Source organism: Roseovarius sp. MMSF_3298 (genome assembly GCF_030733705.1).
In the GTDB taxonomy this organism is placed as follows: Bacteria; Pseudomonadota; Alphaproteobacteria; order Rhodobacterales; family Rhodobacteraceae; genus Roseovarius; species Roseovarius confluentis.
Map to the genome: position 1 here is coordinate 1 of NZ_JASHIN010000012.1, position 56253 is coordinate 56253.

A 56253-nucleotide genomic window follows, 5' to 3' on the forward strand; every position below is an offset into this window, starting at 1 on the left:
ACATAGATCGCAGGGATGATCCTTGGCTCAAAGCCCATCTCGCGCAATGTCCGGCTCACAAAGTGTGCGCTCAGGCATGCCTCCATGCCCACAATACAGTGCGGTAGCCTCTCGAATGTCGCGACCAAGGCCAGTCGCTTTATCTGTTTGCGCAGGACACGCTGTCCAGACAGATCGAAACCCACAATGTGGAAAGTGTCCTTGCCGATATCGACACCAATCGACATCAGTTCATCAAAGCCTGTCTTCACCATGCTACTTCTCCTATCTGCAGAAATAGGCAGAGCCTAACCTGCTGGGTGAAGCAGCCGGTACATCCCATTAGCAGTCATTCCCTTCAGTCCATGATGGTGTCTGCAAAGTAGATTTTTGCAGTCCAGATATAACCAAATAAGATCTCGGTCTGGCGGACGCTCCGAAATCGGGCGCCCTTGCGGCCAAGCTTCACCAAGAAGGCAGGCGCATTGTTCCTGTCTGACGTCGGTAATTGCCTCCAGTCCACTTTAGAATGCTGCGGCGCACCTATTTCCGATACAGATAGATCGGCGAGCTCCACGCCTGGAAGCCATCCTCGGTCGTCACCCGTACCCAGACAGGCGTGTCGCCGGTCTCGCTGATTTTTACGGATCTGGTTGCTATCACGCTACGTTCGAGTGGCGCGTCAGGAAGCCGTTGGATCGTGATCTTCTTCCCAAGACCACCGGCGTCAAACACCGAAGGTGCGAAGCCGACTTCTTTCAGGGCGACATCGAGCATTCGCTGGTTTGTGGAAATATTCAGCCTGCCTGTCCGGCTGTCTGCCAAATACGCGTCGAACCCCATGAAATTGCCAGTCGTAACGCCGTTCCATACCACGCTCTGGCTGCCGCGCTGGTCCAGAATCGTTTCCGGGTTCCAAGTGTTTATCGTGGTCAGGTCACGGATGCGGGCCTGGTCGAACTGAGCTCGTCCGGTCCATCGGACGTCTCGGCCACGCCCCCTGTACTCCGCCCCTGACCACGTTACACGAATGCGCTCTCCAAGGTCATCTGGACTGTAGGTTTGCAGTCTTTCAATGACTTCGTCAGCGTCGCGCAACTCGACTTCCAGGATGCCGGCATGCGCCTCGACTCGAATATCTATGTCAACGGTCTCGTCCGTGACACGCACGATGTCGCCCATCATTGCATTGCGGACGTTGTCCGGCACGACGTCCGGCGATGACAACGGATTTCGCCGGAACAATGCGGCATCGCTCTCAAAGCGAGCGGATACGGCCAAGTGCATCCGGCATCCTGTCGTACCGTAATGATGGCGGCGTCTCTGGGCCTCCATGATTGACCCGCGGTCGTTCCGGTCCGTCAGGAAACAGGTCAGGCCGCCATAGGCACCGAACCGAGATGCCCCCGGATAGCTCGCGCCCGGCCGTCCCTTGTGACCGTCACTGTTGCAGACGACTCCGACCCGGCGGCGCATCGGGAAACCGTCGGTGAGCACCCATTCGAACGTGCCCCAGGCGGAATGCATTTCGACCGCTGTTTCGATCCGTGGGTCATGATCGTAATGGATGTTGCAATACCGGCCGCCAACATGGGCATAGACCGTCGCGTCTTCGTCCTTCAGTTTGGCAAAGAGGTCCGTCAGCGTGTTCGCATCATCGGACATTTCGGACCGGTCTTCGAGTAGCGCATGAGAGCAGCGATAGATCGGTCGGCCTTCGGTGGCGTAGAACACGTTGTGGTCGCCCCCGACCGCGGTGTTGCCGGACCACTCGTAGCCGGGAAACACCGTAAATCTGCCGGGCTCGTTCACCTTGGCCGTCAGGTCGTTCAGCTTGTGCCAGAACGTTTGGTTGATCTGGAAGTCATTGGCCTGATGGGCGCAAACGTCCAGGAACGCCTTGTTGCGGGCGAAGTCGAAATAGCTTTCGATCGAATTCACACCGACGGTTTCGCCGGTCTGGCCGTGCAGGTCGCCCCAGTAGCCCGAAAGGCCCGCGTCACTCACCACCATGGGCCCGGCTTCGCAGGCCAACATGTCGTCGACAAAGATCCTCAGTCGAAGCGTCCCCGTTTCGTTGACCGTCAGGTCGTCGAAAATCATGGACCGGTCGGATGGCACATAGTCGAAGCTCTCGGGCAGGCCGTCGACCGGAATGCTGGTTTCGATCCTAACCCTGCCCGAAGCCTGATCCGTGGGATTCCCCCATTTGTCTTCGCACTTCAGTCCAAAGCGAAACCCCTCACCGACCTGTCGCAGCGACGGCAATACGGCCCGCCAGTTGCTGCCCGGCCCCGGATGAACGCCGATGGCAAACTGGTCCGGCAAGGGGAGGAAATTCCCGGTGGCCTGAACATCGGTCATTACCCTCAGTTCGTAACCCTCTTCGACGAATGTCTGCATGAGCATCCCGGGAGACCCCTTCGAGGTGTCTCCGAACGTCAGCGTGATCTGGTCGCCTTCGCTGAGATATCCGCCGTTAAGCTGCGCGGTGACGGTCAGGATCCAGGGGCGTGCACCTTCGGGGCCGATTCGCAGGCTGATTTCACCGTTGCCGCTAAATTCCGCCGATACGTAGTTTTCCGCGGTCGGGTCGGTGGCCTGTGGCTTTCCAGCATCCGTGATCATGCGAAAGGCCACTCGGACGGCGCCGGTATCGTCAAGGCCAAGGCGCCCGACCGTATAGTGGATATGATACGTCTGAAAAGTGCGAACCTCAACGATTTCAGGGGCTTCTAAGACGGCCGAGCCATAGATTGACGAGTCGTCGCCCGGCCAAACCGAAGGGCCGTTCGCACCGACGAAACGCGTCGGAACGGGTGCTGCTTTCTTAGGCAAGGTCATGAGATTTGCTCCTTGAAGTAGAACTGATCGATCTATCCATATTGCTTTATAGCAATTTTATATTAAACTACAGAGCACATTCAAGCAATCAAGCAAGTCAACACGGAGGCCCCATGAAACTATTCTCACGCCGCGGAGCGATCCTTGCTCTCGCAATGACAGCCGGACTCGCGACGGGCACGGCGGTAGCCGCTGCCGACTATCCGTCGAAGCCGATCACGATGGTGATCCCGTACCGGGCCGGTGGAAGCACTGAAACAATGGGCCGCATATTCGCCGATGCGCTTGGCGCGGAGCTGGGGACCAAGGTCGTCGTCAAGACGCGGCCCGGGGCGGGCGGTGCCGTCGGCGCGACCGAAGTCGCGGCTTCGGACCCTGACGGTTACACGATCATGTTCGCCGCCTCGTCCTCACTGCTTTGGCCGCCGTTGACGCAGGATGTCGAATTCGACCTCGACAGCTTCCAGTATGTCGCCAAGGTCACAGAGTATCAGCAGGCCATCGTGACCAGGGCCGATGCGCCATACGAAACACTGGATGAGCTGATCACCGAAGCGAGCGACCAGAAGCTCAACTTCGCGGATCAAAGCCCCATGTCCCGCGCCTATATCAACTATATCGCCAAGGAACGGGGCGTGGAGTTTACGGGGATCCCCACCAAAGGCGGTGGCGAGATGGTCCCCTTCCTGCTTGGCGGCAAGGTCGATTTCGCGTGGAGTGGTGGCGTTCACAACCGCTACGGCGACAAGATCAAGGTATTGCTTTCCATGAACGCCCAACGGTTGCTGGCCAGCCCTGATATTCCCTCGATCGGTGAGACTTTCGGCGTTTCAATGCCTTCGCAGGCGGTTATCGTCGCACCGACAGGTATACCGGCGGATGTCATCGCCACGCTCGAAACGGCTATAGAGGCGGCAACAACGAATGACGAACTGGTCGACATGGTGACCAACAAGCTGATGTTCCCGGTCGCTTATCTCGGCGCCGAGGCCATCACGGCCGAAATCGACGAAACGGCGGCCGGCCTGCAAGCTGTCGTGGCGGCAACCCAGTGAAGACGGCACTCCATAAGGGTGCGGAGACCAGACGCATCAATGTAGTGGCGGGAATTCTGCTCGCCGCCACGTCACTGGCCTGCATTCTCTGGCTTATCCCCGGCCATGTCTCTTCCGAGACAACGCCCGGGGATCTGCCGCCGACCGTGATCCCCTACCTGTCGGCGGGTGTGGTGTTCCTGCTGGCTGTCGGTCTGATCCTGCAGACGCTTGTTCGCGACACCGGGGAAGAGCTGCCAGTGCCATCGAAAAGCGTGCTGTCCGACGTTCTGTTTGCTTCGGCGGCCACGGGGATGATCCTTCTGGCATTCTACACGGCGGGTTTCCTCGCATTGGCCATTCCGTTGACGGCCGTCACCATGGTCTTTTCCGGCGGTCGCAATCGGCTCGTGGTCGCGCTCGTTTCGGCCCTTTTCCCTTTGATGGTCTGGCTTGGGGCGCGCTTCATTTTCGGCGTCTACCTGCCCTGAGGCGACCAGGAGGCTTTTGATGATCGAGAACCTCGTCACCGGCTTCGCAGCGGCCTTCACGCTGACCAACCTGCTGTTCATCGCGGCGGGGATCCTGCTGGGCATCGTGATCGGGGCCTTGCCCGGCCTTGGCAGTGTCACGGCGCTCGCGGTTCTCATTCCCCTGACATACTACATGTCGCCGATTTCCGCGATTGCCTTCCTCGTGGGCATCAACAAGGGCGGCACGTCCGGCGGCGCGGTTCCGGCCATACTCCTGAATTCTCCGGGAACGCCGGAAGCGGCTGCCACCGCGCTTGACGGCAACCCGATGGCACGGCGCGGAGAGCCGGTTCGCGCCATGAAGTTCGCTCTGTACTCTTCCGTCACCGGCGACATGATTTCCGATGTCCTGCTGATCGTACTGGTGGTGCCTTTCGCGGCCATCGCACTCCAGTTCGGCCCGCTGGAATACACGGCTGTCCTGCTTTTTGCGTTCGCGCTGCTGTCCGGTGTTTCCGGTGACAATCCTTTGAAAGCCCTGATCGCGATCTTCGCGGGGATCTTCCTGTCCACCATCGGCCTGGACCCGATCGACAGTTCCCCCAGAATGACCTTCGGCAACATCAATCTCTACGACGGCCTTCCACTGACGGCCTTGGCGATCGGGTCGCTTGCACTCGCGTCGGTCGTCGAACAGATTTTCGATATGCGCCGAGAGGGCGTCGACAGCGGCTATATCAACCAGGGCGCCCGCGAGAACAGGGCGCTCCCGGTTCGCGAGTTCCTTACCTATTGGAAAACGATTCTGCGCTCGTCGATGATCGGTTCCCTCGTTGGGATGCTGCCCGGTCTCGGAGTGACGCTTGCGGCATTTCTCAGCTATGGACAAGCAAAGCGCGCTTCGAAGAAGCCGGACAGTTTCGGAACCGGAAACCCCGAGGGCATTGTCGCGACCGAAGCCGCCAACAGTGCGGTGGTAGGTTCGAATCTTGTTCCGACGATTGCGCTGGGAATTCCGGGAAACATCGCGGCGGCGCTTCTGATCGGCGCCTTCATCATCCACGGGATCGTGCCCGGACCGTTCATGCTGACCATGCACGGTGACGTGATCTACGCACTTTTCGCGTCCATGATCATTGCCAATTTCGTTCATCTGGGTCTCGGACGCATGGGCATTTCGGTCTGGGGCCATGTTGCACGTCTGCCGAAATGGGCTGTGCTTCCGCCCATTCTGACGCTTTGCATCGCGGGTGTGTATTTGCCGGGGCAGTCGGGTTTCGACGTGGCCGTCATGCTTGTCTTTGCCGTCGTAGGTCTGGCGATGCGCCGGACCGGCTTTCCGATCGTCTGTCTGGTCATTGGTTTCCTGCTTGGCGACATGTTCGAAACGTCACTGCGGCAGGCTATGCTACTCTACAGTTCAACCCCGGGCGCTGTATTCCGCAGCCCGATCGCGATTGGCTTTTTCGGTCTTGCAGTATTCATACTGGGCCGGGCTGTAGTGCGAAAATGAAAGATACTGGCATGCAACAGGACGCAAAACAGCTGATCAGCGACTTTGCCCGGAAACACCTCGACGACCCTTCCTGCAAGAAGCGGTCGGCAGTGCGGCTGGCAATCATCGAGGCAATCCGCTCCGGCGTTGCGCAGCCCGGCGACCCCCTCCCGACGGAGCGCGAGCTTGTGGATCTGTGCGGCGTCAGTCTCGGCACGGTGCAGGCCGCCCTGCAGCAACTCACTCAAATGGACCTGATCGAACGAAAGCGAGGGTCCGGTACCTCGGTAAAGAACAACCAGTCGATCGGCGATCAGGTCTGGCATTTCAGGTTCCAATCCGTCAGCACCCAAGAAAGCCTGAAGGTTCTGGCGGCCAATGTGCAGATACAGGAAACATCGGATCAGGGCGAATGGTCCGAGTTTCTGGGTCGTAGTGACACGTACCTCCGCATAGACCGGGAACTACAGTTGAGCGAGGGCCTGTCGTCCTATGCGCGGATGTATGTGCATCCAAAGACAGCGCCCGGCCTGCTGGAACGAACCTCTGGAAGCCTAACCGTGGTGAATATTCGCGCCTTCCTGAAGGAGGAGTTCGGCGTCAATACCACGAGTGTGAAGCACGACGTACTGGTCGTCGATGCAAGCGACATACCCTTCGATGTGGCGCCCGAGTTCAAAGCGGTCGGATGGTACGAGATCACCGCAAGAACTCAGAGCCCGGATGCGATGCCGGTCTATTTCCAGAAAGTCTACGCGCCGGTCACGGCGTGCAAACTGACATTCGGAAAGTTGATCGGATGAGCAGGTGGGCAGAACGACCGCGAGCCAAGGGCTGCACACCGGATCTCAAGGAGCGGCGCAGATGATCGCCCGGGCCATCTCCGACGCCGTCGGGCGCTTCTCGGTCCCCTGCCTGCTGATCGGTTTGCTTTTCTTTGCCGCGTCCCTGACGCCTTCCCTGATACCGCGCGGCCCAATGGTTCAAGGCATCCTCGGCGGCCTCGTTACGGCGATCGGGTACTTTACCGGCCAGATCGTCGGGTTCTTGTGGCACGCAGCGGACATGCCTCGCCTGACGGGACGCGCCGCCCGAAACCTCAAATGGATTGCATCTTTCTGCACTTTGGCAATTTTCGTGTGGGTTCTGGGGTCAAGCCTGACATGGCAGAACGCGCTACGTGAGAAAATGGGCGTGGAGCCGGCGGACGCGCTCCATCTTTGGCAGATACTTTTCATCGCGATTGCCGTTTTCGCCGCCGCCTTCACATTGGGGCGTCTGGTGGCGTCTTTGTTCCGACTGATCCGCGCAAGGTTCTACCGGGTGATGCCGCCGCGTCGAGCCAATGTTATTGGGCTGATAGCTGTCTTTGCGCTTCTCTTCTTCGTCACGCGCGACGGAATTTTCGACCATGTCGTTTCCGGCCTCGATGAAAGCTACGAGGCGGCGCAGGCGCTCTTTGACAATGCCCCGCCACCACCCTCCGACCCACGGATGACCGGAAGCGCCGGCTCGCTGATAGATTGGGCCGCCATTGGCGAGCCCGGCCGCAACTTCATCACCTCGGGCCCCGATGCCGCCGCCATCTCGGCCTTCATGGGACGACCGGCAAAGGATCCGATCCGCGTTTACGTGGGTCGGGCAAACGGCGAGACGCCGCGCGCCCGGGCTGAACTGGCGCTCGCGGAACTCAAGCGCCAAGGGGCCTTTGATCGCGCTGTGCTGGTCGTGGCCAGTCCGACAGGGACCGGTTGGATGGATCCCGGTTCACACGACCCGGTGGAGTATATGCATGACGGCGACATCGCGACGGTCGCCGCGCAGTATTCCTACCTGCAGTCACCGCTGGCCCTAATACTTGAGACCGATACCGGATTGGAACAGGCGACGGCGTTGCAGGATGTGGTCCACGGCTACTGGAAGACGCTGCCTGCCGATGCGCGCCCGCGCCTTTACGTGCACGGCCTCAGTCTCGGGGCCTGGTCGTCGATGCATGCGACCAACCTCTTCCGACTGATGGACGACCCGATTGACGGCGCCTTCTGGGCAGGCCCGCCGTTTCCCTCGGCATTCTGGAATTACGTGCAGCGGCAACGAGAGCCGGGCAGCCCCTGGGTTCTGCCAAAAATCGGGGACGGGTCGCTGGTGCGCTACGCCTCGCACACGGCGGATGCATCGAGGACCGAGGCCGGTTGGGGGCGGATGCGCATCGTCTTTCTGCAATATTCCAGCGATCCGGTCGTGTTCTACGATCCTTATTCGCTCTGGCGTGCGCCGCCCTGGATGCGCGACCCGCCTGCCGAAGACATGTCGGAACATTTCGTCTTCGTGCCGGTGGTGACGCAGTTCCAGCTGGCGCTGGACATGGCCTTGTCCTTCGGGTCCCCGCCCGGGCATGGCCACGCCTATTATGCGCAAGACTACATCGCGCCCTGGGTCGAGGTAACCGCTCCTCAAGGGTGGACGCAGGCCGACACCAAGCGGCTTGAGGCGCATTGCGACAACGGCTTTCAGGCAGGGTGTTCCAATGCAATTCGTTGAGCCGCACGCCTGCCCACACTTCGGCACGCCGCACCGCATTCCCGGACCATCGGGCCAGCGGCGCGGAACAAATAAGCGCCGCGCCCGGAAATCAGGTTTAGGCGCCCCCGCCCCCTCTTGCTTATCATTGCGCAAAAACATCCTATGGTTGTTGCATGGTCAGCAAGAATCCTTCTTCATTTCTTCACAAGGAGTTCTTTGAAATGTGTATGTCATGCTGCGAAAGCATCGAAAGTGGAATTGAGCCGATCAACCCGTGCCTGTGCGGGGCCCCTGAAACACAGGCGGCCATGGATCGGATCGAAGCCGACCTGACACGCCGGAGGCTGTTGGGCGGCATCGCGGCGGTTGTCGGCATGTTCGCGGGGTTCGGCCTTACGCCAACCGACCTGCGCGCGCAGACACCCGGCCGACCGACGCTGCTGACCAACTTGCGGTTCTTTGATGGGACCACCCTTCAGATGCAGACAGGCCGGGACATTCTTGTCGAGGGCGGGCGTATCACCGGCTTGCCAGCCACCGGGGCGGGCCCGGAGGACGCGACCGTGATCGACTGTGGCGGACGCGCCGTCACGCCGGGCCTGATAGATTGTCACTGGCACGCCACCCTTGTCGGCATCAGCAAGCTGGCGGCGCTGACGCAGGATATCGGGTGGGTTCACCTGATGGCCGGGCGAGAGGCCGGGGCGACGCTGATGCGCGGGTTTACCACGATACGCGACACCGGCGGGCCGGTCTTCGGCCTGAAAATGGCGATCGACCAAGGCGCCGTGACCGGCCCGCGCATCTTCCCCTCCGGCGCGATGCTTTCGCAGACCTCGGGCCACGGCGACTTCCGCTTGCTGAATACTCTGCCCAAGACGAGCGGCGATACGCTCGACTACACCGAAAGCGCAGGCGTCGCCGCCATCGCAGACGGTCGTACCGAAGTTCTGAGGAAGACCCGCGAACAACTGATGCAGGGTGCCAGCCAGATCAAGATAATGGCGGGCGGCGGCGTGGCGTCGCCATACGATCCGCTGGATACGACACAATATACGCTCGACGAAATGAAAGCGGCGGTCGAGGCGGCGGCGGACTGGGGCACCTATGTCTGCGCTCACGTCTATACGCCAAAGGCCATCCAGCGCTGCCTCGAAGCTGGTGTGCGCTCGATCGAACACGGCCAACTGGCGGATGATGCGGCGATCCGCGCCATGGCCGACGCCGGCGCCTGGTGGAGCATTCAACCATTCCTCGCCGACGAGGACGCGAACCAATACTCCGATCCGGCAGCCCAGGCCAAGCAGCAGGAGGTCGCACAGGGAACGGTCAGGGCATTCGAGGCGGGCCGCGCCGAAGGCGTCAACATGGCGTTCGGTACCGATGTGCTTCTCAATCCGGGGGGCGCGGCCTCGCAAGGGCGTCAGCTTGCCAAGCTGGCAAGGTTCATGTCGCCTCTCGAGGCCCTCCATATGGCCACGGGCGCGGCAGGGGAACTGCTCGCCCTGTCGGGTGAGCGCTCACCCTACACTGGTGCGCTCGGGGTTATCGCCGAAGGGGCGCTGGCCGACATACTCGTTTGGGATGGCGATCCCGAAACCGCTCTCGATTTCCTCGACGATCCCGAAAACAACCTGCGCCTTGTCATGAAGGGCGGGCGTGTCTTCAAGGAGACGCTGTGATGTTCTTCAATCTGTTCAAAAATTTGCGCCCCCTTGCCGCCGCGGCCTGTCTTGCCAGTGCGGCGCTGACTCCCGGCGCGGTGCAAGCGGGGTCGTCTGACTGGGCCGGCCAGGTCACGCTCTACGGTTGGGGCGCGAGCGTGTCTGGCGATTTCAGACCGTTTCCGGGCGCGCCGCAGCTCTCCTTCGACCGGTCTTTCTCGGATGTCCTCAAGGACTCGGACGGTGCCTTTTTCATGACGGCCCTGGCGCGCCGGGGTGAACTCGTCTTTTTTGGCGACCTTACCTACTCTTCGTCGTCGCGAAGCGGTCGGGTGCCGCCCGGCATCCCGGCCTCCGGCAAGCTGACGATGCGGTCGGCCACCCTGGCGGCGGGCAAACGCTTCCAGGCCGACCCACGAACGACGCTCGACCTGCTCGGCGGCGCCCGGTTCTGGAGTATTGATGGCTCGGTGTCCGTGCCACTGGCCGGTGTCAGCGTGGCGCCAGAGGCCAACTTCACGGATCCGATCGTCGCGCTGCGGACGAACACGCAACTGTCTCCCCGCTGGTCCCTGCTGGCCTACGTGGACGCAGGCGGGTTCGGCGTCGGGTCGGACGCGACGTGGCAAGCGGCGGTGACCGCGAACTACAAGGTCAGCGACCACTTCTACCTGTCCGGCGGATGGCGGCACCTCTTTGTTGATTACAACGACAACGGTGCCAACTTCGAGGGCAGCATGAGCGGCCCGATCATTGGCGCGACCTACCGCTTCTGAGCCTTTTTTCGAACCCAGGCTTGTCGCTGTCTACAGAGGGAATAGTCGCGGGCCTTTTCCATTTGAGAACTGAACATGACGCAAAAGAGATTCACCATGCACGCTCTTCGCACAGCCGCGTTCGCGGCGCTATTGGCGCAGGCCGCCACTCCTGGAATGGCCCAATCGCCCGAGCCATTTGTCGGCGCCCACGGCGCCCTGACGCCCGCAACCTATACCGGAAAGACCGAAACCGGCGCCTGGCACCTTGATATCTGGCCAGATCAGGCCTTTCACCTGCGGCGCACCTCCCCGGACGGTGCCACAGAGGATCACGCCGGACGGTGGCACGCGAACGGCGAATCCGGCACGTTGGTGCTGGGCACTGATGGCAGCGACATCATCCTGGAGGTGCGCAACGCGGAACGTTTGCGACCTCCAGGGGCACCCGAAGATGCATCCGGTGACCTTGTAACGACAGGCCAGCTTGATCCGACCGGGATCGCAATGCCCATGTCCGGGATGTTCACGTATTTTGCCGATGCGCCGACATTCGTCCACTGCGCCACGGGCCGGCAGTATCCCGTTGCGCAGGAGGCCGGTTATCTTGCCCTTGAAGAGGCCTACCTGCGGGACAGGCCCGCCCCGGCGGAACCTCTTTTCGTGACGGTCGATGGGACCATAAACACACGCAAGCAGATGGAAGGGCCCCCGCGCCCGACTGTTACAGTGACGGAGCTTGGAGCAACGTGGCCGGGTGAAACTTGCGCCCGAGCAACGAAATCTCCGACCCTGGATGGTACAGTCTGGCGGATTGCTTCTCTGGAAGGCGAAAGTCTGGATTGGTCGCCGCCAGAGCGCGAGCCCTTTCTCGTGATCCGCCCGGACGAGAAGACGTTCAATGCGTCGGTCGGCTGCAACATGATGCGCGGCAGCGTCTCCGTCTCCGAAAGCACACTATCCTTCGGTCAACCGGCCAGCACGATGATGGCCTGCCCTGACGACCTTGCCATGTGGGAAGCACGGCTGGGCGCTGTTCTGGAAGCGGCAACCACGCATTTGATCGGCGGGGGCAGCCTACGCCTCATGGATGATGAGGGCAGGAGCCTCGCGGAACTGGAAGCCGTCTATCTGCCTTGAAACCTGCTGTATTAAGGCGCAAGGATCCAGCGGCCATCGGTCAGACACCGTTGCGTCTGCACTGTATGGATGCGGGCCTGCCGGCGCGTCCTGAACTTGTAGTTCAGTCCGACACAATTGCCGGAGACAGACGCGATTTCAACCGATCCATAAGCTCCCGTCTCAGGGTTCGACCAGATCGTATCGTCCCCTGGCAGCGCTTTCCGGCTGGCATAAAGCTCTCCACCGGTTCGGACCATGATGTTGAGATCCTGCTGCGTCAGCCCTGTTCGATCGATCTGTCGCAATAGAGAATTCGCAGAAGACGGGTGCGCCGCAAGCACAATAAAGCCTGTAATAGCAATTCGAAGAATGGTGTGTCGCACGGGTGTGTGTCCTGTTGAGGGAGATAATGGATACGGTGCCATTTGTTCAAACGCCTTTCAAACCCGGAAATGCAGATTTTCCCTTGCGGAGAAAAAAGACATCAACCTTCTTTGGATCCAATAAGCAGACGTTCCGCCATCGTGCAGCGAAGGTCGGCAATACGCCCATCTAGACATGTACATAATGCGCCCTAGGCGCTTCAGCACTTTCGTCTTATCGGGCTTTTATTAGTCGACTCGACAACGTCCACAGTGCGGATCAGACCTTCGCTGACGAGGCGACGAACATGATAGTTTCGACACCCAACGATCGGATTATCGGCAGGAAATTCTCTGAATCGGTATCGACGAAAGGCCGAGCGACAAATTTGGATGCACCGCGTTTTGTCTATTTCCTGCGTGTATCAAGTGATCGGGCGGTGGTGCCACGGCCATGCCGCCCGATGCCACGGGTCAGCAGCCAGATACCCCATCTACACACCCCTTCATCGGTTCTTTTGCCGCTCCATCTATTTGCATCATCAGGATACAACATGCCTAGAAGGGCAATCCCGAGAGAGATCGGGTTGGCTGGAAAGCCCGATGCAGCGTTTCAGCTAGCATGCCGACACGTTGCCTCAACTCAGGTTCTCGAAACGTTCCCTTATCAAACCAGCTTAAACCGTCCCCTTGGCGCTGACTTCAAACGGTGACGGTCATCGATATGCGATCCGCCAATCGCCCTTGGCACAGCGACAGCGCCCTGCTGAACGCCTGTGCGGTTGCGTTTGACCGCAGGGAGGCAGATGCCCAACTGGAAAGCCCGAGACGCTGAGCGGTCCGGGCCACGCCTCAAAATCCTGCCCGAATTGACCAGAGGCGCAGGATCTGTATGCCTCAACGTGACGACGCAACGCGAGACACCGAATGAACCCCTCCGCCACTGTCCATTTCTGTCAGAACTGCGGTCCTTTGGACTTTGGACCTCTGCGCGAGGAATTGACGGCCACAGGGCTGGCAGACGCGGTGAGTATCGTCGAACGCGGGTGCATGAATGGCTGTGCCAGTCCGGTTTCCATGGCTATGCAGGGGCCGGGCCGGGCCATATATTTCTTCAACGGGGTAGATCCGGCGGCGGATGCAGAAGATATCGTCGCAACCTTGCACGCCTATCTTGCCGCCCCCGACGGCTGGATCGAGGACGCGCAGCCATGCGGTAGACTTCGGTTTTGTCTGGTCGGCCGCGTCCCGGCGCTCAGTTGCTGAGCATGACGCTCTGCGCAACCGGAGCACCGCCCACGGCCAGTGGCCGGTGATCGTTACTGTTCAATACCACCTCAAGTTCCACCTCGCCTTCGGGCAGGGTCTCCAGATGCATCCAGGGGCCATAGACGCGAGCCAGCTTGACGCCGTTGGCATAGACATGGGCATGTCCTTCGCCCGGAACATGGGCGCGGCTGGCATTCTCCGGCGAGAGCCGAAAGTTCTCGGTCATGATATGCAGGTTCCAGCCGGCGGACGGATCAGGCGTCACCTCGATCTCCAGCTTCGGCGCATCGGCGCCCGCCGGGACCGACAACATGGCGCCATGATCGTGCATGGCCGCGCCGGCGTGCTGCTCAGGACCGCCATGAGGAGCCGGATCGCCATGATCATGCCCGTCAAAGGTGACGCCGTTCGCCGCAGCCACCGTGAATCCAAGTCCCCCGCCGAAAACGAGGCCGATAAGAAGCATTGGAATGGAACGGTCCATGGGCGAATCCAACGTCATGTTCGATAAAGAGAACGGGCGCGCAAGGCACGCGCCCGAGCAATGATGTGCCAGTGTCAGACGGTCTGAGCCTGGCCGGTCGTTTCACTTTCGCGCGACCAAAAGAAGCCCGCGAAGGCCCCCAGCATGACCCAGGCGGCCAGTCCGGTTCCAAGAGCGCGCGACGCGAACAAGGCGCCGATCTCGGTCGGAACCGGTCCGGTAAAGACTTCAGGCTCGGGCGCACCGATGACATGCGGCGCCAGTAAGAGCACAACGGCTGCACCCCATCCGGCCCAGTTCCGGCTGAACGCGATCAGCCACATGGCGATCGCGGCCGTCAGCACGGTTGCAAACCACCAGATCTGGCGCTCGTAGACATCCGCCGCAGCCACGCCCGGAACTTCCGGCGCGAGGGTAAAGCCCGGTGCAAGGTGTACCGCGACAAACCCGGCAACGCCCCAGATCAGGCCCGTGCGAGCGTCGATTGCCGCACCACGGCTTTCAGCCAGCGACATCAGCGCCACCAGGATCATCGCGTAACCGGAATAGATCAGCATCGTGAAAATGATACTCAAACCATCCCGCACGGCATCGAAGCCCGGCAGCTCTGGCGTGGCTGAAGCGGTCGATTCGGTCCCGAAATGCACCAGGTCGCCACCTTCATAAAGCTCGGCATGAAGAAGGACCGGTTGAACGAAAAGAAGCTGCAACAGGGCGATAATCAACCCTGCGGCAGCGCCAGCGAACAAGGCGCTGGTCAGCAGACGCGTGAACATCGGTTCAGTGGCAGGGGAAGCCGGTGGCGTGACGCACGTCATGCGCCGCGTCGTGCAGCGCCGCGGCCTGAACGTGGCCTGCCACGAAGATCACGCCAAGGCCCAGCGCGGCGATGGCGATCACCGAAACCAGCCCGGAGGCCGATGTTGCCTGTGCGGTGGATGCAGTCTTTACAATCATAGTAGTACCTCTTTGCCTTCACACCCGAAGGCCTTGTGGTTTCAGTCGCGATCAGCAGGTCTCCTGGCTTGCGGGTCTTCATCGTCTGGCTGGCCTTCCCGGATTGCTCCAGTGACGTATTCAGCCTGATTCGCCGCCTACAGTTGCGGGGACAGCCACGGAGTTGCCGAATGTTTTCAGGCGCACCGCGTTCCCTGTTCTCCATTTCTTGCGGAAATGGAACTGATCACTCTCGTTAGTCTAGCAAGCACCGCGACCTGTCAACAATACAACGCAAAACGATAGGCGAATCTCGAACCCAGCGGCTCAACCGCGAAGCCAACGTCCCAGGCCGGCTTGGAAACGTACTCTGTGTCAGGCTTGCAAAGTCCCGCCCCACTCTGACATAGACACGACAACCGCCGCGCCGGACATCAAAGCAATGACGCTTGCCGACGCTTTTCACACGACATCGCCCTCCGATAGGGTCGCCTGAAACTCGCAGCATCCATCCCGGAGCCCCTCCATGGCGGATCAACTCAAGCCAAGTCCGGCGCGTGTCTTTTCCTCGCACGAAAGGCAATGTCTCTACGACATCATCGAGGCGCGCCGCGACGTGCGGAACGAGTTCCTACCAGACCCGATCGACGAAGACGCGCTGCGCCGAATCCTCGCAGCGGCCCACGCCGCGCCCTCCGTCGGCTTCATGCAGCCGTGGAACTTCATTCTGTTGCGTGACGCCGAACTCAGAACCCAGGTGCACAGCATCTTCAACCGCGCCAACGAAGAAGCCGCCGCCATGTTCCCCGATGATCGTCAGTCCGCCTACAGGTCGCTGAAGCTCGAAGGGATCACCAAAGCGCCGCTCAATATCGTGGTTACCTGCGATCGTACCCGCGGCGGAAAGGTGATCCTCGGGCGCACGCACAACCGTGACATGGACCTTTATTCGACAGTCTGCGCGGTGCAGAACCTATGGCTCGCCGCCCGCGCCGAGGGGATCGGCGTGGGATGGGTCAGCATCTTCGATCACCGCGAAATCGCCGCTCTGCTCGGCATCCCCGAACATGTCGAGCTGGTGGCCTATCTCTGCGTGGGATATGTCGATCAGCTCTACGACCAGCCCGAACTGGCAGCCAAGGGGTGGCGGCAGCGGATATCGCTCGATGACCTTATCATGTACGAGGGCTGGCAGGACTGACAGCCCGGCAAAAAGGCCGTCAAAGGCACGCCAGCGTGACCCAGATCGCGGTTTCCGAGACCATTTGCACGGCCCCCAGAACATCGCCGGTCTGTCCGCCGATTTTTCGCCATGCCAGCCAGCCGATGGCAACTGTCACCATCGCGCAGGCCAGCAGCGTCCAAGGCGAAATCACCAGCGCCACAGCCGCCAAAGCCGCGAGAACGCCCCGCGCGGCCCTGCTGCGGCCCGCCGCGCTTTTCCCCAGACCATCCGCGCGGGCCGGGGTAAGACTCTCCTGGACCGCGACCATGCCCCCCCGGCTCAGCATCGCTGCGCCGACGAACGCCCAAAAGCCGGGATCGGCGGCGGCCACGGACACCGCCCACAGCGCCGCGACCACCCCCACCGCAACCACGCCGTAGCTGCCGATGCGGCTGTCGCGCATGATCTCCAGCGCGTGCGCCTTGTCACGTCCGCCACCATGGCCGTCGGCAAAATCCGCAAACCCATCGAAATGCAGCGCTCCAGTGACCAGCGCCATTGCGCCCAACGCCAGGAGAGCCGAAATTTGATCCGGCGCGCCAATCGCCTCCGCCAGACTGAAAATCATCCACGTCAGAGCGCCGACAACGGACCCCACCGGCACGAACGCCCACCTTGCGGCCAGCATCGTCGGCGGGTCGTCACCGATCCGACCCGCCGGAAGCCGGGTCAGCAGCATCACCGCCAATTGAAACTCGGCAACGCGCGCTTGCAGGTTCATTGACCCGACACCCCCGCCTCGGCAAATGTCGCCATCCCGTTGTGGCAGGCCAGCGCCGCGCGCAACACGCCCAGCGCAATCGCCGCGCCCGACCCTTCGCCCAGCGCCATGTCCAGCGACAGGATCGGCCGCATCCCCAGTTCCGACAAAAGCCGCGCATGGCCCGGCTCACGGCTGACATGACCGACAAGGCAATGGTCGAGAAACTGCCGGTCGGCAGCAAAAAGCGGCACGGTCGCGGCCGTGCAGATGAACCCGTCGAGGATGACCGGAATACGCCGCGCCCGCGCCTCCAGCACGGCGCCGCAGATCGCCGCCTGCTCCCTCCCGCCGAGCCGGGCAAGAATGTCCAGCCCAACGGCATCCGCGTGAAGCGTGCAGGCGCGTGACACCACGTCGATCTTGCGCGCGACCCCTGCGTCATCTGACCCCGTTCCCTTCCCGACCCAAAGCGCCGCGTCTCCGCCGAATGCGCCCTTGGCCATCGCGGCGGCGATGGTCGAATTGCCGATACCCATCTCGCCGAGGATCAAGACGCTGACGGCGGGATCGACGGCCGCGGCCCCGCGGCGCAGGGCGTCCAGTGTATCAGCGTCCGACATGGCCGGCGCGGCGGTGATATCCGCAGTCGGCCGGTCCAGCTCCAGCGCAATCACCGACAGATTGGCCTCGTTCGCGCGGCACAATTGATTGATCGCGGCGCCGCCGTTCTCGAAATTCGCCACCATCTGCGCCGTCACATCCTGTGGAAACGGATTGACCCCCTGCGCGCAGACACCGTGATTGCCCGCAAAGACCAGGGACTGCGCGCTGGCGATGGCGGGCCGTTCCCTGCCTTGCCAACCCGCCATGAAGATAGCCAGTTCCTCCAGCCGCCCCAGCGCGCCCGGCGGCTTGGTCAGGCTGTTCTGTCGCGCCAGCGCCGCCTCGGCCGCCTTATCGTCGGATAGGGGCAAACTACCGGCGAGGCCCGCAACCTCGTCCAGCGACGAGACGTCAGAAAGAATGGTCATTCGGCTTCACCTTCATCGGGTAGCCCGCCACGGTCAGCCAAACCTCTTCACAGGCCTGCGCCACGGATTGGTTCACCTGCCCCGCGGCATCGCGGAACAGCCGGGCCAGCTTGTTCTCCGGGACGATCCCCTGCCCCACCTCGTTGGTAACAAAAACGACCGGCGCGGCCTGGCGCTCCAGCGTCTTGACCAACCTGCCGGTCTCGCCCCACCAATCGCTGTCTTCCAGGATGAGGTTGGTCAACCACAGCGTCAGGCAATCGACGAGCCGAGGCAGTGTACCATCGGTGTCTTGCAATGCTCCGGCCAGGTCGGTCGGCGCATGAACATCCTGCCACGCCGCACCGCGCCGCGCCTTGTGTTTCGCCACGCGCTCGGCCATCTCGTCATCGCCAGCGTGCAGACGCGCCGTGGCGATATAGATCGCCCGGCCGGCGGGCTGCAAAGCCATCCGTTCTGCCAGTGCGGACTTGCCGGAACGTGCCCCCCCGGTGATGAGTATCGACTTTTTCATTGCAGCGTGGGAAAGCACTTTTCGAGGAAAAAAGAAAGCTGAAAGGCGACGTCTTGGAACCCGTTGCGCCCATCCGGCCAGAGCTTGTCCTGATCCGTCACGCCCAAGTGGCCGTTCCGGGACGCCTCTATGGCCGCACCGATGTCGAGGCTGCCCTCGACACCAAGGCGGTCGCCCAACTCAAAGATCGGCTGACCTCCATCTCGCGGGTCATCAGCAGTCCGGCACGACGCTGCCTCCAGACAGCCGACGCGATTTTCGGCACATACGAACAGGATACACGGCTTTGGGAGCAGGACTTCGGCACGCATGACGGCATGGCGCTTGACGCGCTACCCGACATCGGCGTTTTGGACAGCGCGACCCTGGCAGCCCACCGATCACCCGGCGGCGAAAGTTTCGACGACCTCTGCGCGCGCGTGTCCCCCACCCTGATCGAGTATGGGCGCCACGCCGCGGCGCACGGCCCGGTGGCGCTGGTCGTTCATGCCGGCGTGATCCGCGCCGCGCTCGGCTTCGTGACCGGACACGGCCCCGGCGGGCTGGCATTCGAGGTGGCGCACCTGTCGGTAACGCGGCTGCGGTGTGGCCCCGACGGCCCGTTTTCGGTGATCGAGGTCAACCGCACATGACGCATGCCACGGTCTGCGGTCATTTCGGTGAATGGATTCAGGGCCGGCTCGGGCCTTCGGGGCCCGTCGCCCTGATCACCCTGGCCTGTTCCGCGATGCGCGTCACGGCCCCGTCCGAGGAGGCCTTGCCTTTCAACGCGGATCAACTCGCCCGCTTTGCAAGCGACCTGGGGCTGGGTGCCCTTCCCGGCGCAAGCCGCAATTTCGCGCTTGGCATCGGGGCAGGCGGATCGACGGCAACGCTGGTGGCGGCCGCCAGAGCAGCAGGGTATGGCGGCACACCCGAACAGTTGGCCAAGGCTTGCATCGCCATCGAGGGCGCCACCGACCCGCTAATGTTCTACGCGCCCGATCAGCACCTCTGGGCGTCGCGGTCGGGTGAGGTGATCAGAGCGATGCCCGCCCCGCCCAGTGCCACGATCCTTGGCGGTCTGTGGGGCGCGCCCCTCTGTACCGACGCACAGGACGATGCATTCGACGACGTGTCGGACCTAGCCGATGAATGGGCCGATGCGACCTTGGCACGCGACCTTCCCCGTGTTGCTGCCATCGCCTCGGAGTCCGCGCGTCGCTGCACAGCGCGTCGTGGCCCGTGCGATCCGATGGCCGATCTCGCAAGGGATCTCGGCGCATTGGGCACAGTGCGCGCCCATACTGGATCCGCTCGCGGGTTGATCTTTGCACCGGGAACCATCCCGCCAGAAGGCGCAGCCGCGTTGCAAGAAGCGGGCCTCACATCCGTTTTCAACTTCGAGACGGGCCGCGCATGAGTTTCGCACTGATGATGCTGGGCGCTCTGGCGCTGGACCTCGCCTTTGGCTGGCCCGACAGGCTCTACGCCCGTATCGGCCACCCCGTCACCTGGCTTGGCCAGGCCATTAACATGGCCGAGCGCCGGCTAAACACCGGCTCCCGCCGCCGGTGTCTGATCGCCGGCGCAGTGACGGTCACGGGCATCACCCTTCTCGCTGGCCTGCCCGCTCTGCTCGTTCAGGCTGTCCTGCCCCACGGTTGGGTCGGCGCAATGATCGGCGCAGGGCTGGCCTGGCCGCTGGTCGCCATGCGTTCCATGCACGCACATGTTGCCGCCGTGGCGCGCCCGCTGGCCGCCGGGGATACGCCAGTTGCCCGTCACGCCGTCAGCATGATCGTCGGGCGCGACCCGTGCCAACTTGATCCGCCGGCCATCGCGCGGGCAGCCACCGAAAGCCTTGCCGAGAATACCTCCGACGGCATCATCGCTCCTGTCTTCTGGGGCGTGATCCTGGGCCTGCCCGGCATCGCCGCCTACAAGGCCATCAACACCATGGATTCCATGATCGGCCACCGCAACGACCGGTTCGAGGCCTTCGGCAAAGCCGCCGCCCGGCTGGATGATTGCGTCAACTGGCTCCCCGCCCGCCTGACCGGCATCTTCTTCGCACTGGTCTCGGGGGCGTTCTTTCACACGCTTCACGTGATGCAGCAGGACGCGCCCGGGCACCGGTCCCCGAATGCGGGCTGGCCCGAGTCCGCGATGGCCGGTGCCCTGAACGTCCGGCTGTCCGGCCCCCGCATCTATGACGGGCGCGCCAACGACGAGCCCTGGTTGAACGGCGCCGCCCCCGATCCGACCCCCGAAGATCTGTTGCGCGCCTTGTCGCTCTACCGGCGCGCGATGACACTTTGCGCCCTTGCGCTGGCCGGTCTTGCGCTGCTCTAAGGGCATCATGACGGAAGTCCGAGATCACGGCGGCAACTTGGACGCCGCCATTGCAAGGCTGGGCGGTGCCCCCGCCGACTGGCTCGATTTGTCGACGGGCATCAATCCCGAACCCTACCCTGTGCCGCCGATCTCCGGCGACGCCTGGGCAGTTCTGCCGCGCAAATCCGACCTGGCGCGGTTGCGCGACGCGGCGGCCAGCGCCTACGCCACGTCCCTGCGCGTCATCCCGATGAACGGCGCACAGGGCGTCATCCAACTGGTGCCGTGGCTGGCCAAGCCAGGCCGCGCCACCGTCCTGGCACCCACCTACAACGAACACGCCGCCGCCCTCAGGGCCTGCGGCTGGCAGGTCGAAGAGGTCGCGTCGGTAAACGCCCTGCGTGGCTCGGACCTTGCGGTGGTGGTCAACCCCAACAATCCCGACGGCCGTCGCACCGCGCCCGAGGCATTACTCGACCTCGCCTCCGATGTGGGGCTGCTTATTGTCGACGAAAGCTTTGCAGATCCAGAGCCGCACCTTTCCATCGGCTCCATAGACTGTCCTGTCAATTGCGTCGTCCTGCGGTCCTTCGGAAAGTTCTACGGTCTCGCGGGCCTGCGGCTCGGTTTCGCCCTCGCCTCGGGGGCGGTCGCCGACCGTCTTGGCGATCTGGCAGGCCCATGGCCCGTCTCGGGTCCCGCCATCGAAATAGCCTGCGCGGCGCTGGCCGACACCGGGTGGCAGGCGCGCACGGTCGAAAGGCTGACCCAAGACGCCGCGCGGCTGGATTCCTTCGCCTCCCGCGCCAACTGGACGCTGGTCGGAGGTACCCCGCTCTTTCGCACCTACGAAGTGCCCGATGCGCATAAGGTACAAGAGACCCTCGCAATGCACAGAGTGTGGTCGCGCATCTTCCCCTATTCAGACCGTTGGCTACGCCTCGGACTGCCACCGCAAACCCGCTGGCAGCAGTTGGACGAGGCAATCGGCGCCGCCTGACCTCATCTTGCAAGCGCCAAAAGACCCGCAACATCCAGATGCGTCTCAAGATGCGCCGCCAGTTCATCCAGCGTGCGCTCCACCATGGCTTGATATCCCAGATCCGAGGCATCGGCCCCGTTCGAGTTAAGCCAAGTCGCTCGGAACCTGTCATCGCCGAACATCCCGTGCAGATAGCTGCCCGCCACGCGACCATCGGCAGACACCGCCCCCTCGGCCACGCCATCCACCCTGGCGAACGGTCTCGCGCGGTCCGACCCGTCACTGCGGCCGATATGAATCTCGTACCCGGCAAATGGAAGATCCAGCCCCACGTGGTGCGCGTCAACCTGGGTCACGCTCTTGTCGCCCCCCATGACCGTCTCGATATCCAGCAATCCGAGTCCCGGCGAGTCCCCCGGCGGCCCCTCGATTCCTTCCGGATCCGAGACGTTACGGCCAAGCATCTGGTAACCGCCGCAGATGCCCAGCACCCTGCCGCCCCGCCGGTGATGCGCCAAAAGGTCGACGTCCCACCCCTGCCGGCGGAGGAAGTCCAGATCACCGCGTGTCGATTTCGAGCCCGGAATGATCACCAGATCCGAATCAAGCGGCAACACCTGCCCCGGTTCCAACATGGTCACGCGCACGCCCGGCTCCTGCGTCAGCGGGTCCAGGTCGTCGAAATTCGCGATCCGTGACAATTGCAGGCAGACGATGTGAAACGCGCCCTGAACCGGGCTGTCGGCGATATCCAGCGCGTCCTCCGCCGGCAACCGCCACGCCTCGGGAAACCACTGCGCCACGCCATAGCCGCGCCAGCCGGTGCGCGCTTCGATTTCCCGGTATCCATCCTCGAAAAGCGTCGGATCGCCGCGGAACTTGTTGACCAGAAAGCCACCGATACGCGCGGCATCCGCCTTCGGCAGAACCGCCTGCGTGCCGACGATCTGCGCAATGACACCGCCGCGATCGATATCGCCACACAGGACCACGGGCACATCCGCCGCCTCGGCAAAGCCCATATTCGCAATGTCGCCCTTCCGCAGGTTGATCTCGGCGGGCGAGCCTGCCCCCTCGACAATCACAAGATCATGCTGTGCCCTCAGTCTGGCAAAACTGTCCTGAACGGCCGACATCAGCGTCGGTTTCAACTTGGAATACTCCAGCGCCTTTGCCGTGGTCAGACGCTTGCCTTGCACGATCACCTGCGCCCCGACATCCGTTTCAGGCTTCAGCAGAACCGGATTCATATCGGTGTGCAACGTCACCCCACAGGCCATCGCCTGCAACGCCTGCGCACGGCCGATCTCGCCACCGTCCGCCGTCACTGCGGCGTTGTTCGACATGTTCTGCGGCTTGAACGGCGCCACACTCAAGCCTCGATGCCGCGCGGCCCGGCACAGGCCGGCCACCAGCATCGACTTGCCGACATTGGACCCCGTGCCCTGAATCATTATTGCAGGCATGGGCGGACCTCGATACCAGGTATTGGCCTCTGGCGACTATCCCCGAGGACCACGATAGGACGCATCAGAACTCGACACCCTTCTGGGCTTTGATCCCATCCCGGAACGGATGCTTCACCAGGCTCATCTCGGTCACCAAGTCGGCCGCCTCGATCAGTTCGGGCTTGGCATTGCGCCCCGTCAGGCAGACATGCGTCATCGCCGGTTTCTCGTGCAGCAAAAAGTCCACGACCTCGTCGATGTCGATATAGTCATAGCGCAACGCGATGTTGATCTCGTCCAGCAGCACGAACTTCATCTCGGGATCGCGAATCTGCTCCTTGGCGATGGTCCAGCCGTTCTGCGCGGCGGCGATATCGCGTTCCCGGTCCTGCGTCTCCCAGGTGAACCCTTCGCCCGAAATGAAGAACCGGCATTCGTCCGAAAAGCGGTTGCGCAGCATCTCGGCCTCTCCGGTCACCCAGTTGCCCTTGATGAACTGCACCACCGCGCAGGGCATCCCATGCGCGATGCAGCGCAGAATCATCCCGAATCCCGAAGACGACTTGCCCTTGCCCGGTCCGGTATGGACCATGACCAAGCCTTTCTCCTCGGTCTTGTCCGCCATCATCCGGTCCCGCGCGGCCTTTATCTTCTTCATCTTCTCGTTGTGGCGGGCAGTCTTTTCCGCTTCGGACGGGTCGGACATGGGACGTCTCCTTGACACAAGGTGGGTTTTCGCAGCATGTCGCACCGTGTTGGTGCCTGTGTAAACAGGTGAAAAGGGAATGTGCAGCGCATTGCGCCAGGCACAGCCGCCCCCGCGACCGTGAACCGGGAAGGTTTCCACCGCCACTGGCGCAATGCCGGGAAGGCCGGAAACCGTGGGCCGAAGGGCCCGAAACCGCAAGCCGGGAGACCTGCCAACAAGAAGGAACAGACGGACCGGACGGGGTGTGCCGGGCTCGGATGGGTGGCCACCCGCCACCCCCGCGCGCACCCCCGACAGTGGAGGACACATGAGCGCGCGCATAGAACTGCTGATCTGCATCAAGTGCCGCAAGGGGCAGGAAACTCCCGAGGACGAGCGCCGCCCCGGCCAGCGCCTCTATGACGAGGTTACGGCGCGTGCGCTGCCCGACGGCGTCACCGTGACCCCCGTCGAATGCCTGCAAAACTGCGACGCTGGCTGCACCGCCGCCATGCGCGGCGGCGAACGCTGGACGTATCTGTACGGAAATCTCGATGAAACGTCGCATCCCGACATGCTGCTGGAGGGCGCGGTCCTCTATCAGCAGACCGAGGACGGGCTGATCCCGTGGCGCCAACGCCCCGAACATTTCAAGCGCAACTGCGTTGCGCGCATCCCACCCCTGACTGCAAAGGCTGACCAATGACCGATCTTGCAAAACTTCCCGTCACCGTCATTACGGGCTTTCTGGGCTCCGGCAAGACAACCCTGGTGCGCCACCTGATGCAGAACCCCGGCGGCCGCCGTCTGGCCGTGGTCGTCAACGAGTTCGGCGATGTAGGCGTCGACGGAGACATTTTGAAAAGCTGCGCCATTCCCGATTGCCCGGCGGAAAATATCATGGAACTGGCCAATGGGTGCATCTGCTGCACCGTGGCCGACGATTTCATCCCGACGATCGAGGCGCTGATGGCGCTCGATCCGCGCCCCGATCACATCCTGATCGAAACCAGCGGCCTGGCTCTGCCCAAGCCTCTGCTCAAGGCGTTCGACTGGCCCGATATCCGCTCCAAAATCACCGTCGACGGCGTCATCGCGCTGGCCGATGCCGAGGCCGTCGCGGCAGGCCGCTTCGCCCCCGATGTGGCCCGGGTCGATGCCCAGCGCCTCGCCGATGACAGCATCGACCACGAAACCCCTCTGTCGGAGGTGTTCGAGGACCAGATCTCCTGCGCCGACATCATCCTGCTGACCAAGCCCGACCTTGCCGGCCCCGACGGCGTGGCCAAGGCGAAAGAGGTCATCGCCGCCGAAGCCCCCCGCCCCCTGCCCGTGGTCGAGGTCGCCGAGGGCGTCGTCGATCCCCGCGTGATCCTCGGGCTCGAAGCCGCCGCCGAGGATGACATGGACGCCCGACCCAGCCACCACGACGATCACGACGACCACGAGCATGACGATTTCGAATCCATCGTCATCGACATCCCGGAACTGGGTGATCCTTCCGATCTGGTGCGCCGCATCGAGGATCTCGCCAACAACCAGAACATCCTGCGCGTCAAGGGCTATGCCAGCGTCGCCGGCAAGCCGATGCGCCTTCTGGTGCAGGCGGTGGGCGCGCGCGTGCGCCATCAATATGACCGCCCGTGGAAACCGGACGAGGCCCGCCGCGGGCGCCTCGTTGTCATCGCCGAGCATGACGACGTGAATATCGACGCGATCCGCGCCGTACTGGCTCCGGCCGAGGCGGCCGAGTAACCGATGCACGTCGTCTTCCGCGAAAGCCACGGTCTGGAAGAAACCGACACCCCGACCGACCTGGGACAAAGCCCGGCGGACCTGGTGGTCTTGTCGTTTTCCGACAGCGACCTTGGCGCCTTCGCGGAAGGATGGCACCGGCGGCGCGACAGCCTGCCCGACGTGCGCCTGGCAAACCTCACCGCCCTGCGGCATCCGCTGTCGCTCGACACCTATGTCGAACAGACGCTGGCCGGCGCCAAGGGCATCCTGATCCGGCTGATCGGCGGCGTGCCCTACTGGGAATACGGGCTACAGCAGGTGCTGGCCCTGGCGCAGGAAAAAGGCATCGCGCTCGCCGTCCTGCCCGCCGACGGCCGGCCCGACCCCCGGCTTGACGCCTATTCCACCCTGCCCGTCTCGACCTTGCGGCGCCTTGCAGAGCTTTGCGACAACGGCGGCAGCGTCGCGGCACAGGCCGCCCTGCAACAACTGGCGCTCGCCGCCGGCCTTTACGCCGCGCCAGTGCGCGGGGCCAAGGTGCTGCCCATGGTCGGCGCCTGGACGCCCGAGCATGGCGCCTGCTGCCCTCTCGCCGACCTGCCCGTCACGCAGACCCGCATCCTGATCGTCTTCTACCGCTCCTACGTGGTGGCCGCCGACCTCGCCCCGATCGAGGCGCTGATGCGGGCCTTCCAGGCACGGGGCCATCATGTCCGCGCCCTCTTCACCCCGTCGCTCAAAGCCCCCGAGGCGGCGGGCTGGCTGCGCCGGCAGGTGCAGGCTTACGCGCCCCACGCCATCGTCAACGCCACCGCATTTTCCGGCAAGGGCGACGACGGCACCTCGCCGCTCGACGCCGGCAACGTGCCGGTCTTCCAGGCAGCGCTGGCCACCTCCACCCGCGACGCCTGGGACGGGTCCGAGCGCGGTCTTTCGCCCGCCGACCTTGCCATGCACATCGTCCTGCCCGAGGTCGACGGGCGGCTGACCGGCGGCACGATCTCGTTCAAGGAACCGGGCGTGCGCGATCCCGACCTGGAATTCTCCCGCTTCGCACACCGGGCCGAACCGGACCTGACCGCCGCACTCGTGGCCCGCGTGCAAGGCTGGCTCGACCTCGCGGCAACACCCGCCGCCACGCGCCGGCCAGCGATCATCCTCTCCACCTATCCCGGCAAGGACTGGCAGATGGGCCACGCCGTGGGCCTCGACGCCCCCGCCTCGGCCCGCGCCATCCTGTCGGACCTGCGCGAGGCAGGCTATTCGGTGGACGAGACTCCGGCGGCATTGGAAGACCGCCTGCTGGCGCGCGACATGCGCCTGGCGTTATCGGAGTACAAGACGCTGCTGGCGCGCCTACCCGCGCCTCTGCGCGAGGACCTGTACTTGGCGTGGGGCCGGCCCGAAGACGACGCCGATGCAGTGGGCGGGGAGTTCCGTTTCGCCGCTCTGCGCCTCGGCAACGCCATCGTCGCGCTGCAACCCGAACGCGGAACGCCCAAGACCCGCGACGATGATTACCACGACCTGTCCCGCGTGCCGCGCCACGCGTATGTCGCCTTCTACCTCTGGCTGCAAACCCAGGCCGACGCGCTCGTTCACATCGGCGCGCATGGCACACTGGAATGGCTGCCGGGCAAAGCCGTCGCCCTTTCGCCCGCCTGCTGGCCCGAGGCACTGACCGGCACGATGCCCGTCATCTACCCTTTCATCGTCAACGACCCCGGCGAGGCCGCGCAGGCCAAGCGCCGCATCGGCGCCGTGACCCTGGGCCACGTGCCCCCACCGATGCAGGCCAGCGCAGCACCCGACCGCCTGTCGACGCTGGAATCGCTGCTGGACGAATTTTCGACCGCCGACGGGCTCGACCCCCGCCGCCGCGACCGCCTGCAGGCCGATATCCGCGCCGAGGCGCAGGCCCTGGGTGTCGAGGACGATCTGGGCCTCGACCGCGCCACATCGACCGCCGAGGCGATCACCCGCATCGACCGCTTTGTCTGCGACATAAAGGAAAGCATGTTCGGCGACGGCCTGCACATCTGGGGCCAACCGGATACCGACGCGGAACCGATGGTTTGCAGCGCCCAGGCCGAGCGGCAGTCCCTCCTCGACGCGCTCGACGGGCGGCGCATCCCGGCTGGCCCCTCCGGCTCGCCCTATCGCGGCCGCGACGACGTTCTGCCCACCGGGCGCAACCTCTTCACCACCGATCCCCGCTCGGTTCCCACGCGAGCCGCACACACACAAGGCGTCAAGCTGGCTGAGGAACTGATCCGGCGTCATCTTCAGGAAGAAGGCGACTGGCCCCGCGGCCTGATTGTCGATCTTTGGGGTTCAGCCACCATGCGCACGGCGGGCGAGGAATTTGCCATGGCCCTGCACCTGCTGGGTGTCAAGCCGGTCTGGGACACGGGCTCGGAACGGGTCTCGGGGCTTGAGGTCCTGCCCATCGCCGAACTCGACCGCCCCCGCATTGACGTCACGTTGCGCGTCTCGGGTCTGTTCCGAGACGTATTTCCGACGCTCTCGGGCCTCTACTCACAAGCGGTACGTGCGCTGGAACAGCGCGACGAAGCCCCCGACTGGAACCCCTATGCCGGTCACGCCTCGGGCGCGCGCGTCTATGGCCCCGCCCCCGGCAGCTTCGGCCTCGGCATGGGCACAGCGCCCGAAACCTATACCGCAGAGGCCCGCACCCAAGCGGGCAAGGCCTGGCTCTCCGCCTCCGCATGGGCGCTTGACGGCGACCACGCCACCCGCGACGAGGCCGGTATACGCGCCCGAGTCGAAAACGCCGACAGCTTCGTTCACCTTCAGGATCTGCCCGAAACCGACCTTTTGCTCGCTGCCGACTATGCCACGCACGAGGCCGGGTTCGCCGCCGCGCAATCGGTGACCGGCGGGCGGGCCGAGCTTTACCATCTCGACAACAGCGATCCCGCGCGCCCCCGCGCCCGCACCCTGCCCGAGGAGATCGCCCGCGTCGTCCATGCCCGCGCCACCAACCCCGGCTGGATCGCAGGCATGAAGCGGCACGGGTTCCGAGGCGCCGCCGAAATCGCCGCCACGCTCGACCACATGGGCGCCTTCGCCCATCTGGCTCAGGTCGTCGGTCCGCATCTCTTCGACGCCTACCATGATGCGACCCTGGGCGACCCGGACACCGACGCTTTTCTGCGAGAGGCCAACCCCGAGGCCCATGCCGCCATGCAAGACAGGTTCCGCGCGTTGCTTGAGGCTAGGCTTTGGCAAACCCGTCGCAACGCGATCCGGGCCGGGCTGGAGGACAGCACATGAGCGGCGCGACACACCCAATCGTCAAGGGCTGGTGCCCCGGCGCGCACCGCCCGATGTTGTCGGGCGACGGGCTGGTCGTGCGCGTGCGCCCCTTCCGGGCCGAGCTGACCAAGGCGCAAGTGCTGGCCTTGTGCGAGTTGTCGCAGCGTTACGGCAACGGCGTGATCGACCTCACCTCGCGCGCCAACCTGCAATTGCGCGGCGTCGCCGAGGCCGACCATTCCGCCCTGCTCGCCGCGCTCGACGCGCTCGGCCTAATTGATGCCGACCCCGCCATCGAGGGGCATCGCAACATCCTCGTCCCGGCTCGGCGCGATGCGGGCGGGCTGACCGACCGACTCTATGACAGGGTCCTCGCCACCATTCCGGACCTGCCCGATCTGCCTCAAAAGATGGGCTTTACCATCGACACCGGCCCCGACGCCTGCCTTGGCGACGGCTCGGCGGATTTCCGGTTCGAACTGGACACCTCCGGCGCGCTTCTCCTGCGCGCCGACGGCGCGCTCAAGGCCCGCCCCGTGACAGAGGCCTCGGCCACATCCGCCCTTCTGGACCTGGCTAGATGGTTCACCGACACCGGCGGCCACGCGGCGGGCCGCATGGCGCGGCACCTCGCCAAGCAACCCCTTCCCCAAGCCTGGACCCAGGCAAAACCGCGACCTCAGAGCGCCTCCTGCATCCCGGGCGCAGTCTCCGAAGGTTTCATCCTCGGCGCACCTTTCGGAAAACTGGCCGCCGAAGACCTGCGAACCCTGCTGGAAACCAGCGGCGCATCGCACATCCGCCTGATGCTGAACCGTCTCTTCCTGCTGTTGGGCGGCACGCCCGGTGACACGCCCTTCGTCATCGAACCCGGCAATCCGCTCATGTCCGCCCACGCCTGCCCCGGTGCGCCCTTCTGCCCGCAGGCGACCGTGGCCACCATGGATATCGCCCGCCATCTCGCACCCCACGTTTCCGGCACCTTGCACGTCTCCGGCTGCGCCAAGGGCTGCGCCCTTCCTCGCGCCGCAGACACCACCCTGACCGGGCGCGACGGACGTTTCGACCTTGTCCGCAACGGAGCGCCGTGGGACACACCCTGCGCACGGGGCCTCCGCCCCGAAGACCTGAACGAGACCATTTGATGCCATACGAATACGAAAAGGACGGCGCGGCCATCTACCGCGAAAGCTTCGCCACCATACGGGCCGAAGCCGCGCTGTCGCGGTTCGACCGCGATGAAGAATCCATCGCCGTCCGCATGATCCACGCCGCCGGCATGGTCGGGCTGGAAGAGCATGTGCGCTTCTCCCCCGGCTTCGCCAGAACCGCCCGCGCCGCGCTTGAAAACGGCGCGCCGATCTTCTGCGATGCGCGCATGGTCTCCGAAGGCGTCACGCGCAGCCGTCTTCCCGCCGACAACGAGGTGATCTGCACCCTTCACGCCGACGGCATCGTCGAGCGTGCGCGCGAGATGGGCAACACGCGCTCCGCCGCGGCACTGGAACTGTGGCGCCCAAAACTCGCCGGGGCCGTGGTAGCGATCGGCAACGCGCCCACCGCTCTTTTCCATCTTCTCAACATGCTCGAAGATCCGGATTGCCCGCGCCCGGCGGCCATCATCGGCTGTCCCGTCGGCTTTGTCGGCGCGCGCGAATCGAAGGATGCGCTCTGGGCCGATCAGCCCGTGCCCTGCTGCATCGTCGAGGGTCGCCTTGGCGGCAGCGCCATCACCGTGGCCGCCATCAACGCCGTCGCGAGCCGCGCGGAATGAGCACGCCCGGCACGATCTGGGGCGTGGGCCTCGGCCCCGGCGACCCCGAGCTTCTGTCGGTCAAGGCCGACCGCCTGCTGCGCGGCGCGCGGCACGTCGCGTTTTTCCGCAAGGCGGGGCGGCAGGGACAGGCCCGGCGAATCGTCGAGGGGATGCTGCGCCCCGACGTGACCGAGATCGCCATGGAATACCCCGTCACAACCGAAATTCCGCTGACCGATCCGCGCTACAACGAAATGCTGTCGGTATTCTACGAGACCTGCACCGACCGCCTGCGCGCCCTGTCCGACGCGGGCGAGGACCTGGTGATCGTCTGCGAAGGCGATCCGTTCTTCTACGGCTCTTTCATGCACCTGCATTCACGCCTTTGCGACCACTGCCCGGTGCAGGTCGTGCCCGCCATCACCGGCATGTCCGCCGCATGGACGGCCACCGACGCGCCGATCACCTGGGGCGACGACGTGCTTTCGACCCTGATGGGCACCCTGCCCGAGGATATGCTGGCCGAACACATGACGCGGGCCGACGCGCTGGTGATCATGAAGATCGGCCGCAACATCGAAAAGATCCGCCGCGCGCTGCGCCGCGCAGGCCGGTACGACGCGGCATGGCTGGTGGAATACGCCTCGATGCCCAACCAGACGGTGCAACGCCTGTCCGAGGCCGAGGACAAGATCACGCCCTATTTCTCGATCATCCTCGTGCACGGGCAGGGTCGACGCCCATGACGGGAAGCGTTGTCATAGCAGGCCTCGGCCCCGGCGCGGACGACCTGGTGACGCCCGAGGTTACCGCAGCACTTGCCCAGGCCACGGACGTGGTCGGCTACATTCCCTACGTCGCCCGCGTGGCCGAACGTCCGGGACTGACGCTGCACCCCTCCGACAACCGCGTCGAGCTGGACCGCGCTCGCCACGCGCTGGACATGGCCGGCGCGGGCAAGCGCGTGGTCGTCGTGTCCTCGGGCGATCCAGGCGTCTTTGCAATGGCCTCGGCAGTGTTCGAGGCGGTCGAGGCGGGGCCGCCCGAATGGCGCGAGCTCGACATCCGCGTCCTTCCCGGCATCACCGCCATGCTGGCCGCCGCCGCGCGCGCCGGGGCACCCCTCGGACACGATTTCTGCGCCATTAACCTCAGCGACAACCTCAAGCCATGGGCGCTGATCGAAAAGCGGCTGCGTCTCGCGGCAGAGGCTGATTTCGCTATGGCCTTCTACAATCCACGGTCGAAATCCCGGCCCGAAGGCTTTGCCAAAACACTGGACATCCTGAACGACGCCTGTGGCGACGATCGCCCGGTGATCTTCGCCCGCGCCGTCAGCACCCCCGAGGAAACGTTGCAGATCGTGCCCTTGTCACAGTGCACACCCGAAATGGCCGATATGCGCACGGTCGTCCTTGTCGGCAACTCTACCACCCGGCTCATCGAACGGCGCGGCGCGACCCTCGTCTATACGCCGCGCGCGGTGGCGCCATGAAGCCAGTCCAGCGCCTCTTCGACGCTATGCGTTTCCGCACGGGCCGGGATGGTGGGCCGGTCGATCATGACCACCGGAAGGCCAAGTTGGCGCGCGGCGAAGATCTTGGCCTGCGCCCCCGTGCCGCCCGCGTTCTTGGACACGATCAGTTCGGTGCCGTGCGCCCGCATCAATGCCAGATCTCCCTCTACCTCGAACGGGCCGCGATCTACGACGACTTGGGCCTTGGGCAACGGCAACCGATCCGGCGTATCGACCAGCCGCAACAGGTAGTCGTGCTGCGGCTGCGCGGAAAAGGCGGGCAGGTTCATCCGGCCCAGCGCCAGGAAAACGCGACGCGCCGGACCGGCCAGCGCGGCCACCGCGCCCTCTACATCCGGCACATGGGTCCAGCGATCCTGCCCCCCGGCCTGCCACGGCGCCCGGGTCAGCGCCAGCAAGGGCAGGTCCAACGCATCACAGGCGGCAACCGCGTTGGCGCTCATCTGCGCGGCAAAGGGATGGGTCGCGTCGATCACATGGGTCACGCCTTCGGCCTTGAGGTGGGCAACCAACCCATCCACACCGCCAAACCCGCCAATGCGCAACGGCAGCGGCTGCTCCGCGGGGGTCTTGACCCGTCCCGCAAGGCTGATCGTCGTACGGACGCCCCGCGCGGCCAGTGCCTGCCCCACAAGTATGGCTTCGGTCGTGCCACCCAGCAGCAGAACGGTCGGTGTCATGTCTGAGGCTCCGTGGCTTACGATCATTGGTCTGGGCGAAGATGGCCCGGGCGGCCTGTGCGCCGCAAGCCGATCCGCGCTGGACACCGCGGAAATCGTCATGGGGCCACAGCGGCACCTGTCGCTGATCGAGACATCCGCCCGCACGATCCCTTGGCCCGTGCCTTTTTCCAAGGGGGTCGAAGACCTGCTGGCCCTGCGCGGCACGCCCTGCGTCGTCCTGGCGTCCGGTGACCCGTTCTGGTTCGGCGCGGGCACGACGATCACCGCGCATCTGGACCGAAACGAGTGGCACGCCTATCCGGGCCGGTCGACGTTTTCGCTGGCGGCCAATCGCCTCGGCTGGCCGCTCGACCGCACGATCTGCACGGGCTTGCACGCAGCGCCGCTGACGCGACTGCGCTCGCACCTGGCGCCGGGCGCACGCCTGATCGTCCTGCTGCGCGACGGCGACGCGGTGACAGAGCTTGCGGCCTACCTGTGCGACACCGGGTTCGGCGCGTCGGCGGTGACCGTGATGGAAGTACTGGGCGGACCTCGAGAACGGACGACGCACGCCACCGCCGACAACTTGTCCGGCGACTTCGCCCACCCGGTCTGCGCCGCGGTCGAGGTCGCGGGCGACGGCCCCGTCCTGCCCCTCGCCAGCGGCCTGCCCGACACGCTCTTTGAAACCGACGGCGTCATGACCAAGCGCCACGTCCGGGCGCTGACCCTCTCTGCGCTGGCCCCCCGGCCGGGCGAGCACCTTTGGGACATCGGCGGCGGCTCTGGCACAGTCGGGATCGAATGGCTGCTGTGTGACGCGTCCCTCACGGCCAGCGTCGTCGAGCCCCGCGCCGACCGTATCGCGCTGATCAACGCCAATGCCCGCGCGCTCGGCGTCGACCGCCTGCACGTGGTCGAAGGCTCGGCCCCCGCCGCTCTGAAATACCTGCCGAAACCCGACGCCATCTTCATCGGCGGCGGTCTGTCGGCTCCGCTTCTGGCCTATGTCGAGGCCTTGGAAGGCGTGCGCATCGTCGCCAACGCGGTCACCCTGGAATCCGAGGCGCTTCTGGCCGACGCCCATGCCCGCCGCGGCGGCGAGCTGCACCGCTTCGAAGTGGCACAAGCCCAACCCATGGGACGCAAACGCGGCTGGGCGCAAGCCTATCCGATCACGCAATGGAGCTTTCCATGATCGTCGCCGGGATGGGTTTCACCACGCGCGCCACGCGCGCATCGTTCCGCGACGCGCTGGCCCGGACCGGCGGCGCGCCCGATGCGCTGGCCACCGCGCAGGACAAGGCCGATCAACTGGCGCCCTTCGCCCGTGAACTTGGCCTGCCCCTGCACGCGATACCGCCCGAAGACCTGGCGCAGCAAGCCACGCAGAGCACCTCCGCGGCGTCCCTGCGCGCACGCGGCACCGGCTCTGTCGCCGAAGCCGCGGCCCTTGCCGCCGCAGGTCCCGGCGCGACGCTGCTGCCCCCCCGCTCCGTTTCAACCGATCGCATGGCCACCTGTGCCCTGGCCCAAGGAAAGACCCCATGACCGTTCACTTCATCGGCGCCGGTCCCGGCGCGCCCGATCTTCTCACGCTGCGCGGCCGCGACATCATCGCGTCCTGCCCGGTCTGCCTCTACGCAGGCTCTCTCGTGCCCGAAGCAGTGCTGTCGCATTGCCCCGACGGTGCGCGAATCATCAACACGGCGCCGCTCGATCTCGACCGGATCATCGCGGAAATACAGACCGCGCACCGGGCCGGCCACGATGTGGCCCGCCTGCATTCCGGCGATCTTTCCGTCTGGTCGGCGATGGGCGAACAGATGCGCCGGCTTCGGGCGCTCGACATCCCCGTGTCTGTCACACCGGGCGTGCCGGCCTTCTCCGCCGCCGCCGCAGCCCTCGGCGCGGAACTGACCCTGCCCGGCATCGCGCAATCCGTTGTGCTGACCCGCACGCCCGGTCGCGCCTCCTCGATGCCCGCGGGCGAGACGCTGGCCAATTTCGCCGCCACAGGCGCAACGCTCGCGATCCACCTGTCGATCCAGAACCTCGAAACCGTCATCGCCGATCTCACCCCGGCCTACGGCGCCGACTGTCCGGTCGCCGTGGTCTACCGCGCCTCCTGGCCGGATCAGCAGATCATCCGCGGCACGCTTGGCGATATCGCCTCCCGCCTGGGCGAGGACATCACCCGCACCGCACTGATCCTCGTCGGGCCCGCGCTTGCCGGCGAAGGCTTCGACGAGTCCTGCCTCTATGCCGTGGGCTACGACCGCCGCTACCGGCCCCAAAGCGCCGACAGTCCCTGGTCGGACTGGACCCCGGAAAGCGAAGGCACGTCATGAGTCCCGGCCTGCTGATCTCCGCCCCCTCCTCGGGCACCGGCAAGACGACCGTGATGCTGGGCCTCCTGCGGGCGCTGGCCGATGACGGGCTCAAGGTGCAACCGTTCAAGTCCGGCCCCGACTATATCGACCCCGCCTTTCACAAGGCCGCCTGCGGGCGCGACAGCTTCAACCTCGACGGCTGGGCCATGGGCAAGGGCCTTTGGCAGGCCATCTCCGGGCAGGCCGCAGGCGCGGATATTTGCGTGGCCGAAGGCTCGATGGGGCTCTACGACGGCGTCGCCACGCGCGGCCAGCAAGGCTTCGGGTCAAGTGCGGAAACCGCGCAGGCCATGGGCTGGCCCGTGGTGCTGGTGCTCGACGTGGGCGGCCAGGCGCAATCCGCCGCCGCCACAGCTCTCGGATTCCGGCAATACATGCCCGATCTGCCCTTCGCCGGGGTCATCCTGAACCGCTGCGCCTCGCCCCGCCACGAGCGGCTGACCCGGCTGGGGATGGACCGCGCGGGGCTGCCGGTGCTGGGCGTCCTGCCCCGGCGCGGCGACCTCACCCTGCCGGAACGGCACCTGGGGCTGATCCAGGCGGTCGAACATCCCGACCTCGACGCCGCCATCGCCGGATACGCCGCCTTCCTGCGCGAGAATGTCAATCTTGACGCGATCAAATCCGCCGCCCAAGGCGCGCCCCTGCCCGCGCCTGCCGCGTTGCCCCGCCCCCCGGCGCAACGCATCGCCATCGCCCGCGACGCGGCCTTCAGCTTCACCTACCCGCACCTTTTGGAAGGCTGGCACGCCGCCGGGGCCCAGATCCTGCCCTTCTCTCCCCTGGCGGACGAGGCCCCCGATCCCGACGCCGATCTCGTCTGGCTGCCCGGCGGCTATCCCGAACTGCACGCAGGCAAGCTTGCCGCCGCCACGCGGTTTCGCGCCGCCCTGCGCAAACACGCCGAGTCAAAGCCGGTCCACGGCGAATGCGGCGGCTACATGGCCCTCGGCCAGGCGCTGATCGACAAGGACGGAACGCGCCACGAAATGGCCGGGCTCTTGGGACTCGTCACCTCCTATGAAAAGCGCAAGTTCCACCTTGGATACCGCCGCGCGACCCTTTCGGGCCCGATGCCGGGATTCGATGCAGGCGCAACCCTGCGCGGTCACGAGTTCCACTATTCCACCATCCTCGACCAACCCGACGCCCCGCTGGCGCAGGTGGCGGATGCCGATGGCAACCCGGTGCCGGAAACCGGCTCAACCCGGGGTCACGCGTCCGGAACGTTCTTTCACCTGATCACCGGGGACGAGACGCCATGACCGGCTTCGTCTCCTTCGTGTCCTCGGGTCCGGGCGACCCCGACCTGCTGACGCTCAAGGCCGTCGATCGGCTCAAGCGCGCCGACGTCGTGCTGTTCGATGACCTGTCTTCGGGTCCGATCCTGGCCCACGCACGGCGTGGGGCCGACCTTGTGGGCGTGGGCAAGCGGGCCGGGCGCAACTCGCCCAACCAGGACCATGTCAGCCGCCTGCTCGTGGATTACGCCCGCCTGGATCAACGCGTCGTGCGCCTGAAATCCGGCGACAGCGGTGTGTTCGGCCGACTGGAAGAAGAAATAGTCGCTCTCAAGGCAGAGCAAATTCCATACGAGATCATCCCCGGCGTTCCCTCCGCGAATGCCGCCGCGGCCGCCGCCGGCATTCCGCTGACCCGCCGCCTGACCGCCCGTCGCGTTCAATACATCACTGGCCACGACGTCACCGGCGCGCTGCCCGAGGACGTGAACATGGCCGCCCTGGCCGACCCGGCCGCGACCACCGTCGTCTTCATGGGCAAGCGCACCTTTCCACAACTGGCCGCGCGCCTGATCGAGTCTGGCCTGCAGCCCACGACCCCCGCGATCCTGGCCGAAGCCGTCAGCCGCCCGGAACAGAAGATCACCCGCCACACCGTCGCAACCCTGTCGGACCTGCTGGCGCAAGAGAGCAGCGACCATCCCGCCCTCATCCTTTACGGTTCGCTGGCAGACACATGATGCAACGACGCGCCCCACATTCACGCCCCCTCGGCGCGACGCGACGGGCCAGGACCGGACCCAGCCAATGATCGAAAACCTCTGGCTCATCGGGATCGGCACGGGCAACCCCGCGCATGTCACCCACGAAGGCGCGGATGCGCTGCGAAACGCCGCCGTCATCTTGCTGCCGACGAAGGGCGACAACAAAGAGGACCTCGCCCATCTCAGACGCGCCATCATCACCGCGTCCGGCAGTACGGCCCGCATCGTCCCCTTCGAATACCCGGTGCGCGACCCCGACCTGCCCTACATGGAACGCGTCGCCGCCTGGCACGACGAGATTGCCCGGCGCTGGATCACGGCCCTGCAAGGGCAGTCCGTCGACGGACCGGTTGCCCTGCTCGTCTGGGGCGATCCCTCGCTCTACGACAGCACCATTCGGATCGCCGAGCGTCTCTCTCCGAAACCGGCGATCCGCGTCGTGCCCGGCATCACCGCCATTCAGGCGCTGACCGCGGCCCATGCCATCCCGCTCAACACCGTCGACGGCCCCGTGCGCATCACGACAGGTAGACAACTCCGCGAGACCGGCCTGCCTAAAAATGAAACCACAGCAGTCGTGATGCTGGATGGACTGTGCTCATTTCAGCACATCGACCCGATCGGCCTTCATATCTGGTGGGGCGCTTATCTCGGCTCCGAGAAAGAGATCCTTATCGAAGGAGCTCTGGTCGATGTCGGACAGAAGATCGTGGATAAACGCGGAGAAGCGCGCGCCGCAAATGGTTGGATAATGGACAGCTACCTGTTGCGTCGCATTTGAACAAGACCGGACATGTCAAATCTGGTCATCTCGAAACGTCTGGCGAGTGACACGATTGCGCGGTCAGGTAATGCCGCCGCCACAATTAGTAATCCCTTTTACCGCCTGTTCCGACCGTCGACGAGGCGGTAGCTGTGTTGACGGCGGCGAAGAAACGAATTCTTGCTGAACTGTGTTTCTATTTTCAAGTTCCGTTCTCTTGAAAGAAAAGCTCCCTTCCAACCTCTGGGTCATGACGCGGGCCTTTGCCGCTACCTGAAGTCCAAGGTCTGTAATTTGAAAACTATTTTTGGGTGGCCTTGCTGAAAAAAACAAGAACCCAAATCTCAACACGCCAGGGTCAGAACAAAAGATCCTCAACCAGGGTGCGAATTACCCGCGTGCAGACAGGGGCTGGGAAGGACCCAGGCACAAAGTGGGCCACCATTCGCCGGACTTCAGAGGCTATCTCATTCTCGGTCGCCCCCATCTGTTACCCGACAGAAGGCCCGATACCCTCGCGGGCTGACATCCATGATCTGGCACAGCCGTTCGACGGCAACATGTCGGTGTTCTTTGCCCCTCTCGGCAGATTTGTTCCACGATTCGCCTGCCGGGCAATGGATGAAAGCGAACCTCATTTGCTTCGCTCCGCAAAGAACTGGGTGGCCTTTTTTACCACGTCCCTCTCCTCCCGAAGCATGCGGTTTTCTTTCCCCAGCTCGGCGATCTCGCGCTCAAGATCAGACTGGACGGCTGGTTTCTCGGGAGTGCGATGATCCTGCTGGATCCAGCGGTTCAACGTCTAGAAGACGATACCGAAATCGGCTGCCACCTGCTTGAGCGGCAAGCGCTGGTTGAAGCCACGCGCACTGCTTCGGCACGGAATTCCTCCGTCGGTCGTGACGCCATATGTGTTTTCCTTTGCGACACGATAGTGGTCAAAGGAGCGGCACAAATACCCGACAGGTCCATTTCGGGCGCGACCAAACCTGACTTGTCACGAATTGGGCGCAGCCTCTCTGGCAGCACTGACACAGAGATAATCAGCCTGGGACGCAGGCAAAAAATCAGAGGATAGTTTCCAGACGTGCCTAAATCTCTTCGCCAATGAAGGGATCGATTTGGCGGCATATACGACCCCGGCAAGTGCGGCAAACATGTCAACGGCGGCGTTAAGCCTACCAGTGCGGCGGAGGAAATGTCGGCCAGTTTGGGCGTCGCGCCTTGGAGCGCGCAGCTCTCAAATAGCAGGCGCGTTCCGAGGCGATGCCGTCCGCGGGCGCGGTAACGCGAAGGATGTGGCCGTTCTGGAGGTAGTTCTTCATTTTAGAGCCGTTTGGAGGAATGAAAGCAAAACCCAGGTCCGAGCCGCATACTGCTTTGACACAGCTGCCAGCCCGTCCCGGGAGATTTGGTTATTGAAATAGATGTTTCCTATCTAGAACTCGGCCGGCTAGTATCTTGCCAACCCGAGAGAACAGTTCTCACAGACCACTCACTGCCTTTCCCCTGGTTTGCCCAGACGGCCTTGACCGCCCTAGCCTGGATCGCAGCTGGCTTATACCCAAGGCTGCTACCAGAATTCCCAGAGGCGAGTTCTGTCCTCCTGTTAATCAGTATTAACCAAACTCACGCTTCCTACTGTGAACGGGTTCACATGTTTTCGATTTTATCTCCATGGGCACGTTTGAAACAATTTTGTTGCGTAAACCGAAGGTGTTGCGCTCCGGAAAATTCTCAGACCTGTCTGGAGTTCAGGATAGGCAATGAGGCGTCAGTGACCGAGTTTTTTCTTGACGATATCCGCAGGTGACGCGATCTGAATGATGCCCTTGCGCATCGTGATCTTGCTCTGGTCCTGCAAAAGCTTCAGCTGCTTGTTGATCGCCTCCCGCGTGACACCCAGCATCTCGGCCAACGCGCTTTGAGAAAACTTCCGGCCAAGGTCCAGCACTTCTTCGTTGAGCGTGCCGTGTTTCAATCCGAGTTCCGCAAGCTTCTGAAGCAGCCGCTGTGACAGATTCTCGAATGCGAAGTTCTGAAGCGTCTCGTTCGACTCGCGCAACCGCTGCGACAAAAATTGGATCAAATGCGCAGCAAGTGCCGGTTCTTCGGCCAGAAGCGCGACCATCGTGCCCGTTTCAAGGTGAAGCAGGCTGGAATCCTCCAGCGCGGTCACCGTTGCCGACCGCGGATCTGGGCTTACCAAAGTCATCTCGCCCAGGGGCGCGCCGTGTTCCGGCACCGCGAGGGTCAGCACGTCACCGTCCGTATTGACGATACTGACCCGAACCAGCCCAGTACACAGGACATAAAGACCGTCAGACGGATCGCCCTCGTGAAACAGAACCTGCCCGCGCGGAAGAAACACGCCGCGGGCCCGCCCCGCTATCCGTTGGGCCACGTCTTTCTTCAGGTCCGAGAAAAGCGGGCAGGAGCTGAGGTATTTGCGCTTCTGCTTGTCCGCGATGTTCATCGAATGCTCCGTTAGCGCGCGTGTGCAAACCAGTGAAACCAATTATAGCAAGCCGACCGCAAGAATCGCCACATAGGTCAGCTGATGCGCTGCCTGATCCAGGCCGACCAGCCGCCAGAACCCGGCCTCGCCAAGGTCGGCCTTTTCTGTCTGCAGGTTGGCCTTCTGCCAGTCGATGACATGATGCACGAAAACCTCGGCCAATCCCAGCGCGACGATCAGACCCGGCCCGCCAAGACCCGCAAGCGCCATGACCGGCAAACTGAGCAAACCGTGAAGACCCGCATGCGCCAGTCCCGCGGGGTGCATAAACTTCCCCTTGTGGGCGAGCATTTCACCCGTCTGCCATCGAAAGTCCGCGAAATAGTGTTTGACCTGTACGAGGACGAGAAAGATCAGGATCCCGGTCTCGGTCACTCTGCCGCTGCCTTCTGTCGTGTCAGGGCCTTGTTGGCCGCAACCAGCTTGCTGCGGGTATCCAGGTGCATGCCGCTTTCCAGCGCGCGCCGGAATTCGATGTCGGACTTTGCCAGTTCCGAGAGGGATTCAGACGATATCATGAAGAGACGGCTTGGCTCTGCCGTGCGCACGGTCGCGGAGGCAGGCCCCTTTTGCATGACGTTCATTTCGCCGACGAGCCCGCCGACAACCGTACCGATCTTTTCAGACGAAGAAAACACGTCAGCCGAACCTTTAGCGAGGTAAGTCAGGTGCGTGACGGGTTCGTTTTCCTGCGTGATCCTGATGCCCGGTTCGGCGTCGAGCCAGATGCCGTGATCAAAGAAGTTGCGCGCGGCTGTCCTGGAAAAGTCGGGAAAGATCCTCGCGACCAAGGCGCTTTCCTCCTCGTTCAACCGGGCCATGCGATCCAGAAGCAACATGCGCGTCAGGCCGACAAGGCTGATGATGATCCAGAAAATCTGAATGATCGCGGAAGACAGGTTGAAGGCGACGGTCAAACCGACAAGGACAAACGACGCCGCGAGGAAATTCAGGATGACGTACGGATAGCCGTGTCCGCGGATCACTCCGGTTTGCAATAAGGCATACGCCCCCAGATAAAGCGCGACACCGCAATATCCGATCCAATGGTAAACGTCTTCGGGGATACCATACAGCATCCGCTGGCTCCGTCAGGTGGCTCTGGTTTGCATCCGGTATACCACTTTTTCGAAGTCTGGCGAAGAACGGGTGCCCTTGGGCGATCATCATCAGTCACATTGACCGGCGAGGGATGATGACGCACTCTTGAAACGAGAACTGGATTGTTGATGCAATTGCTTTCTTAAAATTGTTCAAACTGCTGAAAGCACCGTCATTCGCATGTCGTCGAGAAAAGAATATCTGCTTGATACGCATCGCCTGTGCGATCCGGCCCAAACGATGGAGCGTGTCAGGCCTCACTTGTCCCGCATGGGGATCACACGCATCGCCAACCTAACGGGTCTGGATCGTATCGGATTGCCCACGGTGATGGTGACGCGGCCGAACTCCCGCTCGGTCGCGGTGTCGCTGGGCAAAGGGCTGTCGCTGGAGGCGGCGCAGGTTTCGGGTGTCATGGAAGCCATCGAGAGTTGGCATGCGGAAAGGATCGTGCGGCCGATCCGCCGCGAATCTTTCGCCGAATTGCAGGCCGAGGTGGCTGTTGCGGACGTTTCTCGCCTGCCTAAAGTCACTGGCGCCAGCTTTGACCCGCATCGGCGGATCTTGTGGGTCGAAGGGCGGGACCTTGGTCGGGATGCCGCCTGTTGGGTGCCGCTGGAGATGGTCGATACCGACTATACCGAGCCGCCGCATGGCGGTCACGGCGCGTTTCCGCGCACGACGAACGGGCTTGCGTCCGGCAATGACACCACCGAGGCGACCTGCCATGCGATCTGTGAACTGATCGAGCGGGACGCGACAACCTTGTGGCATTACGCGTCCGGCGACACGCGGATCGACCCCGCATCGGTTGACGACCCAAGGTGCCGGGATGCACTCAACCGATTGGTCGGTGCTGGCTTGGATGTCGGGCTGTGGGACACGACGTCGGATGTCGGCGTGCCCAGCTTTCGCTGCATGATTTGCGAGGCAGGCGACAGCCATGGCCATATCGGAATCGGCGATGGCTGCCACCCGGACCGCGCCATCGCCCTTCTGCGCGCGGTGACAGAGGCGGCGCAGACCCGGCTGACCTATATTTCCGGGGCGCGTGACGATCTGGACCCTTCGGAATTCACGACCGAGGCCGTGGCGGCCAGAGGGCGCTACGTGCGTCACCTGATCGCCAACGCGCCGCCAGCACGCAGTTTCCTGGACGGTCCGAATGTGACAACGGAAACCTTCGAGGACGACCTTGCATTGTTGTTGGCGCGTCTGTCCTCCGCCGGGATAGACCAAGTGGTGACGGTCGACCTGTCCCGTCCGGAATTCGGGATTTCGGTGATCCGCGCGGTCATTCCGGGGCTGGAGGCACCGCATGACGACCCGGATTTTATACCGGGCCCACGGGCGCGCGCCGTGCAGGCCGGTGCCGCATGAAGCCAGTGATTTTTGCAGGCCCGACGATAGACGCCGAGGCCATTCTCGCGGCACTGGACGCCGAGGTTCTGCCGCCCGTGGCACAGGGCGACGTTTATCGCGTGGCGCGTCGGTGCCCACCGGCCATCGGCATTATCGACGGCTATTTCGAAGGGGTGCCGTCGGTCTGGCACAAGGAAATCCTTTGGGCGATGGAGCAGGGCATTCCAGTTTTCGGAAGCGCCAGTATAGGGGCCCTGCGGGCCGCCGAACTGCACGATTTCGGCATGATCGGCGTCGGTGCGATATTCGAGGCCTACCTGAAAGGTGAGATTGCCGACGATGACGACGTGGCGGTCCAGCACGGGCCGGCCGAGCTTGGGTTCATGGCCCTGAGCGAGCCGATGGTATCCGTCCGCGCCACGGCGGAACGCGCCGTTGCTGCCAAGGTCCTGACGCCCGAGGCGGCCGAACTCTTGAACGCGACGGCAAAATCGCTGCACTACAAGAGCCGAACCTGGGATGAGATTTCCGCCCGACTTCTGCATGAGCCGAGCCTTGCCGCGTTATTCCCCTGGCTGCCTTCGGGCAAGGTCGACGCGAAAGGCGAAGACGCCCGGGCCATGCTGGTCCGCATGGCTGCGTTCCTCGAGAATGACATCCAAACTGACCAGGCCCATAGGGTCGAGCGGACGTTGGCCTGGCAAGGCTTGGTCCGGCGCATCGAGGGCGAAACCGATGCCGGAGCCGCTGCGTCGAAGGCCGTGCTGGACGAGTTGCGGCTGGACCCGGAGAGGTATGAGACCACGCGCAACAAGGCCATGTTGCGCGGTCTTGCCATAGAGGATGCGGAGCGCCGCGGTGCCCGGGCGGATCGCGAAACGCTGCGCGCTGTGATGGACCGGCATCGCCGCTTGAACAACCTGTCGCGTCGTGACGCTGTTCTGGACTGGCTGGAGGCGAACGACCTAGACGAGACCTGCTATGAGGCGCTGCTGGCGGAGGCTGCGCTGATCGAAGACACACGAGCCGCGCGGTCATCCGGGCTGGACGGGCATATTATGTCCGAGCTGCGCTGGTCCGGGGCCTATTCCGAGTTGAAGGCGCGGGCCGAGGCCAAGGCCCGGGCTATTGTCGAAAATGGCGCGCAGGCATCGCCGGACAGGCTGCGTCTGCTTGTCTGGTTTTTCGAAACCCGCCTGGGCCGCCCCGTACCCGACGACCCGGACGCATTCGCCCGGTCGCTTGGGCTGGACGGGCGCGATGAACTTATCGCTCTGATCGCACGCGAGTTCCTGTATAACTTGGATGAAGACGACGCGCTGAGGGCCGGAAGCCAGGGCTGATTCTGGCTCGAGGCATGGGGGCCGAAACGCAACGGAGGATCTGATGCAGTTTCCAGATTACGCGGCAGAGGACGAAGCGCCGGGCACGCGCTTTCTTCTGTTTCCGCAATCTCCGTTCGGGGAGGACGCGGCGGAACTGGAACTGGTCGAGATCTCGGCCCCGCCCGGTACGATCGGTCCCGGTCCGTCAGGGCCGCGCATGTACGTGGTCGACCCCATTGGTAAGACCATATCCTATGGCGCCATCGTGCCCGGGCCCGTCGGGCCGGGCATGTACCTTCCGCCCTGGAACGGGCAGCGCAACGCGCCGGCCATCCCCGATGAGTTCGGCAACTTCATCCACATCGCGCCCGATGACCCGGAATTCGAGGCGGCGCATCTATTCGGCTCGGCGCATTTCACGATGGATGTCTGGGAAGGGTATTTCGAGCGCCGGATCCCGTGGCATTTCGAGTCCGACTACGACAAGCTGGAACTGTCGCTGCTGCCCGGCCTCGACAATGCGCATATCGGCTGGGGTTTTCTGGAGACCGGCGGGACCACCGAGCATAAAGGTGAGTACAGGCCCTACAGCCTGAACTTCGATGTTGTCGCCCATGAAATCGGGCACGCGCTGATCTACAGCGTGATCGGCCTGCCCACTGAAGGAGACGCGTCGGGCGAATATTACGGTTTTCACGAATCCGCCGCGGACATGGTCGCGCTTCTGGCCTCGTTGCATTTCGGATCGGTAGTCGAGGCTCTGCTGGAGGAAACCCGGGGAAACCTTTACACTTACAATCGGCTCAACCGGTTTGCTGAAACGGCGCAGACAGCCCAGATCCGCATGGCGGCCAATGACAAACTGTTGTCGGATTTCTCGGCTGGCTGGACGAGCGAGCACGCTTTGTCGGAACCGCTGACCGGGGCCCTGTTCGACATCCTGATCGACTTGTTTCACGAACGGCTTCTGGAAACCGGGCTGATTACGCCGGAAATCGAAGACCTGTCGGATCGGCTCGAAGGTTCGCCCGAGTACAGCGACGTCATGCAGGACATGTTCGATGATCGCTACGCGCAAAACCCCGAAGGATTTCGGATTGCGCTCTTGGAAGCGCGGGACCTGATGGGTTCTTACCTGGCTGACGCATGGGATATGCTGGAAGCGGACGGGCTGAGCTATTCGCATGTCGAAGAGGCGCTGCTGGCCGTCGATCGCGACATATCCGGCGGGGCGTACCAACGGATCATCGAGGGTAATTTCCGTATGCGCGATATCGGCCTTACGCAGGTGGGTCCGAGACTGGCCGACCCCGATGGCGACAGCCATGCGGTTTCCGTGCGCACACGAGTGCCGCACCTGTAATAGTCTAAATACGTTTTGCGTTCTTTGTTGTTTGTGGCACCTTGTCGTTAATCCATTTTAAAAAGAGGGCATCATGTCGGAGTCTTTATTGAGCTTTTCAGAAGTGCTGTTGTTTGGCAGAATTCTTGATGATCTGGTGTATCAACGCAGAGCGTCCAGGACGCTTGGCGGCAACAAGCATCTGGATGACCAGTTCGCCTTGGCCGATGACAAGGAAAGCGAGCAGTCACCCGCTTTCGCCAAGATCTACGGTTTCGCCCACGAAGGCACGTATTTCGACCTGCCGGAACCCGTGATCTTTCTCGTTCACGGAAAAGGTCAAAGTGCCACCGACGGGGACCTTCCCGGCAACCTTGGGTCACGCGCGCCCAACGACCCCTCCAAAAGCGGGGTCGCCGCGGCCGACTTTCAAATCGCGAACGATATCCGGGTCTGGAGCTATGACAAGGCCGATCAGACCATGCGCATGGATGTGTCGACCGGCATGTTCGAACAGATACTGTTGGAAGCTTACTTCGCCGGTGACGGAGCGGGCGTAAGCGGCGCGAAGGTTAGCGGTGCAAAAGTCAGTGGCGCCAAGGTCAGTGGCGCGAAAGTGAGCGGTGCCAAGGTCAGCGGGGCAAAGGCGCGCGGCTCCGGCGACTGAACGCAAACGCGACCTTTGCGCAGCGGGGTCCAGCAATCAGAACCCGGCCTTTTTCAATCCTTCGAGGAAATGCTGCGTGTCTTCTGGCAGGCGGTCGGGAATTATCTGCTCCCAATGCTTGATCGAAAAGTTCGGATGCACGGTACGGTGTTTCTCGGCAATCTTGCTTGCCAACTCGATTTGGCCCAGCTGCGCGTAGCTTGCCGCCAGCATCCGTTGACCTTCTGTCGGGTTGTTCATCTTGCTGACGGTTTCGATCACCGCGTCATATTGCTTTAGATTGTAGTAAGCCCCGCCAAGATGCCAAAGGTACTGGTCCGGGAAGAACGGGTTCAATCGCATGGCGCGCTGCAGGTGCTGGATCGCCTCTTCGTTCTGGCCTGAATGCGCCAAGGCATCTGCATAGTCCGACAGCAAATCGGCATCGTTGGGATTGAGCTTGAGCGCACGATCATAAGCCCCGAGCGCCGCATCGTGTTCCTTGCGGTAAAGGTGAACGAATCCGAGTTCTCCGAATGCACGCGCATCGGTGGGATCGAGGTCGGCGGCCCGACGGGCATAGGAAAGAGCGGTGTCGAGCGCCTGATCTCCGTCCGCGTTCCAGGAGTAGCGCCAGTCGATGTTCAGGGTCCGCGACAGGGCCGCGGAGGCACGGGCATATTTCCCGTCCAGTGACAAAGCCTGTTCGTAGAGCATTCGCGCATGCTCGTTGTCACGCCGCGTGTACTTGAAGATCAGCTGCTGTGCCCGCAGCACGAAGCCGTAGGCCGCAAGGTCGGACGGGATCGAAGCACTGAAGCGCCGGCGTTCCTCTGCCTCGACCAGAACAGCGGCCGCCCCGACGATTGACGCGGTCATCTCGTCCTGAATCTCGAAGATGTCCTCCTGATCCCGGTCGTAGGTTTGGCCCCAGATCGTCCGAGACGAGTCGGTGTCTATCAGTTCGACCTTGATGCGCAACTTCGTCTTCGCGCGCTGAACGCTGCCGCGCACGACATAGCGCACCCCCAGTTTCGTGGCAGTTTTGCTTGGGGGCAGATCCTGCGCCCTGAACGCGAAGCTTGTGTTCCGATTGATGACGAACAGGTTCTTGAATTTGGAAAGCGCGAGAATGATGTCCTCGGTCAGTCCCTCCGCCAACCAGCTTTCGGACTCGTCGCCGCCGCGGATATCGAAGGGAAGAACGGCGATCGAAGGTGTGTCGGGCCGACTGTACTCCATCGAGGGCGCCGAAGGCCGAACCGTGGCCGCCATGGTTGCGCCCTCGACTTCGGTTCGGATGCAGAAGATGGGGACGGGCTGCTCGATGTTCTTAAGCATTTGCGGGCCAAGAAACTCGTAGCCCAGGCGCAGCTTGTTGCGCACCTGCTCATACACGCTGGAACTGACGAAGACACGGCCGGGTTCGGCGAGTTCTTGCAGTCGGGCTGCGATGTTGACGATGTCGCCATGAATGCCACGGTCGTCGAGCAGGAACTCACCAAGGTGGATTCCGACGCGAAAGCTGATCCTTTGCGCCAGGGGCAAGTCGGCATTGCTGCTCTCGGTGATACGTTGCAGTTCCACGCCGAAAAGCACGGCATCGGTCGCCGTGTCGAACCGGGCGAGGATGCCGTCGCCCTTGACGTCGACGAATTGTCCGCCGTTTTCGACACACGCCGCCTCGAGACGTTCCAGAAGGGCGCGCAAGGTCTTGTAGGTGTCAATCTCGTTCCGCCCCATGAGCCGGGAATACCCGACGACATCGGCAAACAAGACAGCCCCGAGCCGCTGTCTGAAAGTTGGTTCGCGTGCGTTCAACTATCCGGCTTTCATTCAGTGCGTTACCGACCTGTGCGGTGGCCATTTAGAACCCGAACTCTTCCCATCGCCAAACGCGATCACTGTTGTTTCTCCGAGTTCTTCTGCCAGCGCGTCTCGTCGAGTGTTCCAGTGCTCCGCCAGAAGACCGACGACGATCATGTCATGGAACTTCCCGTCGGAAAACCACGCTTGCCGCATCGTTCCCTCCACTTCGAAGCCGGCCTGACGGGTCAGATCGCGGCTGCCCGCGTTGTCCTTGCGATAGAAGGACGTCACCCGGTTCAATCCCAGTTGCCGAAATGCGAAATCCAGTATCAGCGCTGATGCCCGAATGCCAATTCCCTGCCGCCGGATCGCGTGGTCGACATAAAGTGCGATGACCGCATCGCGGTTGACGGGCGAAATGCGCTCAAGGCCTACGATGCCGGCAACGCCGGTGGGTTTGGACGTGATCGCGAACCAGCAATTGTCGTACGCGTTTTGCGGGGTGTCAGACATGTTCCACAGCCTCTCACTCGTCGCGAGATCGTAGGGGACGCGCGAATGTCGATCAAAGAGCGCCAAATCTCCCACTTCCTGAAACCATCGTGTGATGCACGTCAGGTCGGGCTTTTCCAATGGTCTCAATGAAAATGATTTGGAAGTATTGTCAGGCATGTGTCAAAACCGTTGAATGGAGCTTGTATAAAACAGCGTAGCACAAAGTTTGGGCAATCGGATATTCTGCTTTGCTGAACACTGGCATCTTTAGCACTGGGCTTAGTTGCTCGTCCCGAGCGTGAATAGGAAGCGCACGTATCGTTTTCAAACGAGGGAAAGGTTGACTATAGGGCAAGCTACATACGGTTTTTTTTGCTGTTCTTAGGGATGGCTGCAAAAGCTAATATTTTCACCTGTCAGGAATGCGGCGAAGCGGCACAAAGCCCCCCGCGCCACAGTAGGCATTGTCCTCTGCCACGAAACTCTATCATACGTTGTATTTCACCAGGGATTATTTTATAAAGTATAAAGTGATTGTAAAAGCATCTATATTTCAAAGATTTATTTGCTGGATTAGAAGGATTTATTGATACGCGCAGCAAGATGCGGCCCGAGGAACTGGGAGCACCACTCACGGATGCATACCTAGCCCCCGGTTCATGGACTGTTGATCTGCCGGATGACGGCCTCTCGGTTGGGGAAGATCCCGACAACGTTGGTGCGCCGCTTGATCTCTTTGTTGCGGCGTTCCAGCGGGCTCGTAAACGGTATTATCATCCCAGTGCCGATGCTGGGCCGTGATTTTCGGAACAGGGTGTATGCTGCGAGCATCCGGGACAGAGGCACCAGCGCCAGAAACCATCGTTCCAATGGACCCAAGGCTGACCATGCACTAACAATCAAACCGCACCAGTCAGATCAGGCTGCTCAGGTCAATGACTTATCATCCAAGGGCGGGAGGAAGGGAAACTCTTGGAACCGTCCGCGCGGTGGAGTGTGCGACTGGGCAGCTTTTTTGAGCTTGCAGAGCAGCACGAACAGCCGGGTCCATGGGACCTAGTGGATTTGGGCACATGCTGGCTGCGTTCGTTGGTGGCCATGGCGGCACGCTTACTTCCGTCCATGTTGGCAAAGGCTGGGGCGCGCAACAAAACGCGGGGCGAGGATGCCGCGCAGGTGGGGCAGACGCAAGGTTTGTCGAAATCCGCCATCGCGGCGAAATCGGTGAAGGGTCCGCATTCAGGGCAGCTGTAGTCATAGTAAGGCATTGAAATCTCCGCATAACTGGATTGACGGGCCACATCAGTGGCCCGTCTGGCAATCGGGGTCTCAGAGATCTGGAGCCAGCGGGATGTCGACCGAGCCATCGAGATGCTTGGTCGGTCCGTCGGAACCCGGCATGATGTCGAAATCGAAGATCTCGTTCGGCAGCCAGAGAGTGGCACAGGCGTTGGGAATATCCACCACACCCGAGATATGCCCCTGCACCGGCGCTGTGCCGAGAATCGCGTAGGCCTGCGCACCGGTATAGCCGAACTTCTTAAGGTACTCGATCGCATTGAGACACGCCTGGCGATAGGCGACGTGCACGTCGAGGTAATGTTGCTCGCCGCTTTCATCGACGGAGATGCCCTCGAAGATCAGGTAGTCGTCGTATTTCGGCGTGATCGGCGAGGGTTTGAAGATCGGGTTCTTGATCCCGTACTTCTCCATCCCGCCCTTGACCAGTTCGACCTGGATATGCAGCCAGCCGGCCATCTCGATCGCGCCGCAAAAAGTGATCTCGCCGTCGCCCTGGCTGAAGTGCAGGTCGCCCATCGAAAGGCCCGCGCCGTCAACATAGACCGGGAAGTAGCAGGTCGAGCCGCGGGAAAGATCCTTGATGTCGCAGTTGCCGCCATGTTCGCGCGGCGGAACAGTGCGGGCGGCCTCGCCGGCCGCTTTCATCTTCTCGTCGCCGATCAGCTTGCCCATATGCGCCGACTGGGTGTCGGGCAGAGCGGCAAGGGGCGGTACGCGGTCGGGATCGGTGTCCACCAGTGCCTTTTCACGGGTGTTCCACATATCCAGCATCTTGCGGTCGGGCAGACAGCCGATCAGGCCGGGGTGGATGAGGCCCGCATACTTGACCCCCGGCACGTGACGCGACGAGGTGAACATGCCGTGGAAATCCCAGATGGATTTCTGCGCCTCGGGGAAGTGATCGGTCAGGAAGCCGCCGCCATTCTGTTTCGAAAAGAATCCGTTGAAGCCCCAGTTCATCTCTTCCTTGGCGCCGATATCGAGGATGTGAACCTTCAGCAGGTCGCCCGGCTCGGCGCCCTTCACGCCGATGGGACCGGAGAGGTAGTGGACCTGTTCCAGTTCCACGTCGCGCACGTCGGCGGCATCGTCATCATTCTTGATCTGGCCGCCGGTCCAGTCGTAGGTCTCGATTTTGAAATCGTCCCCCGGCTCGACCCAGACGGCGATCGGGATGTCCGGGTGCCAGCGGTTGTGTACCGCCTCGTTGGTGTGCGGGCTATCGGAAAGATCGACCGAGATAAGCGTATCTGCCATGTTGTCCTCTCTTCAGTTTTGGTCAGACGGATAGGAATTTCGAGACTTTCGCCTCGTCGATGCCCTCGCGCGGGCTGTCATGGACGAAAGTGCCGTTCTCCAGAACGACGACCCGGTCCGCCACTTCGAGCGCGAAGGTCAGGACCTGTTCGGAGACGATGATGGACAGTCCTTTTTCGTCGCGAATGCGGCGCAGGGTGCGGGCCATTTCGCGGATGATCGACGGCTGGATGCCCTCGGTCGGTTCATCGAGCAGCAGTACCTTGGGCTTGGACGCGAGCGCCCGGGCGATGGCGAGCTGCTGTTGCTGGCCGCCGGACAGGTTGCCGCCACGGCGCGACTTCATTTCCAACAGCACCGGAAAGAGTTCGTAGATGTCCTCTGGCACGGATTTCTCTCCGGTGGACGTAAGGCCCGTCTCGACGTTCTCCTTCACGGTCATCGACGAAAAGATCATCCGGCCCTGCGGTACGTAGGCGATGCCGTTCTTGACGCGCTGGTGCGGCTTGAGGTCCGTCACCTCTGCGCCCTCGACACTGACGGCGCCGGATGTTGATGGCATGATGCCCATCAGCGTTTTCATCAGCGTGGTCTTGCCCATGCCGTTGCGGCCCATGATGGCGACGATCTCTCCAGGCTTCACATTAAGGTCCAGCCCGTGCAGCACCTCGCTTTGCCCGTAGGCGGATCGCAATTCCTTGACGTTCAACATCGGAGGTCCTTTCAATGTCCGAGGTAGACTTCGACGACCTTGGGGTCGGCCTGCACATGTTCCATCGAGCCTTCTGACAGGACCTTGCCCTGATGCAGGACGGTCACGCGGGTGGCGATGTCGGCGACGAAGCCCATGTCGTGCTCGATCACGATGACAGAGCGGTCGGCGATGATCCGGTTCAGGAGTTCCGCGGTCTTGCGACGCTCGGCCACCGACATGCCCGCAACGGGTTCGTCCAGCATCAAAAGCTCCGGATCTTGGATCAACAGCATCCCGATCTCGAGCCATTGTTTCTGACCGTGGCTGAGAAACGCGGCCTTCTGGGTCAGGTGATCGCTGAGAAAGATCATCTCGGCGATTTCTGCGATCCGGTCGCGTACGGCCTGGTCGCGCTTGAAGAACAGCGCGCCGAAGACACCGTGGCCCTTGGGATAGCTGAGCTCGAGATTGGCAAAGACAGTCAGATCCTCGTAGACCGACGGCGTCTGGAACTTGCGTCCTACCCCGGCATGCACGATCTGGTCCTCGCGCATCTTCAGCAGGTCCTTGCCCTTGAAGGCGACCGAGCCCGATGTGGCGCGGGTGCGCCCGCAGATGAGATCGAGCACGGTGGTCTTGCCCGCCCCGTTCGGGCCGATGATCACCCGGCACTCGTTGGGTTCGACATAGAAGCTGAGGTCGTTGACCGCCTTGAACCCGTCGAAGGACACCGTGAGGTCCTCGACCATCAGCACGAAGTTCTGGTTATCGTAATCCAGCATATCCTAACCTCATTCCGCCGGGGTTTCTTCGGCCGTGGCCGGGGTCGTGGATGCGGGGTGTTTTGCATCACCGCGCGGCCAGAGCGATTTCAGCCGCGGTTCGACATGATCGGCCCAGAGACCGGCGAGGCCGTTCGGGAAGGCCATCACAACCGCGATGAAGAGCGCGCCCAGACCGAAAAGCCAGAGTTCCGGGAAGCTTTCGGAAAATGTGGTCTTGGCGTAATTCACCAGAAGCGTACCGTAGACCGCACCGATGATCGAAAGCCGACCGCCGACGGCGGCGTAGATCACCATCTCGATCGAGGGCACGATGCCCACGAAGGTCGGGGACATGAAGCCCACCTGCAGCGTAAACATCGCCCCGCCGATGGCGGCGAAACCTGCCCCGAGGCAGAAGACGAAGATTTTGAAGTTGGCCACGTCATAACCCGAGAACCGAACACGATCTTCCTGGTCGCGCATGGCGATCAGAAGGCGGCCCAGCTTGGACTTGCGGACGAACTGCGCGATCAGCAGCACCGCAAAGAGCAACGCGCCGTTGACGAAGTAAAGCAGCGTCTTGGCGTCGTTGGTGCGGATATCCCAGCCGTTGAAGGTGCGCAGGTCGGTGATTCCGTTGACGCCGCCGGTAAAGCCCTGCTGGCCGATGATCAGGATCGTCAGGATTGCCGCGATGGCCTGGGTGATGATGGCAAAGTAGACGCCCCCCACGCGGCGGCGGAACATGGCCACCCCGATGATGAAGGCAAAGGCCACCGGCACGATCACCACCGCGATGAGCGTGAAGAAGAGCGAGTTGAACGGCTCCCACCACCACGGCAGCGCGGTCAGCTGGTTCCAGTCCATGAAATCGGGGATGCCCGGCGTCGACTGGATCGAGGTGTTTTCCGGCGTGGACGCCTCGAGCTTGAGGAACATGGCCATGCAGTAGCCGCCCAGCCCGAAGAAGATACCCTGCCCCAGGCTGAGGATACCCCCTACGCCCCAGCAGAGTACGAGACCGACCGCGACGAAGGCATAGGTCAGGTACTTGCCGAAGAGGTTGAGGCGGAAGGGTTCCAGCAGCAGCGGGAAGGCGACGAAGATGACCGCTGCGAGGATCGCATAGCCGACAATGTCGCGCCGGGTCAGGAAGGGGTGTTTGATCGGCATGGGTTGCATGGGTGCCTCCGGCTTACTTGCGCAGTTTCAGGGAGAAGAGACCCTGCGGGCGCAGCATCAGGATGCCGACCACGGTCAGGAGAGTGAGGACCTTGGCCATCGAACCGGAGATGAAGAACTCCATGATCGACTGTGCCTGGCTGATCGAGAAGGCGCTGGCGATGGTGCCCAGAAGGCTGCCCGCACCGCCGAACACGACCACGAGGAAGGTGTCGACGATATAAAGCTGTCCCGCCGTCGGCCCGGTAGAGCCGATCATGGTGAAGGCCGAACCTGCCACCCCCGCCACGCCGCAGCCGATGGCAAAGGTCATGCGGTCTGTCCAGGCGGTGTTGATGCCCACGGCATCGGCCATCTGACGATTGTTATTGATCGCGCGCACCTGCTTGCCCCAGCCCGAGCGGTAGAGCATGACGTAGACGCCGACCGATATGCCGACCGCGAGCACCATCACGAAGATGCCGTTGATCGGCACCTCGATCAGGTCCGTGAGCGGCAGAGAACCCATCATCCAATCGGGAATGGTGACACCCACCTCACGCGCGCCGAACACAGTGCGGTAAAGCTGTTGTAAAATCAGGCTGAGCCCCCAGGTGGCCAGCAGCGTGTCGAGCGGACGCTTGTAGAGGTGACGTATGAGTGCCCATTCCACCAGCATCCCCAGCGCGCCGGACGCGATGAACGCGAAGATCATTGCGATGAAGAAATAGATGCTGAACAGCGCCGGCATGTAATCGGCAAAAAGGTTCGACATCAGGTACGTCACGTAGGCACCGAGGATCATAAATTCGCCATGCGCCATGTTGATGACGCCCATCTGGCCGAAGATGATCGCAAGGCCGAGCGCCATGAGGACGAAGACCGAAAACAAGATGAGACCGGCAAATCCCTGCATGGCAAAGATCGCGGTCAGCTCGCTCATGGAATAGTCTGAGAACATGGAACGTCTTTCCGTTTCTGGAAGTGGGCAGCAGATCGCAGGAGGTCATGCCTGCGCCGCGCATTTCGGGCACGCGGCGCAGGCGGAGCGCAGTTCGCGCTCGGCCCGGTTACGCATTCGGGCCGGGCGCGGTCAGCGCTTACTGGTAGCCTTCTGGGAAGGGATCGGGCTCGACGAGGTCGGCGGTCTCGTAAACCACATCGTACTGGCCGTCCGTCTTTGCGCGGCCAACCCGTGTCTTGGACCACAGATGGTGGTTTTCGTGGACCTTGACATAGCCCTCCGGCGCCGTCTGAAGCTCGATGCCCGGGCTGGCCTCACGCACCTTGTCGACGTCAAATGAGCCGGCCTTTTCGACCGCCGCCTTCCACAGCCACGGACCAAGATAGGCCGCCTGCGTCACATCGCCGATGACGATGTCCTCGCCCCACATTTCCTTGAAGGCCGAAACGAATTCCTGGTTGTTCTCGTTCTCGAGGCTCTGGAAATACTTCATGCAGGCATAGGCGCCGTCGATGTTCTCGCCGCCGATGCCGCGGATCTCGTCCTCGGTGACCGAGATGGTCAGGACGATCGGGCTTTCCTCGGCCGGGTCGATGCCCGCGGCCTTGAGCTGTTTGTAGAAGGCCACGTTCGAGCCGCCCACGACGATGGCATAGATCACGTCGGGCTTGCGCAGACGGATCTTGTTGATGACCGAGTTGAACTGGGTGTGGCCGAGCGGATAATACTCTTCGCCCACGACCTCGCAGCCCTCCATGAAGTTCTCGATATGCTTGCGCGCGATCTTGTTCGAGGTGCGCGGCCAGATGTAGTCGGACCCAAGCAGGTAGAACGACTTGGCGCCCTTGGTCTGGTTCACCCAGTTGAGGCCCGCGATGATCTGCTGCGTGGCTTCCTGGCCGGTGTAGATGACGTTCGGGCTTTCCTCGAGGCCTTCGTAGAAGGTGGGATAGTAGAGGAAGCCGTTGTTCTGTTCGAAGACCGGCAGCACAGCCTTTCGGCTGGCCGAGGTCCAGCAGCCCATGACCGAAGCGACCTTGTCCTGCACCAGTAGCTTGCGCGCCTTTTCGGCGAAGGTAGGCCAATCGGATGCGCCGTCTTCCTGGATGTACTCGATCTTGCGGCCCAGGATCCCCCCCTGCGCGTTGATCTGCTCGATCGCCAGCTTCTCGGCTTGAACCGAGCCGGTTTCCGAGATCGCCATCGTGCCTGTGACCGAGTGCAGGATACCGCAGGTCACGGTATCGTCGGTGACGGCCAGACCGGTGGTGTTAATTTCCGCAGTCGGGTAATCTTGCGCTCGCAGCATTTTCGGCGCGAACAGAGACGCCGAAAGCGCTGCCCCGCCCGCGAGCACGGCGCGGCGGCTGAGGTTATTGATTCCGGTTGATTTTTTGCTGTCAGACATAGTGCCTCCTTGTCAGTGCAACAGTCGGTGAGACGGGACGAGTGTGCCTCTGGAGGACAAGCTGGCAGGGATTGCTGCGATGCAGTATACGTCGAATGACGTATATGGTTAGGTGTTTTTACC

At 62.9% G+C, this 56253-nt stretch carries 54 protein-coding genes, 2 pseudogenes and 2 riboswitches; of the genes and pseudogenes, 31 read left to right on the forward strand and 25 right to left on the reverse strand.

Going from position 1 to position 56253, the window contains the following annotated elements; all coding sequences use genetic code 11:
• Together RBB18_RS12005 and RBB18_RS12010 are read right to left on the reverse strand one after the other, a co-directional pair.
• Positions 1–254 (reverse strand): annotated as a pseudogene (locus RBB18_RS12005) (IS110 family transposase); the annotation flags it as partial.
• Between the two features lie 268 nt (positions 255–522).
• The gene (locus RBB18_RS12010; RefSeq protein WP_306110997.1) at positions 523–2823 is read right to left on the reverse strand and encodes a DUF3604 domain-containing protein; all 2301 of its coding nucleotides are present in this window, start codon (positions 2821–2823) and stop codon (positions 523–525) included.
• Between the two features lie 113 nt (positions 2824–2936).
• Between RBB18_RS12010 and RBB18_RS12015 the strand changes: the two genes are divergently transcribed.
• The 8 genes from RBB18_RS12015 to RBB18_RS12050 all read left to right on the forward strand — a co-directional run bounded on the left by RBB18_RS12015 (position 2937) and on the right by RBB18_RS12050 (position 11907).
• Positions 2937–3878 (forward strand): tripartite tricarboxylate transporter substrate binding protein, encoded by a 942-nt coding sequence (locus RBB18_RS12015; protein WP_306110998.1) that lies wholly within the window; start codon positions 2937–2939, stop codon positions 3876–3878.
• A gap of 44 nt (positions 3879–3922) precedes the next feature.
• Complete coding sequence (locus tag RBB18_RS12020; protein WP_306110999.1) at positions 3923–4348, forward strand: tripartite tricarboxylate transporter TctB family protein; 426 nt, start codon at positions 3923–3925, stop codon at positions 4346–4348.
• Positions 4349–4367: 19 nt separating this feature from the next.
• A complete protein-coding gene (locus tag RBB18_RS12025; protein ID WP_103762040.1) occupies positions 4368–5843 on the forward strand; it encodes a tripartite tricarboxylate transporter permease in 1476 nt (491 codons plus the stop codon).
• Positions 5844–5854: 11 nt separating this feature from the next.
• The gene (locus RBB18_RS12030; RefSeq protein ID WP_170067129.1) at positions 5855–6628 is read left to right on the forward strand and encodes a GntR family transcriptional regulator; all 774 of its coding nucleotides are present in this window, start codon (positions 5855–5857) and stop codon (positions 6626–6628) included.
• Positions 6629–6689: 61 nt separating this feature from the next.
• A complete protein-coding gene (locus tag RBB18_RS12035; RefSeq protein ID WP_103762038.1) occupies positions 6690–8366 on the forward strand; it encodes an alpha/beta-hydrolase family protein in 1677 nt (558 codons plus the stop codon).
• Between the two features lie 290 nt (positions 8367–8656).
• A complete protein-coding gene (locus RBB18_RS12040; RefSeq protein ID WP_306111000.1) occupies positions 8657–10030 on the forward strand; it encodes an amidohydrolase family protein in 1374 nt (457 codons plus the stop codon).
• Positions 10030–10788: a hypothetical protein gene (locus RBB18_RS12045; protein ID WP_245890413.1), complete on the forward strand. Its 759-nt coding sequence runs from the start codon at positions 10030–10032 to the stop codon at positions 10786–10788. The genes RBB18_RS12040 and RBB18_RS12045 overlap by 1 nt, the downstream gene beginning before the upstream one ends.
• Before the next feature lie 96 nt (positions 10789–10884).
• A complete protein-coding gene (locus RBB18_RS12050; protein WP_170067128.1) occupies positions 10885–11907 on the forward strand; it encodes an META domain-containing protein in 1023 nt (340 codons plus the stop codon).
• Positions 11908–11918: 11 nt separating this feature from the next.
• Here the strand turns inward: RBB18_RS12050 and RBB18_RS12055 are convergent, their stop codons facing one another.
• Positions 11919–12272: a hypothetical protein gene (locus RBB18_RS12055; protein WP_146049973.1), complete on the reverse strand. Its 354-nt coding sequence runs from the start codon at positions 12270–12272 to the stop codon at positions 11919–11921.
• 951 nt (positions 12273–13223) lie between these two features.
• On the opposite strand from RBB18_RS12055, the gene RBB18_RS12060 reads away from it, so the two are divergent.
• On the forward strand, positions 13224–13517 hold the full coding sequence (locus RBB18_RS12060; RefSeq protein WP_245890412.1) for a DUF1636 family protein: 294 nt from the start codon (positions 13224–13226) through the stop codon (positions 13515–13517).
• Here RBB18_RS12060 and RBB18_RS12065 read toward each other — a convergent pair.
• From RBB18_RS12065 to RBB18_RS12075, 3 genes are all read right to left on the reverse strand, one after another.
• On the reverse strand, positions 13507–14004 hold the full coding sequence (locus RBB18_RS12065; RefSeq protein ID WP_103762477.1) for a hypothetical protein: 498 nt from the start codon (positions 14002–14004) through the stop codon (positions 13507–13509). The genes RBB18_RS12060 and RBB18_RS12065 overlap by 11 nt on opposite strands.
• A gap of 74 nt (positions 14005–14078) precedes the next feature.
• On the reverse strand, positions 14079–14780 hold the full coding sequence (locus RBB18_RS12070) for a CbtA family protein (protein ID WP_306111001.1): 702 nt from the start codon (positions 14778–14780) through the stop codon (positions 14079–14081).
• A gap of 4 nt (positions 14781–14784) precedes the next feature.
• Positions 14785–14961, reverse strand: coding sequence for a CbtB-domain containing protein (locus RBB18_RS12075; protein ID WP_103762033.1), 177 nt, complete (start codon positions 14959–14961; stop codon positions 14785–14787).
• A 35-nt stretch (positions 14962–14996) separates the two neighbouring features.
• Positions 14997–15203, reverse strand: a riboswitch (cobalamin riboswitch).
• Positions 15204–15466: 263 nt separating this feature from the next.
• Between RBB18_RS12075 and bluB the strand changes: the two genes are divergently transcribed.
• Positions 15467–16141, forward strand: a complete 675-nt coding sequence (bluB, locus tag RBB18_RS12080; protein ID WP_306111002.1) for a 5,6-dimethylbenzimidazole synthase — start codon at positions 15467–15469, stop codon at positions 16139–16141.
• 19 nt (positions 16142–16160) lie between these two features.
• Here bluB and RBB18_RS12085 read toward each other — a convergent pair whose 3' ends face one another.
• From RBB18_RS12085 to cobU, 3 genes are read right to left on the reverse strand one after another with little or no spacing between them, the layout of a single operon-like run.
• On the reverse strand, positions 16161–16886 hold the full coding sequence (locus RBB18_RS12085) for an adenosylcobinamide-GDP ribazoletransferase (RefSeq protein ID WP_306111003.1): 726 nt from the start codon (positions 16884–16886) through the stop codon (positions 16161–16163).
• Positions 16883–17899: a nicotinate-nucleotide--dimethylbenzimidazole phosphoribosyltransferase gene (cobT, locus tag RBB18_RS12090; RefSeq protein ID WP_103762031.1), complete on the reverse strand. Its 1017-nt coding sequence runs from the start codon at positions 17897–17899 to the stop codon at positions 16883–16885. The genes RBB18_RS12085 and cobT overlap by 4 nt, the downstream gene beginning before the upstream one ends.
• On the reverse strand, positions 17883–18413 hold the full coding sequence (gene cobU / locus RBB18_RS12095; protein WP_103762030.1) for a bifunctional adenosylcobinamide kinase/adenosylcobinamide-phosphate guanylyltransferase: 531 nt from the start codon (positions 18411–18413) through the stop codon (positions 17883–17885). The genes cobT and cobU overlap by 17 nt, the downstream gene beginning before the upstream one ends.
• 53 nt (positions 18414–18466) lie before the next feature.
• Here cobU and RBB18_RS12100 point away from each other — a divergent pair, with 53 nt between their 5' ends.
• The 4 genes from RBB18_RS12100 to cobD are packed head-to-tail and all read left to right on the forward strand — an operon-like array spanning position 18467 to position 21729.
• Complete coding sequence (locus tag RBB18_RS12100) at positions 18467–19045, forward strand: histidine phosphatase family protein (RefSeq protein WP_103762475.1); 579 nt, start codon at positions 18467–18469, stop codon at positions 19043–19045.
• Positions 19042–19815, forward strand: a complete 774-nt coding sequence (locus tag RBB18_RS12105; protein WP_103762029.1) for a hypothetical protein — start codon at positions 19042–19044, stop codon at positions 19813–19815. The genes RBB18_RS12100 and RBB18_RS12105 overlap by 4 nt, the downstream gene beginning before the upstream one ends.
• Entirely contained in the window at positions 19812–20747 is a 936-nt protein-coding gene (gene cbiB, locus RBB18_RS12110) for an adenosylcobinamide-phosphate synthase CbiB (RefSeq protein WP_103762028.1), read from the forward strand. The genes RBB18_RS12105 and cbiB overlap by 4 nt, the downstream gene beginning before the upstream one ends.
• A 7-nt stretch (positions 20748–20754) precedes the next feature.
• A complete protein-coding gene (cobD, locus tag RBB18_RS12115) occupies positions 20755–21729 on the forward strand; it encodes a threonine-phosphate decarboxylase CobD (protein ID WP_306111004.1) in 975 nt (324 codons plus the stop codon).
• A 2-nt stretch (positions 21730–21731) separates the two neighbouring features.
• Here cobD and RBB18_RS12120 read toward each other — a convergent pair whose 3' ends face one another.
• Both RBB18_RS12120 and cobO read right to left on the reverse strand, forming a co-directional pair.
• A complete protein-coding gene (locus tag RBB18_RS12120; protein ID WP_103762026.1) occupies positions 21732–23177 on the reverse strand; it encodes a cobyric acid synthase in 1446 nt (481 codons plus the stop codon).
• 64 nt (positions 23178–23241) lie between these two features.
• Positions 23242–23865: a cob(I)yrinic acid a,c-diamide adenosyltransferase gene (gene cobO, locus RBB18_RS12125; protein ID WP_103762025.1), complete on the reverse strand. Its 624-nt coding sequence runs from the start codon at positions 23863–23865 to the stop codon at positions 23242–23244.
• A 33-nt stretch (positions 23866–23898) separates the two neighbouring features.
• A riboswitch (cobalamin riboswitch) is annotated at positions 23899–24099 on the forward strand.
• A gap of 76 nt (positions 24100–24175) precedes the next feature.
• On the opposite strand from cobO, the gene RBB18_RS12130 reads away from it, so the two are divergent.
• From RBB18_RS12130 to cobJ, 7 genes are read left to right on the forward strand one after another with little or no spacing between them, the layout of a single operon-like run.
• Entirely contained in the window at positions 24176–24553 is a 378-nt protein-coding gene (locus RBB18_RS12130) for a DUF1636 domain-containing protein (RefSeq protein WP_274594413.1), read from the forward strand.
• Complete coding sequence (gene cobW, locus RBB18_RS12135; protein ID WP_103762023.1) at positions 24550–25602, forward strand: cobalamin biosynthesis protein CobW; 1053 nt, start codon at positions 24550–24552, stop codon at positions 25600–25602. The genes RBB18_RS12130 and cobW overlap by 4 nt, the downstream gene beginning before the upstream one ends.
• A 3-nt stretch (positions 25603–25605) precedes the next feature.
• Entirely contained in the window at positions 25606–28881 is a 3276-nt protein-coding gene (gene cobN, locus RBB18_RS12140; protein ID WP_306111005.1) for a cobaltochelatase subunit CobN, read from the forward strand.
• Complete coding sequence (locus RBB18_RS12145; RefSeq protein WP_306111006.1) at positions 28878–30008, forward strand: cobalamin biosynthesis protein CobG; 1131 nt, start codon at positions 28878–28880, stop codon at positions 30006–30008. The genes cobN and RBB18_RS12145 overlap by 4 nt, the downstream gene beginning before the upstream one ends.
• Positions 30008–30637: a precorrin-8X methylmutase gene (locus RBB18_RS12150; RefSeq protein ID WP_103762020.1), complete on the forward strand. Its 630-nt coding sequence runs from the start codon at positions 30008–30010 to the stop codon at positions 30635–30637. Before RBB18_RS12145 ends, RBB18_RS12150 begins: the two co-directional genes overlap by 1 nt.
• Positions 30634–31365 carry a precorrin-2 C(20)-methyltransferase gene (locus RBB18_RS12155; RefSeq protein ID WP_103762019.1) on the forward strand — a complete coding sequence of 244 codons (732 nt, stop codon included), beginning with the start codon at positions 30634–30636 and terminating at the stop codon, positions 31363–31365. The genes RBB18_RS12150 and RBB18_RS12155 overlap by 4 nt, the downstream gene beginning before the upstream one ends.
• A complete protein-coding gene (gene cobJ, locus RBB18_RS12160) occupies positions 31362–32114 on the forward strand; it encodes a precorrin-3B C(17)-methyltransferase (RefSeq protein ID WP_103762018.1) in 753 nt (250 codons plus the stop codon). The genes RBB18_RS12155 and cobJ overlap by 4 nt, the downstream gene beginning before the upstream one ends.
• Here cobJ and RBB18_RS12165 read toward each other — a convergent pair.
• Positions 32087–32836 carry a cobalt-precorrin-6A reductase gene (locus tag RBB18_RS12165; protein WP_306111007.1) on the reverse strand — a complete coding sequence of 250 codons (750 nt, stop codon included), beginning with the start codon at positions 32834–32836 and terminating at the stop codon, positions 32087–32089. The two genes, cobJ and RBB18_RS12165, sit on opposite strands and share 28 nt — an antisense overlap.
• Here RBB18_RS12165 and cbiE point away from each other — a divergent pair.
• The 6 genes from cbiE (at position 32835) to cobF (ending at position 38000) form a co-directional block, all read left to right on the forward strand.
• The gene (gene cbiE / locus RBB18_RS12170) at positions 32835–34019 is read left to right on the forward strand and encodes a precorrin-6y C5,15-methyltransferase (decarboxylating) subunit CbiE (protein WP_103762016.1); all 1185 of its coding nucleotides are present in this window, start codon (positions 32835–32837) and stop codon (positions 34017–34019) included. The genes RBB18_RS12165 and cbiE overlap by 2 nt on opposite strands.
• Positions 34016–34372: a cobalamin biosynthesis protein gene (locus tag RBB18_RS12175; protein WP_103762015.1), complete on the forward strand. Its 357-nt coding sequence runs from the start codon at positions 34016–34018 to the stop codon at positions 34370–34372. The genes cbiE and RBB18_RS12175 overlap by 4 nt, the downstream gene beginning before the upstream one ends.
• A complete protein-coding gene (gene cobM, locus RBB18_RS12180; protein ID WP_103762014.1) occupies positions 34369–35172 on the forward strand; it encodes a precorrin-4 C(11)-methyltransferase in 804 nt (267 codons plus the stop codon). The genes RBB18_RS12175 and cobM overlap by 4 nt, the downstream gene beginning before the upstream one ends.
• Positions 35169–36479 (forward strand): cobyrinate a,c-diamide synthase, encoded by a 1311-nt coding sequence (locus RBB18_RS12185; protein ID WP_306111008.1) that lies wholly within the window; start codon positions 35169–35171, stop codon positions 36477–36479. Before cobM ends, RBB18_RS12185 begins: the two co-directional genes overlap by 4 nt.
• The gene (gene cobA / locus RBB18_RS12190; protein ID WP_306111009.1) at positions 36476–37195 is read left to right on the forward strand and encodes a uroporphyrinogen-III C-methyltransferase; all 720 of its coding nucleotides are present in this window, start codon (positions 36476–36478) and stop codon (positions 37193–37195) included. Before RBB18_RS12185 ends, cobA begins: the two co-directional genes overlap by 4 nt.
• 67 nt (positions 37196–37262) lie before the next feature.
• Positions 37263–38000 carry a precorrin-6A synthase (deacetylating) gene (cobF, locus tag RBB18_RS12195; protein ID WP_306111010.1) on the forward strand — a complete coding sequence of 246 codons (738 nt, stop codon included), beginning with the start codon at positions 37263–37265 and terminating at the stop codon, positions 37998–38000.
• Positions 38001–39756: 1756 nt separating this feature from the next.
• Here cobF and RBB18_RS12200 read toward each other — a convergent pair.
• The 3 genes from RBB18_RS12200 to RBB18_RS12210 are packed head-to-tail and all read right to left on the reverse strand — an operon-like array spanning position 39757 to position 41579.
• Positions 39757–40458, reverse strand: coding sequence for a Crp/Fnr family transcriptional regulator (locus RBB18_RS12200; protein ID WP_274594427.1), 702 nt, complete (start codon positions 40456–40458; stop codon positions 39757–39759).
• Between the two features lie 42 nt (positions 40459–40500).
• Positions 40501–40875 carry a DUF3307 domain-containing protein gene (locus RBB18_RS12205; protein WP_306111011.1) on the reverse strand — a complete coding sequence of 125 codons (375 nt, stop codon included), beginning with the start codon at positions 40873–40875 and terminating at the stop codon, positions 40501–40503.
• Entirely contained in the window at positions 40872–41579 is a 708-nt protein-coding gene (locus tag RBB18_RS12210; RefSeq protein WP_103762007.1) for a cyclic nucleotide-binding domain-containing protein, read from the reverse strand. The genes RBB18_RS12205 and RBB18_RS12210 overlap by 4 nt, the downstream gene beginning before the upstream one ends.
• Positions 41580–41781: 202 nt before the next feature.
• Here RBB18_RS12210 and RBB18_RS12215 point away from each other — a divergent pair, with 202 nt between their 5' ends.
• The 4 genes from RBB18_RS12215 (at position 41782) to RBB18_RS12230 (ending at position 46297) form a co-directional block, all read left to right on the forward strand.
• The gene (locus tag RBB18_RS12215; protein WP_306111012.1) at positions 41782–42981 is read left to right on the forward strand and encodes a YcaO-like family protein; all 1200 of its coding nucleotides are present in this window, start codon (positions 41782–41784) and stop codon (positions 42979–42981) included.
• Entirely contained in the window at positions 42978–44306 is a 1329-nt protein-coding gene (locus RBB18_RS12220) for a TfuA-like protein (protein WP_306111013.1), read from the forward strand. The genes RBB18_RS12215 and RBB18_RS12220 overlap by 4 nt, the downstream gene beginning before the upstream one ends.
• Positions 44307–44349: 43 nt before the next feature.
• A complete protein-coding gene (locus RBB18_RS12225; RefSeq protein ID WP_306111014.1) occupies positions 44350–45651 on the forward strand; it encodes a hypothetical protein in 1302 nt (433 codons plus the stop codon).
• A 136-nt stretch (positions 45652–45787) separates the two neighbouring features.
• The gene (locus RBB18_RS12230; RefSeq protein ID WP_306111015.1) at positions 45788–46297 is read left to right on the forward strand and encodes a hypothetical protein; all 510 of its coding nucleotides are present in this window, start codon (positions 45788–45790) and stop codon (positions 46295–46297) included.
• Positions 46298–46333: 36 nt separating this feature from the next.
• On the opposite strand, the gene RBB18_RS12235 is transcribed toward RBB18_RS12230, so the two are convergent.
• The 10 genes and pseudogenes from RBB18_RS12235 to urtA all read right to left on the reverse strand — a co-directional run bounded on the left by RBB18_RS12235 (position 46334) and on the right by urtA (position 56130).
• Positions 46334–48052 carry a tetratricopeptide repeat protein gene (locus RBB18_RS12235; RefSeq protein ID WP_306111016.1) on the reverse strand — a complete coding sequence of 573 codons (1719 nt, stop codon included), beginning with the start codon at positions 48050–48052 and terminating at the stop codon, positions 46334–46336.
• A 60-nt stretch (positions 48053–48112) separates the two neighbouring features.
• Entirely contained in the window at positions 48113–48757 is a 645-nt protein-coding gene (locus RBB18_RS12240) for a GNAT family N-acetyltransferase (RefSeq protein WP_306111017.1), read from the reverse strand.
• Positions 48758–49243: 486 nt separating this feature from the next.
• A pseudogene (locus tag RBB18_RS12245) lies at positions 49244–49342 on the reverse strand (transposase); the annotation flags it as partial.
• 170 nt (positions 49343–49512) lie between these two features.
• Positions 49513–49947, reverse strand: coding sequence for a zinc ribbon domain-containing protein (locus RBB18_RS12250; RefSeq protein WP_371931643.1), 435 nt, complete (start codon positions 49945–49947; stop codon positions 49513–49515).
• Entirely contained in the window at positions 49910–51139 is a 1230-nt protein-coding gene (fmdA, locus tag RBB18_RS12255; RefSeq protein ID WP_103762000.1) for a formamidase, read from the reverse strand. The genes RBB18_RS12250 and fmdA overlap by 38 nt, the downstream gene beginning before the upstream one ends.
• A 22-nt stretch (positions 51140–51161) precedes the next feature.
• Entirely contained in the window at positions 51162–51851 is a 690-nt protein-coding gene (urtE, locus tag RBB18_RS12260) for an urea ABC transporter ATP-binding subunit UrtE (RefSeq protein ID WP_103761999.1), read from the reverse strand.
• Between the two features lie 11 nt (positions 51852–51862).
• Positions 51863–52615 carry an urea ABC transporter ATP-binding protein UrtD gene (gene urtD, locus RBB18_RS12265; protein ID WP_103761998.1) on the reverse strand — a complete coding sequence of 251 codons (753 nt, stop codon included), beginning with the start codon at positions 52613–52615 and terminating at the stop codon, positions 51863–51865.
• 9 nt (positions 52616–52624) lie between these two features.
• The gene (gene urtC, locus RBB18_RS12270) at positions 52625–53779 is read right to left on the reverse strand and encodes an urea ABC transporter permease subunit UrtC (protein ID WP_306111018.1); all 1155 of its coding nucleotides are present in this window, start codon (positions 53777–53779) and stop codon (positions 52625–52627) included.
• Positions 53780–53792: 13 nt separating this feature from the next.
• The gene (gene urtB, locus RBB18_RS12275; RefSeq protein WP_245890407.1) at positions 53793–54701 is read right to left on the reverse strand and encodes an urea ABC transporter permease subunit UrtB; all 909 of its coding nucleotides are present in this window, start codon (positions 54699–54701) and stop codon (positions 53793–53795) included.
• 157 nt (positions 54702–54858) lie between these two features.
• Positions 54859–56130, reverse strand: a complete 1272-nt coding sequence (gene urtA / locus RBB18_RS12280) for an urea ABC transporter substrate-binding protein (RefSeq protein WP_103761996.1) — start codon at positions 56128–56130, stop codon at positions 54859–54861.
• Positions 56131–56253 lie beyond the last annotated feature (123 nt).

Excerpts from the sequence above, each read along its gene's own strand:
- RBB18_RS12075 (WP_103762033.1), bottom strand. The coding sequence starts at position 14,961 with ATGATTGTAAAGACTGCATCCACCGCACAGGCAACATCGGCCTCCGGG.
- urtB (WP_245890407.1), bottom strand. The coding sequence starts at position 54,701 with ATGAGCGAGCTGACCGCGATCTTTGCCATGCAGGGATTTGCCGGTCTC.
- RBB18_RS12085 (WP_306111003.1), bottom strand. The coding sequence starts at position 16,886 with ATGAACCTGCAAGCGCGCGTTGCCGAGTTTCAATTGGCGGTGATGCTG.
- cobT (WP_103762031.1), bottom strand. The coding sequence starts at position 17,899 with ATGACCATTCTTTCTGACGTCTCGTCGCTGGACGAGGTTGCGGGCCTC.
- RBB18_RS12050 (WP_170067128.1), top strand. The coding sequence starts at position 10,885 with ATGCACGCTCTTCGCACAGCCGCGTTCGCGGCGCTATTGGCGCAGGCC.
- cbiB (WP_103762028.1), top strand. The coding sequence starts at position 19,812 with ATGAGTTTCGCACTGATGATGCTGGGCGCTCTGGCGCTGGACCTCGCC.
- RBB18_RS12210 (WP_103762007.1), bottom strand. The coding sequence starts at position 41,579 with ATGCTGTATGGTATCCCCGAAGACGTTTACCATTGGATCGGATATTGC.
- RBB18_RS12105 (WP_103762029.1), top strand. The coding sequence starts at position 19,042 with ATGACGCATGCCACGGTCTGCGGTCATTTCGGTGAATGGATTCAGGGC.
- RBB18_RS12010 (WP_306110997.1), bottom strand. The coding sequence starts at position 2,823 with ATGACCTTGCCTAAGAAAGCAGCACCCGTTCCGACGCGTTTCGTCGGT.
- cobD (WP_306111004.1), top strand. The coding sequence starts at position 20,755 with ATGACGGAAGTCCGAGATCACGGCGGCAACTTGGACGCCGCCATTGCA.
- cobF (WP_306111010.1), top strand. The coding sequence starts at position 37,263 with ATGATCGAAAACCTCTGGCTCATCGGGATCGGCACGGGCAACCCCGCG.
- RBB18_RS12045 (WP_245890413.1), top strand. The coding sequence starts at position 10,030 with ATGTTCTTCAATCTGTTCAAAAATTTGCGCCCCCTTGCCGCCGCGGCC.
- bluB (WP_306111002.1), top strand. The coding sequence starts at position 15,467 with ATGGCGGATCAACTCAAGCCAAGTCCGGCGCGTGTCTTTTCCTCGCAC.
- RBB18_RS12070 (WP_306111001.1), bottom strand. The coding sequence starts at position 14,780 with ATGTTCACGCGTCTGCTGACCAGCGCCTTGTTCGCTGGCGCTGCCGCA.
- RBB18_RS12250 (WP_371931643.1), bottom strand. The coding sequence starts at position 49,947 with ATGGCTCGGTCGACATCCCGCTGGCTCCAGATCTCTGAGACCCCGATT.
- urtA (WP_103761996.1), bottom strand. The coding sequence starts at position 56,130 with ATGTCTGACAGCAAAAAATCAACCGGAATCAATAACCTCAGCCGCCGC.
- cobJ (WP_103762018.1), top strand. The coding sequence starts at position 31,362 with ATGACGGGAAGCGTTGTCATAGCAGGCCTCGGCCCCGGCGCGGACGAC.
- cobA (WP_306111009.1), top strand. The coding sequence starts at position 36,476 with ATGACCGGCTTCGTCTCCTTCGTGTCCTCGGGTCCGGGCGACCCCGAC.
- RBB18_RS12130 (WP_274594413.1), top strand. The coding sequence starts at position 24,176 with ATGAGCGCGCGCATAGAACTGCTGATCTGCATCAAGTGCCGCAAGGGG.
- urtE (WP_103761999.1), bottom strand. The coding sequence starts at position 51,851 with ATGTTGAACGTCAAGGAATTGCGATCCGCCTACGGGCAAAGCGAGGTG.
- cobO (WP_103762025.1), bottom strand. The coding sequence starts at position 23,865 with ATGTCCGACCCGTCCGAAGCGGAAAAGACTGCCCGCCACAACGAGAAG.
- RBB18_RS12120 (WP_103762026.1), bottom strand. The coding sequence starts at position 23,177 with ATGCCTGCAATAATGATTCAGGGCACGGGGTCCAATGTCGGCAAGTCG.
- cbiE (WP_103762016.1), top strand. The coding sequence starts at position 32,835 with ATGTCTGAGGCTCCGTGGCTTACGATCATTGGTCTGGGCGAAGATGGC.
- cobW (WP_103762023.1), top strand. The coding sequence starts at position 24,550 with ATGACCGATCTTGCAAAACTTCCCGTCACCGTCATTACGGGCTTTCTG.
- cobM (WP_103762014.1), top strand. The coding sequence starts at position 34,369 with ATGACCGTTCACTTCATCGGCGCCGGTCCCGGCGCGCCCGATCTTCTC.
- RBB18_RS12040 (WP_306111000.1), top strand. The coding sequence starts at position 8,657 with ATGGATCGGATCGAAGCCGACCTGACACGCCGGAGGCTGTTGGGCGGC.
- RBB18_RS12220 (WP_306111013.1), top strand. The coding sequence starts at position 42,978 with ATGAAGCCAGTGATTTTTGCAGGCCCGACGATAGACGCCGAGGCCATT.
- RBB18_RS12185 (WP_306111008.1), top strand. The coding sequence starts at position 35,169 with ATGAGTCCCGGCCTGCTGATCTCCGCCCCCTCCTCGGGCACCGGCAAG.
- RBB18_RS12165 (WP_306111007.1), bottom strand. The coding sequence starts at position 32,836 with ATGACACCGACCGTTCTGCTGCTGGGTGGCACGACCGAAGCCATACTT.
- cobU (WP_103762030.1), bottom strand. The coding sequence starts at position 18,413 with ATGAAAAAGTCGATACTCATCACCGGGGGGGCACGTTCCGGCAAGTCC.
- RBB18_RS12200 (WP_274594427.1), bottom strand. The coding sequence starts at position 40,458 with ATGAACATCGCGGACAAGCAGAAGCGCAAATACCTCAGCTCCTGCCCG.
- RBB18_RS12225 (WP_306111014.1), top strand. The coding sequence starts at position 44,350 with ATGCAGTTTCCAGATTACGCGGCAGAGGACGAAGCGCCGGGCACGCGC.
- RBB18_RS12240 (WP_306111017.1), bottom strand. The coding sequence starts at position 48,757 with ATGCCTGACAATACTTCCAAATCATTTTCATTGAGACCATTGGAAAAG.
- RBB18_RS12035 (WP_103762038.1), top strand. The coding sequence starts at position 6,690 with ATGATCGCCCGGGCCATCTCCGACGCCGTCGGGCGCTTCTCGGTCCCC.
- RBB18_RS12175 (WP_103762015.1), top strand. The coding sequence starts at position 34,016 with ATGATCGTCGCCGGGATGGGTTTCACCACGCGCGCCACGCGCGCATCG.
- RBB18_RS12065 (WP_103762477.1), bottom strand. The coding sequence starts at position 14,004 with ATGGACCGTTCCATTCCAATGCTTCTTATCGGCCTCGTTTTCGGCGGG.
- urtD (WP_103761998.1), bottom strand. The coding sequence starts at position 52,615 with ATGCTGGATTACGATAACCAGAACTTCGTGCTGATGGTCGAGGACCTC.
- fmdA (WP_103762000.1), bottom strand. The coding sequence starts at position 51,139 with ATGGCAGATACGCTTATCTCGGTCGATCTTTCCGATAGCCCGCACACC.
- RBB18_RS12215 (WP_306111012.1), top strand. The coding sequence starts at position 41,782 with ATGTCGTCGAGAAAAGAATATCTGCTTGATACGCATCGCCTGTGCGAT.
- urtC (WP_306111018.1), bottom strand. The coding sequence starts at position 53,779 with ATGCAACCCATGCCGATCAAACACCCCTTCCTGACCCGGCGCGACATT.
- RBB18_RS12030 (WP_170067129.1), top strand. The coding sequence starts at position 5,855 with ATGCAACAGGACGCAAAACAGCTGATCAGCGACTTTGCCCGGAAACAC.
- RBB18_RS12145 (WP_306111006.1), top strand. The coding sequence starts at position 28,878 with ATGAGCGGCGCGACACACCCAATCGTCAAGGGCTGGTGCCCCGGCGCG.
- RBB18_RS12015 (WP_306110998.1), top strand. The coding sequence starts at position 2,937 with ATGAAACTATTCTCACGCCGCGGAGCGATCCTTGCTCTCGCAATGACA.
- cobN (WP_306111005.1), top strand. The coding sequence starts at position 25,606 with ATGCACGTCGTCTTCCGCGAAAGCCACGGTCTGGAAGAAACCGACACC.
- RBB18_RS12025 (WP_103762040.1), top strand. The coding sequence starts at position 4,368 with ATGATCGAGAACCTCGTCACCGGCTTCGCAGCGGCCTTCACGCTGACC.
- RBB18_RS12150 (WP_103762020.1), top strand. The coding sequence starts at position 30,008 with ATGCCATACGAATACGAAAAGGACGGCGCGGCCATCTACCGCGAAAGC.
- RBB18_RS12155 (WP_103762019.1), top strand. The coding sequence starts at position 30,634 with ATGAGCACGCCCGGCACGATCTGGGGCGTGGGCCTCGGCCCCGGCGAC.